We start from the raw sequence: 57671 nt of genomic DNA, 5'->3' as shown, positions 1-57671 counted from the left end.
TGTTTATTGGGCTTCTATTTTTCTCTTTAGTTCTAAAAATCAGCAAGCATCTTTTTAAAATATCCAGCGGCGTGTTTCAATCGACTACCATACCATGAAAAAATCTCCCCATCAACAATAAATACCTGAGCAGTTGGAATTGACTTTTTAAATTCTGCAATATGCTTTTCCTTAAAAGGAAAAGGTTCAGAGCTCAGAAAAAGAAAATCAGGCTTCAAAGACCTGACTTCCTCCAAGCCCACCACAGGATATCGAGAAACTTCCATTAGATTTTGGAAGCCGGCTTTGGTCAGCATGTCGTCTATAAACGTGCCTTTTCCCGCGACCATGAGTGGATCCTTCCAGATAAAGTATAAAACTGAGCCCCTGTGCGGAATTTTGAAAGTGAAATCATTTTGAATTTCAGCCACCAACTTCTCCGCATTTGACAGGGTTCCCGTAATCTCCCCTATTCCCCTCATCATGGCAAAGGCGTCTTCAAGGTTGGCGATATCACTCATCCAAACGGGATACTTATCCGCTAAAGCATCTATTCCTTCTTGGTAATTCTCTTCTTTATTGCCAATGATCAGATCGGGTTTTAATCCATCAATTTTATCAAAATGAAAATTTTTGGTCCCTCCAATGATGGTTTTGGTTCGTTTAAAATTTTTGGGATGCACACAAAACTTGGTCAATCCTACAATTCTATCCCCCAAACCCAAATCCACCAGCAATTCTGTCTGAGAAGGAACCAAAGAAATGATCCTTTCGGGAATTCCTTTCAAAACAATGGTTCGATTAAGTTGATCCGTGAACATTGGCTTTTGGGGGTTGGAAATAAAAACACCTTTGAAATCCGATGATTTCAAAGGTGTTTTAAGCTTTAGGAAATATATTTAAAGTCAAAACCAGGATCCAAGTCTTCCAGAAATCCGAGGATCAATGCAATCACATTTTCGATATCGTCTTTGCTGGCGGTTTCCACAGTGGTATGCATGTACTTCAATGGTAAGGAAATCAATGCGGAAGGCACACCCTCATTCGAATAAGCGAAAGCATCAGTATCCGTACCTGTACTTTTTGAGGCCGCTGCCCGCTGAAAGCCTATTGTCCTTTTATTGGCAGAATCGACAATCAGATCCAGTAATTTCTTGTGGACCGATGCGCCATAAGTAAGTACCGGTCCTTTTCCTGCGGTAAGATCACCACTGGCAACCTTACTGTACATCGGAGCTGTGGTGTCATGGCAAACATCAGTGATCACAGCAAGATTGGGTTTGATTTTAGCAGCAATCATTTGAGCACCTCTAAGCCCTATTTCTTCTTGGACAGCATTGACGATATACAAGCCAAAGGGAAGTTTCAAGCCGGATTCATGAATCCTTTTGGCAACTTGAGCGATCATATAGCCACCAATCCTGTTGTCTAGGGCTCTGCCGGAATAAAATTTATGATTCAACTCAATGAGCTCATCCTTGAATGTTGCCACGCAACCTACATGGATCCCCATTTTTTCCACCTCGTCTTTTGACCTTGCCCCCACATCTATAAAAATATTGTCAAGGGTGGGCGTTTCCTCTTTTCCTTCTTTTCTGGTATGGATGGCAGGCCAACCAAATACTCCTGAAACAATTTTATCGGCCGTATGGATATTGACCCGCATGGATGGGGCGATCATGTGATCCGACCCCCCATTTCGCCTTACATAGATATATCCTTCTGCGGTGATGTAATTGACAAACCAGCTGATCTCGTCGGCATGGGCTTCGATGACAACTTTATATTCCGCCTCTGGATTGATCACTCCAACAGCAGTGCCATAGTTGTCAGTGAAATGGGTATCCACGAAAGGTCTGATGTAATCCAGCCAAATCTGTTGCCCTGAAGCTTCAAATCCAGTTGGGGAGGCATTGTTTAGATAAGTGTATAAAAACTCTTCGTTTTCTGTCATGGTTTTGAATAAATATGGGAAGTAGGTGAATTCGATTCATGACTGATTATAGGCTGAATCTTAATTCTTTTCCCAAAATTGAATTTTGATTGTATTATCTGTTTAACCGCTACACTTCTTTTTCGTTCAACAAATCTGTACAAGGCCCAACAAAAGACAATACTTCTGCATTATAAAGGGATATTCCCGTGCTTCTTCCTCGGCAGCTTATCGACCTTGTTTTCGAGCATTTTGAATCCCCTGATTAGTTTTTCACGGGTTTGGGAAGGCAAAATGACTTCATCGATAAATCCTCTATGTGCAGCGCGGTACGGATTGGCAAATTTGGAAGTATATTCCTCTACTTTCTCCTGTAGTTTAGCTTCAGGATCCACTGCTTCCGCAATTTCCCTTTTGAAAATGATTTCTGCAGCCCCTTTTGCCCCCATCACGGCTATTTCAGCAGTTGGCCAGGCAAAGTTCAAATCCGCTCCGATATGCTTGGAGTTCATTACATCATAGGCTCCTCCATAGGCTTTCCTGGTGATTACTGTAATCCTTGGAACAGTAGCTTCAGAGAACGCATATAGTAATTTGGCTCCATTGGTGATGATCCCATTCCATTCCTGATCCGTCCCTGGAAGGAAACCCGGCACATCCACCAATACCAACAAAGGGACGTTGAAGCAGTCACAAAACCTGACAAACCTCGCCGCTTTGACAGAGGCGTCATTGTCCAAGACTCCGGCCATGGATTGTGGCTGATTCCCAACCACTCCGATACTTCTTCCGGCTATCCTTGCGAATCCAACTACAATATTGTCCGCGAAATTTTTATGGACTTCCAAGAAAGATTGCTCATCCACAATCCCAGTGATTACTTCCCGGATGTCGTACGGTTGGTTTGGGTTTTCTGGAATAATCGTATCCAATGAAATCCTGCTTTCATCCTCTTTCATTTCATAAGGATAAACGGGAGCTGTATCCTCACAATTTTGAGGTACATAACTCAGCAATTGCTTGATATGCTGGATACATTCCAGTTCATTGGCACAGGCAAAATGGGTCACCCCGCTTTTAGAACTATGGGTACTGGCGCCCCCGAGTTCCTCTGCCGTCACATTTTCATGGGTGACGGTTTTGACGACATTAGGCCCTGTCACAAACATGTAGGATGTGTTTTCGACCATCAAGATGAAATCCGTAATGGCTGGTGAATAAACAGCTCCTCCCGCACAGGGTCCCATTATGGCGGAAAGCTGTGGAATCACTCCGGAGGCCAAGGTGTTCCTATAAAAAATATCTGCATAGCCACCCAAGGAAACCACGCCTTCTTGTATTCGAGCTCCTCCGGAGTCGTTAAGACCAATCACAGGAGCTCCGTTTTTCATGGCCATATCCATGATTTTGCATATTTTTTCGGCATGTGTTTCAGAAAGAGAACCCCCAAAAACGGTAAAATCCTGAGAATAAACATAGGTCAACCGGCCATTGATTTCTCCATATCCCGTAATTACCCCGTCTCCCAAGTAATGTTCTTTGTCCAATCCAAAATCCTTTGCACGGTGCATCACAAATTTGTCGATTTCCTGAAAACTGCCTTCATCCAAAAGGAAATGGATACGTTCCCTTGCAGTAAGCTTTCCCTTTTTATGTTGCGCCGCTATTCTGGCTTCGCCTCCGCCAAGAAGTGCTTCTTCATTTTTCTGATTGAGCAGCGCTATTTTATCCTTATTGCCTGGCAACGTATAAACACCTTTGATTTGGCTATCCATGATTCTAAAGTTATTTGGTTTTGTTCAAATATAAGGAGGGTATGATTATTGATGAAATATTTATTCATGAACCTAATATCATTTTTATAGAAAGCTGATTTTTAGTGATCTATTGATCTTCCTTTTTAAATAAACTTTCTATATTCGCACAACTAAATTTCAAGCCGTCATGGGTATAAGAAAGACAGCTATCATTGACATGGGGACCAATACATTTCATCTGTTATTGGTGCACTTGTCTGTGGACAATTTTGAAACAATTTTTAAGGAAAAGATACCCGTAAAAATTGGTCAAGGGGGAATAAGTCGAAACACTATCACACCTGATGCCCAAAAAAGGGCTATTCATACCCTTCAACATTTCAAAAATCTAATTGACGGGGAGGGTATCCAAGAAATATATGCCTTTGCTACCAGTGCTGTAAGAAATGCAGACAATGGTCAGGATTTTGTCCAAATAATAAAGGAGCTGATCGACATTGATGTGAAAGTAATCGACGGGGAGCAAGAAGCACATTTGATTTACGAAGGAATCCGATTCAGCGGCTCTCTCAACGGAGACACCAATCTGATGATGGATATCGGAGGAGGCTCTGTGGAATTCATCATTGGAAACGATCAAGAAGCTTTTTGGAAACAAAGTTTTGAAATTGGGGGGCAAAGAATGTTGGATCTGTTTCATTACCATGACCCAATTCTCCCGGAAGAAGTGGAAAAGCTCACCGATTTTTTGGGTGAAAAACTGATTGATCTGGTTTATGCCATTTCAAAATTCAAACCCACGGGTTTTGTAGGTGCATCTGGCACATTCGATACACTTTCGGATATGTATTACGCTGCGCTTCACCAATCAAAAACGAACCGTGAGAACGTCTTTCAGTTGCCAAAGGAAGAGTTTGAAATCATCGCAGAAAAACTCCTTACGCTAAACAAAGAAGCCCGCCTTAAAATACCCGGGATGATTCCCATGCGTGTGGACATGATCGTAGTGGCAAGCTGTCTGATCACGTACATACTGAGATTTGTCCCTGTAGAAACTTTGATTTGCTCCAATTATGCCTTGAAAGAAGGTGTTATTGCCCAGCTGATCAAAAAACACTCCCTTTGGGAAAATACTATCCTAAAGGAAAACCAATAAAAGACCGGGAAAAATCCGGTTTTCATCCATTGACTTTAATCATAGAATGAAATTCTCTTTCGAACAATTATTCAAATTCACCAAAAGCATTTTCATAAAAATCGGCTGCCCCGAAGAAGAAGCAGAAACAGCTGCAAAGGTATTGCTCTCTGCAGACCTTCGCGGCGTGGATTCCCATGGAGTGGCGCGTCTTTCCGGCTATGTCAGGTTGTGGGAAGCCAATAGAATCAATGCCACACCTTCCATCAAAATCATACACGAAACCCCAAGCACTGCTGTGGTCGACGGTGACGGCGGATTGGGCCTGGTCGTTGCCCCTTTTGCCATGCAGGTGGCCATTGACAAAGCAAAAATAGCAGGGACAGGATGGGTCTCGGTAAAAAACTCCAACCATTATGGCATTGCCGGCCAGCATGCCATGATGGCATTGGAACATGACATGATCGGGATTTCCATGACGAATGCCAGCCCTCTGGTCAGCCCTACGTTTTCGACGGAGAGATTGCTCGGTACCAACCCCATAGCAGTGGCGATTCCGGCAAAATCCCAACCTCCATTCGTCGCTGACTTTGCCTCCACCACTGCCGCCAATGGCAAACTGGAAATATTGAAAAGAAAAAGTGAAGAAGCGCCTCTTGGCTGGATCCAGGATAAAAACGGAAATCCTACCACCAGTCCGGATGGTGTAAAGGATGGGGGGGCATTGTTGCCCCTTGGCGGAGATCGGGAACATGGTTCGCACAAAGGGTATGCATTGGGTGCCATAGTGGACATATTCTCGGCAGTACTCTCCGGCGCGAATTATGGGCCTTGGGTTCCTCCTTTTGTAGCTTTTCTTCAGCCTGACCCCAACCCTGTAGGTGAAGGTCTTGGTCATTTTTTTGGTGCCATGCGCATAGATGCTTTTAGGCCAGCCGATGAATTCAAATCCAATATGGACATCTGGATCAATCGCTTCAGAAAAGCAGAGACCATTTCCGGCCAGGAAAAAGTCCTGATCCCTGGTGATCCTGAAAGGGAATTGGAAGCGGAAAGGAGATCGATTGGCATTCCTTTGTTGAAACCCGTTGAGGAGGATTTAAGGGCTTTGGGAGAAAAATTCGGAGTGGAGTTTTAGCAAAAAAACAATCAAAATTTTCACGGAGTCAAGGGCCAATGAATACAGTAGGATTCATTGGCTCTTGACTTTAGTAGCTTTATTTTTTATCCCCCCCCTTTATCAAGGGGGAAATATAAAAACGTTTTTACGCATAAAACCTTTGCAATATCCCATTTCTTTCAACCACCCATCAAATCCGATTTGTTTGGTTTTGACCTTTTTGTAAATTGAATGGTGTAATCTCAAATCCATGCCTAAATTAACCCAAAAACCTATGAATTCCACATCCCTGAATCGTCGTCAATTTTTGAAAGGAAGTTCCGCCGCCACACTTGTCTTGGCCAGTATGGGCATGATGAGCATGGATTTCATCAAGACGGAAAAGCCCCTTCGCGTAGCCTTAATTGGCACAGGCTGGTACGGCAAAAGCGACTTGTTTCGACTGATACAAATTTCAGATGTTGAAGTGGAAGCGCTTTGCGACGTAGACAGCAATCTTTTGAAGGAAGCCGGAGAAATGGTCTCAAAACGACAAAAATCAGGAAAAACGCCAAAGCTTTATAAGGATTACAGAGAATTGCTCGCCAATCACAAATTGGATATTGTGGTTATCGGGACACCCGATCATTGGCATGCGTTACAAGCCATCGCCGCCATCCAATCTGGAGCGCATGTGTATCTTCAAAAGCCAATATCTGTTGATGTCATTGAAGGAGAAGCGGTAGTCGCTGCTGCAAGAAAATACAATAAAAAAGTACAGGTGGGTGTTCAGCGAAGAAGCACCCCCCATTTGATAGAAACCAAAAAGAATGTGATCGAAGGAGGAATGCTGGGCAAAATCTCACATGTGGAAATATGCTGTTATTATCACATGAAGGCCAATGGAAATCCCCCTGAGCAACCTGTACCGGATTTTTTGGATTATGAGCTCTGGACAGGTCCGGCACCATTGCGGCCATACGATGGAATCCCGCATACCCGCTGGTGGAGAACTTTTATGGAATATGGAAATGGCATCATGGGAGATATGTGCGTGCACATGTTTGACTGTGTCCGCTGGATGCTGGACCTGGGTTGGCCGAACAAAATCAGCTCCACTGGCGGAATTTATGTCCAAAAAGAAGGGAAATCCAATATTTCAGATACCCAAACCGCCCTTTTTGAATACAATGAAATGAATGTGGTATGGCAACACAGAAGCTGGGGCAATCCTGTAGATCCTGACTATCCTTGGGCATTCAAGATTTTTGGCGAAAAAGGGATGCTGGCAGGAAGTCCGATGCGTGCAGATTTCACGCCTTACGGAGATGGGGAAAAGATCCACTGGGATGCTCTGTATGAAAAAGAAGAATATCCCGAAGATTTGAAAGAGGACCGAATTGAACTCCAAGCTGCTCCTGCGACCAGAAGGCAATTTCAAAACCTAATCCAGTCCATGGAATCCGGAGAAAAGCCTGTAGCAGATATCTTGGAAGGTCATATTTCATCCGCTTCTTGTATTCTCGCCAATATTTCCATGGAACTGGGGAGGCCACTGATCTATGACCCCGTGAAAATGGAAATTCCCGGTGATCCGGAAGCAACCGCTTTGTTGCGAAGGCCTTATAGAAGCCCTTGGATACATCCAGAACCCAATAAAGTATGATCATAAATGCAGGAAGCAGCCCATATCAAGGGCTGCTTTTTTTTAGATTGAATTCCCTACCTTATGTTCGTACACATTAATATTTTTTAACCCTTGACATCCACTACGAACTCAATCCAAGGACGTATCTACCTGATAATCAATATATTGTTTATTTTTTCTAACTTCATCCTAATGTTGTCAGAAATTAGTCTCCCAATAGTCTGATTTTCTTGCAGTTTCAGAACCCCTAAAAAGTCTATTGAATATTTCGGGTTAAACAGCATCTCCTGCTGTAGCATTTATGCATTTTGATACGTTATGGTACCATAAGGTTATTACATAAAAAAATGATCCACGCCAAATTCAACCAAACAATGAAGCCATTGCAAAAAATGATGCGCGCCAAAACCTGGAAGTTCTTTTCCTTGCTTTTTGTATTGGGAATTTCCACCCTCTTGACCGCTTGCCTGAATGATGATGATGACAATCCACTTCCTCCCGCTGCTTATGTATCCTTTTACCATGGTTCTCCAGATGCACCTGGATTGGATATTTTCGTTGATGGCAGAAAAATCAACAACAATCCCTTGAATTACAATGAAACATTACCCTATCAACCATTTTTTCTAGGAAAAAGGAATTTCAGGTTCACTCCCCCAAATGCAGTAAACAGTTTATTGGATTCTGAAATCACATTCGAAGCGGATAAAACTTATTCCATTTTCATCTCTGATTTGTCGAGCAACCTGAAAACATTGGTTTTGGAGGATGATTGGGAAACCCCCACCGCAAACAATGCAAAAATCAGATTTGTCCACCTTTCTCCCGATGCCGCGGATATTGAGGTCGAGATTTCTGGAACAGCAGGACCTTTTGGAGATACATCGGATTTCTTAAACGCGAGTGATTTTGTGAATTTCGAAAAAGGTATTCTGGACATCACCGTCAAATCAAAAATTACCAATGAAATATTGGTAAGTGCCAATGATGTGGAAATCAAGGGAAAAAGAGTTTATACCCTGGTTCTTCGAGGACAAAAAAGCCAGGCAAGTGGTGACAAACAACTCAGTCTCCAACTGCTCACCAATTTCATTCAATTCTAGGGGATCTTGTTGTCCCTGAAAAAATCAAACCCCAGAAGACTGCTTGGTTTTTTGGGGTTTATTTTTTTATCCAAATAAATCGGAGCTCAAATATCGGTCTCCCCTGTCACAGGTAATACATACAATCAAGCCCGACTCCAGCTCTTCTGCTATTTTTAGCGCAGCGAACAAAGCTCCACCACTGCTCATACCAGCAAGAATTCCTTCTTCTTTCGCCATTCTTCTGGTCATCATGGTAGCCTCGAGCTCACTGACGTCTACGATTCTATCCACTCTTGTCGGGTCAAAAATCTTTGGCAAAAACTCGGGCGACCATCTTCTGATTCCTGGGATATTTGACCCATTGGTGGGCTGGGTTCCCACAATTTGGATATCGGGATTTTGTTCTTTCAGGAATTTTGAGACCCCCATAATGGTACCGGTAGTACCCATCGCCGAAATAAAATGTGTGATTTTCCCTGCCGTATCTTTCCATATTTCCGGCCCTGTAGTCGAATAATGTGCCAGATAATTGTCAGGGTTGGAAAATTGGTTAAGCATAAAATACCCTTCATTTTCGGCCATCTCTTCGGCCAATTCCCGGGAATATTCAATGGTTTTCGCTGCTGGGGTCAGAATGACCTTGGCACCATAAGCCTCCATCGAAATCACTCTCTCTTTGGTAGAATTATCAGGCATGATCAAGGTCATTTTCACGCCCAATATATTTGCCACCATAGCCAAAGCGATGCCTGTGTTTCCGCTGGTTGCCTCAACCAACTGATCTCCTTTTTTCACATCTCCTCTTTCAAGGGCTTTACTGATCATGTTGTAGGCTGCACGGTCTTTTACGCTGCCCGCTGGATTTTGTCCTTCAAGTTTGCAAAAAATAGAGACTTTGGGCTTGACTGGGATTTGGATCAACTCCACCAATGGCGTGTTGCCTATGAGTTCAAATAATTTCATTTCCGGTTTTTAAAATGTACATATCCGTTGAATCCGTTCCATCCACATACATTTTGGTTTGGTAATAGATCTTGCTGTTTGGGGGAATGCTCTTGGTCAGCCATACATTTCCACCCACAACAGATCCTTTTCCAATAATGGTTTCCCCCCCAAGAATGGTAGCCCCTGCATAGATCACAACATTATCTTCTATCGTGGGATGTCTTTTTTTATCAGCATCTTCTTTGTTTACACTGAGCGCTCCAAGGGTGACACCTTGGTAAATTTTAACGTGATTGCCAATGCGCGTAGTTTCCCCGATCACCACACCCGTCCCATGATCGATACAAAAGTGGTTTCCTATATTGGCACCAGGATGAATGTCAATGCCCGTCCTGCCATGGGCAAATTCCGTGATCATTCTTGGGATCATGAAGATTCCGGCTTTGAAAAGGAGATTGGCTATTCTGTAAGCTGCTATGGAATAAAAGCCCGGGTAACTCCTGAGTATTTCAGTGCGTGATTTTGCCGCCGGATCTCCTGCAAACATCGCATCCACATCCTGATGGATCAAATCATAAACCTGACCAAGATCGTAAAAAAAGGTTTCTGCCAATTTTTGTCCCTCTCCTCTGTGAAGATGAGGGTTATTGGTCAAGATAGTTGAAAATCTGTCTTTAAGGTCCTCCAATCTGGACTCAATTTGCGTTTTTTCATGCAAAATTTCCACAGCATATTCTGGGAAAAGCACTCCCAGAAGTTCCTCGAAAAAATCATGAATCAATTTGGGAGATGGACATTTTGAACATTCCTGATGAGATTTGAAAATTTTATCGACAAGGGTTTTCATGATTACAAATAAAGGGGAAATTACAACACAAAACCCACCCTTATGACATAAGGTTCATTGTATGGAGATCTTTGGTTATCGTAAAGAAGATTGTAGAGGAAGGTGAAATTTGCACCACCTCTATTCCCAAAAGGGGCAAAATATCCCGCCCCTACAAATAAAGAAGGGACCCACTGCCTTTCAAAAACCTCCGTCCTATTATTGTAAAGATCAAAATTCAGGGCTTCATATTCCGTATGGGCAAAAATATTGGGAAAAACATTGTATCTCAAAAAAGTCCTTCCACCATAAAGATTACTATCCCCCCCTGGAAATCTTTTATTATTGAAGTATTGGTAGGTCATGCCCACCCCTCCTGAGAATTTTTCAGTGAGCATTATTCCCACCAGTGGAGAAACATCAATAAAGGTAATGGTCCCGAATTGTGCGGCAAAATTTCCGCCATAGTACAACCTGTCCTTTATCGGAGGCTTCATTTCTGGGTCATATTCTCTTTGAGAGAATCCTTCACTGATCCCAAACAAAAAAAACATTCCTACAAATACAATATTTAAAAATCCTTTATTCTTTGACAATGACATACAAATCTTCGGTTTTCCTTTTCATCAAATACCTTTCTCGTGCAAATTTCTCCAAAAGATCATTGTTACTCATCAGCTCCTCTCTGTCCGCTTTGATGACTTCCTTTTTATCTTGGTAGAATTCTTTCTGCTTTTTCAACTCGCTCAATTTTGACCCCAATCTAAACTGACTGACAAAGTCATTGGAATCAATAAATAGCATCCACAATATGAACAGTAGCGTAAAAACAAAATAAAAGTTCTTGGAGTATTTTAAAAACTTGCCCATGGGATTGGTAGATAATTTAAACAAATATAGAAAATTGAAATGAGATCGCGCAAAACAAGACAGTTTTTGGAGGATCTGATAACCCTACCTTTATAACGCCCTTTCCCCTACCATCCTCATTTAGCTCATTTTATCTAAATTTCAAACGAAATCATTCTGGTTTTATTTATATTCATCTCAAAATAAACCAAGAAATATGAATACAAATCTACGCCGATTAGGGGCATGGTTCATCTGCATGGGATTTGGCATGGGCATTCCCACCCTAAATGCCCAACAGATCAAACCATCCACCTCCAAGGCACTTCAGGAAGCCGTCAAAAAACATCAAGAATTAAATCTGGAAACACCTTTCTCCCAATTCCCAGTAAGAAATGTGGGACCTACCAATACCAGTGGTAGAATCGTGGACATTGAGGTCAGTCAGGATTTTAAAACCTACTATATCGCCGCCGCCTCGGGTGGAGTTTGGAAAACGGAAGACAACGGTCAATCCTTCCTTCCTATTTTTGACCATCAAGGTGCGCTTGGCATCGGTGACATGGCGCTTTCGCCTTCCGACAACAGTATTCTATGGGTGGGGACGGGAGAAAACAATTCCAGCAGATCCACCTATGCAGGTTCTGGGGTGTATAAATCCACAGATGCCGGCAAAAATTGGGAATTTATGGGCCTTCCCTTTTCCCAGCATATTGGACAAATCCAGATCCATCCCAGTAATCCGGATATCGTTTGGGTCGGATCCATGGGCTCATTGTATTCCAAAAACGACGAAAGAGGACTTTACAAAACCACCGATGGCGGAAAATCCTGGAAAAAAACATTGTCCATCGACGACAATACCGGGATCATTGATATCAAAATTGATCCTTCGAATCCCGACGTCATGTTGGCTTCCTCATGGGAACGCATGCGCCACTCCCATGATTTTATAGGCAATGGAAAAGGGTCTGCCATCTGGCGTTCGGTAGATGGTGGAGACACTTGGAAAAAAGCGGTGGACGGATTCCCCCAGGATGAATTCGTGGGTAGAATCGGTTTTGATTTCAGCCTTTCCAACCCAAAAATAGTGTATGCTTTGCACGATTATCAAAAAGCCAAAGAGAGTCAGGAAGGACCAAGAGCCCCCGCCGAAAAAACGGACGACCTCACCTTGGAGAGCTTTTTGACGATTTCAAATTCGGAAATAGAGAACCTTGAGGATGAAAAACTGAATAAATTTTTGCGAAGCAACCGATTCGCGACAAAGTATAATGCATCGGAAATAAAAAGACTGGTGCGCCAGGGCAAAATAACCCCGGCGCAGATCGCAAACTATAATGGTGAGCTAAAGGATGCCAACTCAATATTGTTGAGCAGCTCAGTGATCGGGGCTGAGGTTTATCGGTCTGAAGATTCTGGTATCTCTTGGAAAAAAGTCAACCAACCTGGGCTGGACCGTGTGTACAATTCGTATGGCTACTATTTTGGAGAAGTCCGAGTAAGTACTGAGGATGAAAATGAATTGTTTATTTTGGGTGTACCATTGCTTGTATCAAGGGATGGGGGCCAATCATTTGCCAATACGGATTCGATTGGGAACGTGCATTCCGATCATCAGTCCATGTGGATCAATCCAAAAGATGCAAAGCATATCCTTCTGGGAACAGATGGCGGTCTTTACAGTACTTTTGGAGGAGGTGCAAGATGGGACCATCTCAACAAACAGTTGACCATCAGCCAGTTTTATTCTGTGATGGTGGATGAAGCCAGTCCATACAACATTTATGGGGGCATGCAGGACAATGGCGTTTGGTACGGGAAATCGACAGATAAGCCTGAAGTTCCATGGAAATCCCTAATGGGCGGAGATGGAATGGTGGTAGCCGTGGATACCAGGACAAATGATATCGTTTACACGGGTTTTCAATTTGGTAATTATTTCAGAATCAATACTTCTACCAATGAACGTAAATCAGTAACCCCATCACATGACATCGGAAACAAACCAAATCGATGGAATTGGAGAACGCCCGCAACGCTGAGCAAGCACAATCAGGACATCTTGTATATGGGCTCGCAGTACGTGTACAGAAGCCTTGACCGTGGAGACACTTGGGAAACCATTTCACCTGACCTGACCAAAAACCAGAAAAGCGGTAATGTCCCCTTTGCTACACTCACTGTCTTGGAAGAATCGCCATTACAGTATGGGGTAATGTACGCTGGCTCAGACGATGGCAATCTGTGGATCACCAAAGACCATGGAATTACTTGGACCGATATTGCAAAAGGATTGCCTCAAAATCGTTGGGTGAGCAGTGTGACGCCATCCTCGCATGAAGAGGGTTTGGTTTATGTGACTTTGACAGGATACAGGTTTGATGAGTTCACTGCCTTTGTATATCAGAGTAGGGATTATGGAAAAACATGGACGTCCATCTCCGCAAGCTTGCCTGCAGAAGGTGCCAATATCATCAAGGAGGATCTTAAGGACCCAAACATCCTCTATTTGGGTACCGACCATGGCCTTTATATTTCCTTGGATGGTGGCGTAAATTTCTCTTTGGTTCAAGGAACTATGCCAAACGTTTCCATTTATGACATGGTCATTCAGGAGAAAGAAAATCATCTGGTGGTGGCTACTCACGGAAGAAGCGTTTATGTGATGGACCTTTCACATTTCCATAAAATCGGGAAAAACACAAAGGAAATTCTCTCCTTGGAGATCCCTGAAATCCGGTTGAATCCGAGATGGTCAAATCCAGGTTATTCAGGCCCCAAACCTGTACAAGGCATTCTGTATTATGTAAAAAATGCAGGAACTGTCCAATTTGTGATCAAAAATGACAAACAGGAAACCGTTAAGTCTTGGAGCCAATCGGCCATAAAAGGAATCAACAAGACCGAGTGGGATTTGAAACTTGACAAAGAATTGATTCCAAAAGGTAAATACACACTGAATATTTCGAATTATGGAGGCTCCGAGGAAAGCCTATTTGAAGTGAAGTAAAAATCAACACCATAAAAAAACCAGACCTTTAATTTCCCAGGTCTGGTTTTTTTTATGTTTTAACTTTTTTAGAAAAGCCTAAAACCAGCGGACAAAACAATTTGGTTTTGCCTTTGGTCGGTTTCAAAACCTGCTACGCTCTTGGAGTTTTTACCCAAGGAACTCTCGTATTTCAAATCCAGTATCAAATTGCCAATATCCAAGCCTACCCCAGCTTGATATCCAATGGTTGCATTTCTATAATCCACATCCTGAGCCACCTGAACGGCGTCCTCTATTTTGTAATCCAATAAAATACTTGCAATGGGGCCTGCTTGCAACCTGAAAAAATTCGCGACCTTAAATCCCAGCATCATGGGGATATCCAATCTATTGAAACTCGCATCAATATTGCGCTCTTCTCCAGCGTCATTTTTTTGAATTATTTGCCCCCCTGTGTTGGTGTAGAGAAATTCAGGTTGGATAAAGAACGAACTGCCACCCATCCTGACAAAAGCTCCAACGTGATATCCAAGTTTACTGTCTCCTGATGAATATCCTTCCCCATTCACGGCAATATTCCCTTGGGAAACTCCCACTTTGGGACCAATTGAAAAATCCTGAGCCATTGCGGATCCCATCATGCCCAAAAACGAAACTACTAGAAAATATTTTTTCACAAACCTGATTTTTTTCCCATTTAGAAAAGTAAATCTCCCCATTTTGGCAAGACAATAACACACTAACCAAACGACGGAAAATATAATTTCGTTTGGCTATGAGGGCTTTAATTTAGTGATTTATTTAAAAACCCTTTTGCAATGTCAAATAATTCATGAAAATCCATCGGTTTGGGTAAAAGCCGATCAAATGAAATTAAGCTCGATTTCCTGAAATAATCAATGTCCCCTGCCGTAAACCCAATAATCGGGATGTTGCTGACGGATTTATTCAATTTGATTTCAGCCAAAAGCTGAATGCCATCCATCTCTGGCATCATGATATCGGTTATGACAAGCTTAAACCCTGGCACACGCAACAATATCTCCATGGCTTCAAGTCCGTTTTTAGCGGTGAAAACCATATTGTTATCTTTCTCAAACAACTTTTGAAGTATCAATCTATTGATAGCATCATCGTCGACAACCAGTATTTTCATTAGATCTCCCTTTAAAACGCATTTGAATGTACGAATATCTAAATTTTATATTTAAAAAGCATATTTTTATATGTAAATAAAAAAAGAGACGATAAATCGTCTCTTTTTTTATTTACATATAACTCAAACAATTGATTTGATCATCCTCCTTCTTGTGGTTTTCCAAATACACCCAGCAAATCCATCAAAACAAGGGCAATAACGATAGGGCAAACCCATTTAATAAAGAATATCCATGTGGTCCTCAAAGCCCCTTTAAATACAGGTGATCCAAGGCTCAATTCATCTGCAAAATCCCCGATTTTCTTGGCCCAACCCGTATATAAGGCCAGCATCAAACAAATCACAACAACTGCAAATGTCCCAAACACAAAATCCATTATACTAAAGAAGCCTTTTTGGGGATCCCCCAAAAATGTCATCTCGAGATCCTGAAAATAATTTCCCTCAATCGAAGAAAGTGCAGACGGTATAGAAAGCGCAAACGCACCCAAACCGATGGTCCAAGCTGCCTTTTTCCTACTCCATTTTTTCTCATCAATCAGGAAGGATACCGGTACCTCCAACATGGAAATACTTGAAGTCAATGCTGCCACCAACAACAAAACAAAGAATAGCGCACCAATGAGGTTACCACCAGGCATGGCATCAAATACCAATGGAAGGACTTCAAAAACCAAAGCCGGTCCACCAGCAGGATCTTTCCCTGGCAGCAAGGCAAACAAGGCGGGGAAAACCATCAAGCCGCCCAACAAGGCAACTGAGGTATCCATCCCTGCTATCCAACCGGAAGAGGCTACGATATTGCCGCTTTTGGGTAGATAAGAACCGAATGTGATCATCAAACCCCAACCGACAGACATCGAGAAAAAAGCCTGACCTAAAGCTTGTAAAATTACTTTTGCATTGATTTTGGAAAAGTCAGGGTATAAATAATATTCAATACCTGCACTAGCACCTTCAAGCGTAACCGCTCTTCCTGCTATGAAAATAATGATGATGAACAAAACAGGCATCAAAAATTTAGCTGCTTTTTCAATCCCTCCAGAAATACCTCCCAATACCACCCCGATGGTCATCAAGATAAATAAAAGACATAGGGGAATGACATACATTGGTGTTTGTTGAAAATCCTCGAAATCAATAGGGATATTGATCAATTCCGTGAAAATATAACCAATCGTCCAGCCTGCAATGACTGAATAATAACTCAAAACACAGAAACAAACCAAAATACAAAGTACTCCGGCAAGTTGCCAAAATCGATTTCCTCCTGTTGCCCTGATGGCACCTACGGGATTTTTTCTCGAGATTCTTCCCAGAGCGATTTCATTAAGCAATAGTGGCAGTCCAATCAACAACACACAAAGGGCATAAACAAAAACGAAGGCTCCACCACCGTTTTCTCCGGTCAAGTAAGGAAACCTCCAAATATTACCCAATCCAACAGCCGAACCAGCTGCTGCCATAATAAAACCTAAGCTTGAGCCCCACTGGCCCCTACCTTCAGTATTTGAACTTACTGCCATACTTTACCGATTTGTTGATTTTATAAGAAATTTAAAATTTTAAGAATTGGCTAATTTAAGTGGTTTTGCTAAAATAGCAACTCCATACATATAACTTTTCAAAGTTTGTTCAGGCGAATAATACACGCCAAGATCTTTAAAACACGTTTTTTTTTGAGTACTAACATGCGGATTCAACCAACAATTCTGAAATAATCGAAATCAAACGTTAAAACTATTTGTATTCATTGCCGAATTCTTTGGTGATTTTGACTTTGGACATCTTTTCAACACTCACTTTCATATAGACAGGATTGATGGGCTTGTCCCGGTCTCCCGTTCTTTCCGCTGCTATTTTATCAATCACATCAATGCCCTTGATCACTTTCCCAAATACAGTGTACTCACCATCCAAGTGTGGAGTACCACCTATTGTAGTATAGGCTTTGATTTGCTCGGCGGTAAGCGGTTTTTCCAGTGAAATGCTATAGAAAGCTTCCAGGTCATCTTTCTTTCCGAGCATCAGTTGATTCAAGGCCTCGAACTCCCTTAATTCATAAAGCCTGATATACTCACTTTTCAAATCCAACTGGCTTTCCAATTGGATGTATTTATTGAAAGCATCCTGAAGCAATTTCATATCTGTTACCAACTCTGCCTTCTCGTACACTTTTCCCTGAATAATGTAGAATTGTGACCCGTTGGATTTGCGCTCTGGATTAATATTGTCACCCTGCCTTGCGGCTGCGATCATCCCTTTGCTGTGAAACAATCCAGGCTTGATTTCCGCAGGAATCGTGGGCCATTCGTTCGCCGGCAATTTCTCTTTCCCAAAAACATCTCCTCCCTGAAGCATAAAGGATTGGATCACGCGGTGAAATTCCGTAGAGTCAAATCTTCCCGCTGCTGCCAAGTCGATGAAACTTTGTTTGTGTAATGGCGTTTCGTCAAAAAATACCGCATACATGTCTCCATGTCTCGTCTCTATTTTGACCAAATAGTCCTTTTCTGAGGCACAACCAAAAAGCAAAAGGCCCAGAAGGCCCAAAGCAAAAGTCAAATTCAATTTCCTTTTCATTTTTTCAAAGTGGTTTTGATCTCCTTCAAAATTCTTTCACCTCCGGATTGGAGTACTTTTTCTGCCAAGAGTTTCCCCAACTCCTCGGCTTGATTGTTTTCCCCCTCCACTTCATGGATGATCCTTTCGGTCCCATCCAAGCTCACAATTCCACCTCTAAGTCTCAGGACTCCATTCTCAACAACTGCCAAAGCAAATACAGGAATACTGCAGCCGCCTTCCAACACCTTCAAATAACTCCTCTCGGCGACCAATCGATATCCTGTTTCCGCATGATGCGTTGCAGCGATTATCTCCGCCCTGATTTTTGGATCAAGATTCACAGCCGCCTCGATCCCGACACTGCCCTGACCAACGGCGGGAGTAAATTCATCCAAGGAAAGCTCATGTCGGATTAGGGGATCAAAACCCATGCGGTGCGCACCAGCATACGCCAGCAAAAGACCATCGCATAGTCCTGCTTCCATCTTTGCTATCCGCGTCTGAAGATTTCCCCTTACCTCCACCGTTTGGATATGGGGATAATAATGCTTGAGGGTGGCAACTCTCCTTGTGGAAGAGGTCCCCAGAACCAAAGGGATACTTGGGTTTTTATAATCAATCCCTTCTCTGTGGCTGAGGATAATATCATTGACTTTCTCCCTTTCGGTAAAAGCAATCAACTCAAATTCCTCAGGAAGGGAGGATTGCATGTCCTTGGCGCTGTGCACCGCAATGTCGATATCACCTGAGGCCAATTGAACCTCAAGCTCTTCGGTAAAAACCCCCTTGCTTCCGATTTTGGCAATGGAAACGTCAAGGATTTGGTCCCCCTTGGTGTCGATAGTGATGATTTCTGAGGCCAATCCTTTTGCTTTGAGCAAATTTGCCACATGATAGGCTTGCCAAAGGGCCAATTTACTTCCTCTTGTTCCTATTTTGATAGGTTGCATTATTCTTTGATTTTTCTTTTGACGGTTTTTCTAAGAACCGAATCCTCTATGAATTTGATGATTTCTCCGGCGACATCAATCCCAGTAGCCTTCTCAATGCCTTCCAGTCCAGGCGAACTGTTGACTTCTAGGATCAAAGGACCTCTGGCGGATTGTAACATGTCCACGCCGGCAATATCGAGCCCTAGGACTTTGGCCGCATCAAGCGCTGCTTTTTTCTCTAATCTTGAAAGTTTGATTACCGTCGCTTTTCCGCCACGGTGAAGATTGGATCGGAATTCACCTTCAGCCCCTTGTCTTTTCATGGCGCCTACTACTTTTCCATTGACCACAAAGGCCCTGATGTCGGCACCTTTGGCTTCCTTGATAAATTCCTGAACGATAATTCTGGCTTTTAAACCATGAAAGGCTTCGATTACTGATTGCCCGGCTTTTTTGGTTTCTGCCAAAACCACTCCCAGTCCCTGAGTTCCTTCCAGAAGTTTGATGATCAATGGAGCGCCACCGACATGTTCAATCAGCGTTTTTTCTCCGCCTTTGGAAAAATTGGTGAAAGCAGTCTTTGGCATGCCTAATCCTTCTTTGGAAAGGATCTGAAGACTCCTGAGTTTATCTCTACTTCTGACGATAGCCTGGGATTCCACGGCCGAAAACACCCCCATCAACTCAAACTGCCTAACCACTGCGGTACCATAAAAGGTAACGGAAGCGCCAATCCTCGGGATAATCGCATCTACACCCAGCAATTTCTCACCTTTATAAATAATTGAAGGGCCTTCCTGCTCAATGATGATGTCACAAAGTGCATGGTTTACGATCAATGATTCATGACCTGCGGCATGAATCGCTTCGATCAACCTTTTGGTTGAATACAGGTGGGAATTCATGGACAATATAGCTATTCTCATTTCTGTGATTTTTTGGACAAATTGACTTGTTGTACGTCTACTAAAAATCTTCCGTAAAATAATTTTCTACCGAGGAGTATGGCATTCCTCATTTTTGACCGATCCGTGAGGGTGAATTCAGCTTCAAATTCCTCTCCAAACATGACGACCTTCGTGGACACTTTGTACCTAATTTCAGACTGCCCGAAGGAATTCTTCACCTTCTTTTGCGTATAGTCTTCCGTTTGGAGAAGTTGACCATTGTACTTTTTGTCATTCGGAGAAAGGACCTTAAAGAAAAGGATCTTTTTGCCATCAATGGTTTTTTCTTCCGCATATTCACAATGGATGGAGCTGGTGTATGCTCCAGTATCTACTTTTCCCGTCACCATCTTAAGCCCCCAATCGGGAAAGGAAATTCGTTCTCTTCTTCCTATTGTTCTTTTTTCCATCAGGAACCTGATTTGATTTTCATAATATTATACAGTCTGAAGGACAATTCAGCAAACAGTATCTTTGCATTTGCATTCCTTTCCAAATGGTAATGTGCTTCGTTCAAGGCCTCATATATTTTGGACATCTTGATTTCATCCAATACATTCACCCCCAATTTTTCTATAAAATCCCTGTCTTCTGAAGCACTACGCATCAAACTGTCCAATTGGGCTTTTTTCAGCAAGACTTCCCGGATCACATTGAGCCCACTTAACAAATAAGCCTTTTGGGATTCTTTATCTGAAGCGGAAAATATTTCGGCGTGCTTGAAAATCTCGTTTATTTTCAATGAAAAACAAAGCCTGAACCAATCCCGCACAAATGAAGTGTTTTCATCCCGCACTTCATCCACAAGGCGGTAGGCTTCCCTCATATTCCCATCAGCCAACTGCGTGACTTGGTCGGCACCTTCCTTGGAACAAAGACCTTCAGTCAACAGATGGTCCCTGACTTCATCATCACTGAATCCCCGCACCATTATTTTTTGGGTTCGAGACAGGATGGTGGTCAACAATTGCTCAGGCTGTGTGGTCACCAACAAAAACAAGGTTTTCTGCGGTGGTTCTTCCAACACTTTGAGCAATGAATTGGCAGCGGAAGGGTGGAGATATTCCGGTGCCCAGATCAACATGATTTTATATCCGCCCTCAAAGGATTTCAAGGAAATTGTTTTGATGATCTGACGTGCGGCTCCCTTTGAGATATTGAGCTGCTTTTTTTCGATGTCGTTGTGGTGAATCCAATCCGACACGTTTCCATAGGGACTTTCCAAGGCGAATTTCCTAAAAGAACCCACAAAATCGGTTTTCTTCTCCTTTTCTTTGTCCTCTTCCCCACTTTCTTTTCCCTCGCCGGGCATGGGGAAGACAAAATTCATGTCTGGATGAATCAGTTTCGCCATTTTTTGGCAAGCTGGACAGATTCCACAAGCATCATTTTCTCCTGGCTGTGCACAATGCAGGTATGTTGAAAGTGCCAAAGCCATTTTCAGGTTGGGAGAACCTTCCTGACCATGGAACAAAAGGGCATGTGCTAGATGGTTGTCTTTGACTGCTTGGATGATTTTTTCCTTGGTTTCTTCCAGGCCGGGAATGGATGAAAATAACATAACTTTCTATTGTACTTCTTTGTCCCAAATACGGTAATGCTTGGTCAATTCAAAAACTTTTTGAAGGATTTCTTTTTCTGTCTCATCGTAGGCCAGGCCTCTTCTCTTCATCACGGCGGTAGCTACCTCATCAAATTTTTTCAATTGGAATGTGGTAAAACCCGAGGCACCTCCCCAGGAAAAGGAAGGGATGAAATTCCTTGGATATCCATCGCCAAAAACATTAGCGCCTACGCCTGTGACCGTTCCGGTGTTGAACATCGTGTTGATCCCACACTTGGAATGATCGCCCATCATCAATCCACAAAATTGAAGTCCGGTATTTGAAAAACCTCCCCGGGTATAATCCCAAAGTTTTACCGCGGCATAATTGTTCTTGAGATTGGAGGTGTTGGTATCTGCTCCGAGATTGCACCATTCGCCCAACACAGAATTCCCCATAAAGCCATCATGACCTTTGTTGCTATACCCAAAAAGGACAGAATTGGAAACTTCCCCACCAATCTTGGAATGGGGCCCCACAGTAGTATCCCCTCTCATTTTTGCCCCCATATTCACCGTTGACCCCTCACAAAGCGCAAAAGGGCCTCGGATGATGGCTCCTTCTTGGATTTCGGTGTTCTTTCCGATATAAATCGGTCCAGCCTCAGCGTTGAGCACCGCTGCCTTTATATTGGCTCCTTTTTCTATGAAGATTTGACTGGCGTTATAGACAATGGTGTGTGGATCCATAATGGGTTCTGATGCTCTTCCTTTGGTGATGAGGTCAAAATCCTTCCTGATTTCACTGCCATTGAATTGAAAGATGTTCCAGCTTTTTTGGATGATCGTGATCGAACCGGTCATCATGATCAATTCCGTTTCCTTGGAATCATCCGTGTGAAAATCGATTGGATTATCGGAAAAAATTGCCAAAAGTGTCTGGTTGTACCAAAGTGACTGATTTGGCTTAAGCGTTTGGATCGTTTTCCACAAATCGGCATCGGGGCAAACTGCTCCGTTGACCAGAAGTGCGGGTTTGTTTTCAAACTGAAATTTCTTGCTGAGGTATTTTTGGGTATGAAAACCCGGCGTCAAACCGGAATACATCCCCCATTTCTCACTGATTTTCATAATCCCAACCCTGATATCAGCGATGGGTCTGGTAAAAGTAAAGGGCAAAAGAGAACCCCTGATCGCGGGGTCATCAAACAGAATCAGATTGTCCATGGCACAAAAATAAAAAAGTCTCCCGGAAAACAACTTTTCGGGAGACTTAACTTTAAGAAGTAAATTTTGACTACTCCTTTTTTGCGTATCTTCTGTTGAACTTCTCAACTCTACCTGCAGTATCCAACAACATTTTCTTGCCAGTATAGAAAGGGTGAGAGTTAGAGCTAACCTCTATTTTGTAAAGTGGATATTCTTTACCATCTTCCATCTCGATTTTTTCAGTCGTTTCGATGGTAGATTTAGTGATAAACTTATATTCACTGGAAGTGTCATAAAAAACCACTTCTCTGTAGTTAGGATGAATGTCTTTTTTCATTGTATTGCTATTTATCTTTTGATCGCTTTTTCCAAATGAGGCACAAAGTTATCTTTTTTTTGAAAAGCATCCAAACCTCTGCTGGTAATAATTTTAAGTTTATTGTTTCATCAAATTTAACCTCGGGTGGAAAAAGAGCTTTTCAATAAAAAATACGGACCAAAATCAAGTGCCAATCCTCCTCTTTTTTAAGGACGATAAAAGCGATTCGGATACAAAATTCAAGTTCATTCTCCTTCAATCTCAGCCAAATTCTTTATCAAGGCTACAATCTTCACTTTTATAATTTCTTTTCTATCCTCATGCCAAAATAAAGGACAATAACTTTCCCGTCAAAAAATTCTTCCGAAACACAATTAAAACATTCCCGATTTTTAATAACCCAATGGATCTTTTGTCTACCCCTAAATTCTTTAATCGTCGGTCAAATACTGACAAATGGAAGTTTCTTCCAAATCCCGTTACTTTTTTTAGCTTTACAACATTCTTGCTGGACATCATATGAAAAAAAATCTACTTCTCGCTTTCGCTCTGTTCTTGCTTTTTGAAGTACAATCTTTTGCACAAGGCGCCTATGCTCCCTTTGACAGGGATTATTACCACTTGATAGAGCGGTACGAAATTCGGCAGGGGACGATGAATCCAAGTTTTCATACAGGGTTCAAACCGTATCGGAGGGACCAAATCGCAGCGTTTTTGGATTCACTCAGTACTTCCTCAAAATTGACATCGAGATCGGACAGACAAAATCTTTCCTATTTGGGAAATGACAATTGGGAGTTTTTGAACGATGAGCCCGAAGATTCAAAAACCCCGATCCTAAAAACCTTCTACAGAAAACCAGCTGATTTTTTCCATTACAAAGACTCAATCTTTGACATTCATGTCAACCCAGTCCTTTATCTATCCGGCGGCATCGAACAGGGTTTTGAGGATGCTAGGTTTAGGAATACCAGGGGAATAGAACTTCGTGGATCCGTAGACAACAAAGTAGCTTTTTACACCTATCTCACCACTACCCAGACCCTTCACCCATCTTGGGTCGGCCAATACGCCAGAAACAATGGAGCGGTGCCCGGCGAAGGTTTTTGGAAAGAATATGGCGCCCAAGGTTTTGGATATTTTTCCGCTAGGGGACATATCAGCTTTAACATCACCAAACATATAGAAGCTCAATTGGGCCATGACCGGAATTTTGTCGGTGAAGGCTATCGCTCGATGATCCTTTCGGATTTTTCAAACCCTTACCTATTTTTGAAACTGAACACCAAAATCTGGAAATTCAATTTTACGAATGTCTTTTCCCAAATGACCGCAGATGTGCGCTACAACAGAGGAAGGCCAACGGATGGCAGATATCCCCAAAAATGGTTTTCGCATCACCGATTGGGAATCAATCTCGGCAAGAAACTCAACATCGGGATATTTGAGTCCGTCATGGCCAATGAATTTGACTGGAATTACTTGAACCCGGTCATTTTTTATCGATGGATTGAGCATCAGTTGGGGACGCCAGATAAGGTCATGCTTGGATTTGACTCCAAGTGGAATTTTTCTCCCGGCATGCAGCTGTATGGCCAATTTGCCTTGGATGAATTTGTGTTCGGTGAATTTTTCGGCATTGACGGAAAAAATTCCCTTCGAAACAAACACAGCATTCAAGCAGGCTTCAAGTACATCGATGCTTTTAAAATCCACAATCTTGACCTGCAACTCGAATACAACCAGGCAAGACCCTACACCTATCAAGAAAAATTTGAGCACCAGTCCTTTACCAATTATAGGACTCCGCTGACGCATCCCTTGGGTGCTAATTTTAGGGAGGCGATTGCCATCCTGAGATATCAACCCATTCCAAGGTTGTACCTGAATGCCACCGGCATCTATCAATTTTTTGGGACGGATCCAAATAATGAGACGAATTTTGGGGGAAATGTTCTCAAAAACAGGTTGGTCACCAATACAGGTATTGGTTTATTCGGAAATGTCATCGGCCAGGGAATCGAAAACAAAATCATGATGGGAACGCTAAACGCCAGTTATATGGTCAAACAGAATGTTTTTGTGGACTTGAGTCATTCATACAGGAGGCAAACCGCACAAAATTTGGATGCCGCTAGGATATCCAATGTCAGCCAATTGTCTTTAAGAATGAATATTTCAAGACAGGATTTCAATTATTGAGCAAAAGAACAAACTATAAAAAATGTTTAACTTGCCGGATTATTCCAAAGACCCCACATGAAGACCTATCTTAGGATTTTGGCATACGCCAAACCATACGGAAGATTTTTCCCTGTTTACATTGTCTACACGCTTCTTGCCATCATTTTTGGCTTGCTGAACTTCACCCTGCTCAAACCACTTTTCGATGTGATCTTTGAACAGTCCGGACCGGTGACGATGGACAAATATCTGGAAAAACCAGATTTCGCCCTCTCCATCGGCTACATGCTGGATCTCTTCAATTACTACTTTGTGCAGATTGCCACCGATTTCGGGAAATTCGGGACTTTGGTTTATGTCTGCATCATCATTGTGATTTCCGTATTTCTCGCCAACCTTTTTACCTACCTATCTGGTTTGGTTTTGGCAAAAGTAAGAGCGGAGGTCATCAAAAAAATGAGACTGAACATTTTTGACCAAGTCAGCCAGATGCACATTGGGTATTTCTCGAATGAGAGAAAGGGTGATCTCATATCCAAGATGACCAATGACATCCAGGAGGTGGAAAACAGCATTGTGCAATCCCTCAGGGTGGTTTTCAGGGAGCCTGTCACCATTATTCTCTATTTTTCAGTTTTGTTTTTCATGTCACCCAAACTGACACTTTTCACCATCCTGATCATCCCCATTTCGGGGGCCATCATCGGAGGGATCACCAAGCGCTTGAAAAAGACTGCTGTCCAAAGCCAGGAATCTTTGGGAAGGATCGTCAATATCCTTGACGAAACCATTGGGGGAATGCGTGTGATCAAAGCCTTTGGGGCACGGAAATTTATCGTGGACAAATTTGACAAAGAGACCGATTTTTATTCCGACGTGAATATTTCGATGGCCAGGAAAAACGAATTGGCCTCCCCCATTTCTCAATTCCTCGGCGTATCGGTTGTCGCAGGAATCTTGGTTTATGGCGGGAATTTGGTTTTGAACAACAACTCAGATCTGAGCGCCAGTGATTTTATTACCTACATCATCATTTTCACCCAAGTACTCAATCCTGCGAAAGAAATCTCAAGGGCAGCGAGCAGCATTCAGCGGGGCTTGGCTTCTGCGGATAGGATTTTTAAGATCATTGATACTGAAAGTGAAATTCAAAACAAGTCCAATCCGATTTTGACCAAAGAATTCAAAAATGCCATCGAATTCAATCAGGTCAGCTTTCGATATGAAAAAGACGAGGTTCTCAAGAATATCGATTTTAGACTGGAAAAAGGAAAAACCATTGCGCTCGTGGGGACTTCAGGAGGCGGGAAGTCAACCATTTCCGATCTTTTGCCAAGGTTTTATGATCCAACATCTGGGAAAGTGACTCTGGATGGAGTGGACCTGCGGGAGATTGAGCTTTCGCATTTACGACAGCTCATGGGCGTAGTTACCCAAGAATCCATTTTATTCAACGATACCGTTTTTGACAATATCGCTTTTGGCTTGGAGGGGGTTTCTGAAGAAAAAGTTATTGAAGCCGCCAAAATCGCCAATGCGCATGAATTCATCGTTCAGATGGAAAATGGTTACCAGACTTTCATCGGTGAAAGGGGTTCAAAACTTTCAGGTGGACAAAGACAGCGGTTAAGTATTGCAAGGGCGGTTTTGAAAAACCCCCCAATCCTGATCCTGGACGAAGCAACTTCAGCGTTGGATTCAGAATCCGAAAAATTGGTACAGGAAGCCCTGACCAAATTGATGGCCAATAGAACCACTCTGGTCATTGCCCACCGATTGAGCACCATACAACATGCCGACGAGATTTTGGTGATCCACCAAGGGGAAATAGTCCAAAGGGGCAAACATCTTGAACTGATGATGGAAGAAGGACTTTATAAGAAACTTTCCACAATGCAGTCTGTTTAGTATATTCGGGTATTAATTCTTAAAATCTAAATTACCATGAAAAAATTCAATAGCATTCTTCAACTCCTGGTTGCGCTCTTTTTCGCAATATCTCTTGTTTTTTTTCTATCCTTTGATACCCTGAAGGGTTTGTTTGGTTTGGAAGATTTGACCCCCGGAACTGTTGTGACCCTCCTATTGATAGGACTTGTCCTTTTTTTAATCACTTGGGGAACAACTTCTTTGGTGAACAAAAATTACGAAAGTCAAATTTCAAAAATCGAATTGGAAAAGAAAGAGTTGAAAGCCAAGCTTTATGACTTGGAGCAGGCGCACAAACCTTTGGTTCCAGAAAGAAAACCATTCCAGCCTGAAGAGGAGAAAGAAAGTTCGGTGATCAGACCACGCCAGAATTTCAAGGAATAAAAACTAAGAAAATTTTATTATATCAGTATATTAGGAAATCTTTTGGATTTCCTTTTTTTGTTAAAATCATCTAGGATATGGTAGCGAAGACTTTTGGCAGTGCAGTTTCGGGAGTAAATGCAAAGTTGATTACAATTGAGGTCAATGTGGGACAAGGCACCAGTTTTTTCATGGTAGGACTGCCCGACAGCGCAGTCAAAGAAAGCCAACAGAGAGTTGAGTCAGCGCTAAAATATTTCGGGTACCGAATGCCGAGGCAGAAAGTCGTGATTAACCTTGCCCCTGCTGATATTCGGAAGGAAGGCTCCTCCTATGACCTGCCCATTGGCTTGGGAATCTTAAAAGCTTCCGAACAGGTCTCTTTTCCGGAATTGGAAGAATACGTGATCATGGGAGAACTTTCCCTCGATGGCAAACTCCGGCCCGTCAAAGGAGTACTTCCAATCGCCATAGAAGCAAGAAAACAAGGATTTAAAGGATTCATCTTGCCCCAAGAAAATGCTTTGGAGGCCTCCATTGTAAATAACCTGGATATTATCGGTGTGGAATCCTTGGAAGAAGCCATCGGGTTTTTAGAAGGCCAGATTGACATCAAGCCCACGGTCACCGATACCCGTGATATTTTTTACAATTCATTGGACCATTATGAATTTGACTTCACCGATGTCCAGGGCCAAGAAAACATCAAAAGGGCGATGGAAATCGCTGCCACAGGAGGACACAATGTCATCATGATCGGTCCTCCAGGGGCGGGCAAGACCATGCTGGCCAAGCGACTTCCATCCATCCTCCCACCGTTATCCCTTCAGGAAGCATTGGAAACCACCAAAATCCATTCCGTGGCAGGCAAGTTGAGCGGCAATTCTTCCCTGATCGCCCAAAGACCTTTCCGATCTCCGCATCATACCATTAGTGATGTGGCGCTGGTCGGAGGAGGAGGTAACCCGCAACCAGGAGAAATTTCCCTTTCGCACAACGGGGTTCTTTTTCTTGACGAACTACCGGAATTCAAAAGGGCTGTTTTGGAGGTTTTGAGGCAACCTTTGGAGGAGCGCAAAGTCACCATTTCACGGGCAAAAATCTCAGTGGATTTTCCTGCCAACTTCATGTTGATCGCCAGCATGAATCCCTGCCCTTGTGGCTACTACAACCATCCAGACAAGGAATGTGTCTGTGGCCCGGGAATTGTCCAGCGGTACCTAAACAAAGTAAGTGGACCCTTATTGGACAGAATTGATCTCCATGTGGAAGTCACCCCAGTCAAGTTCGAAGAAATGACTTCCACCAGAAAAACTGAATCCAGCAAATCCATCCGGGAACGCGTGATCAAAGGGAGAGATTTGCAAGTGGAAAGGTTTAAGGATTCTCCCGAAGTGTTTTGCAATGCCATGATGCCATCGCATATGGTGAAAGAAATTTGTCAAATTAGTCCAGCTGGAAAAATACTGCTGAAGACTGCTATGGAGCGTTTGGGCCTTTCCGCCAGGGCCTACGACAGGATTCTGAAAGTGGCCAGAACCATTGCGGATCTTGCCTTGAGTGATGAAATCAAGGTAGAACATCTTGCTGAAGCCATTCAATACCGAAGTCTAGACAGAGAAGGATGGGCTGGATAAATAAAAAAAATTGAAACAATAAAAGATAATTTTTTTTCGTTAAAATCATATAAAAAACAGATTAATTCAAGATTTTGGTGTAAAAAGTTGTCTGTCATCCCAGGATTAAAAAATTCAATTAACTAAAAGAAAAAAGGCTGTGTCAAACACAGCCTTTTCTCTTTTAGGAAAGTGCTTCATTCAAGTCTTCCAAGAGGTCATCCAAATGCTCTAAGCCAACCGAAACCCTGATCAGGTTCTGTGGGGTTTTGCTGTCTGGTCCTTCAGAAGCCGCACGTCTTTCGATAAGACTTTCAACTCCACCTAGGCTTGTGGCATTGGTGAAATATTTCAATTTGGAAATTACCCTGTCGGCTTCGGATGCTCCGCCTTCGACAAGAAAAGAAAGCATTCCGCCGAAACCAGTCATTTGATTGGCGGCAATTTCATGTCCGGGATGATCCAGAAGACCAGGATAAAAGACACGCTCGACTTTGGGATGCTGGGCCAAAAAAGTAGCAATGACCCCAGCATGTTCGGCATGTCCCTTCATTCTGTAAGGCAATGTCTTGATGCTTCTCGTCAAATAATAACAATCAAAAGGTGAAGGAACTGCTCCTCCTGTTTTTTGGACATTCAAGATTTTTTTCCAAAAATCATCTTCTTCTTTTGCGATCAACGCACCTCCCAGAATGTCACTGTGTCCACCAAAGTATTTCGTACTGCTGTGCATCACGATATCTGCTCCCAGAAGCAAGGGATTTTGAAATACAGGCGTAGCAAAGGTATTGTCACAAACCACTTTGGCTCCTTTGGCTTTGGCCAGTTTGGAAAGTCTTGAAATGTCGGAGATTTTAAGCAGCGGATTAGAAGGCGTTTCTATCCAAAGCAATTTCGTTTCCGCTTCAAACGCATCTGCCACTTGAACAGGATCAGTCATGTCCACAAAAGTAACGCGAAGTGAATCGTCAAAAATCGTCAACAAGGCATTTCTCAATCCGTGATACATATCATCCGGGGCCACGATATGACTTCCAGCTGGCAATGCTTGGAATACAGCAACGCCCGCAGCATTTCCCGAAGAAAAAGCCGCTGCTGACTTACCCTTTTCCAATTTCGCGAGAAGGCTTTCCAAGGCAAAACGATTGGGATTCTGTGCCCGGGAATAAATCATGGAGTCTGGTTGGTGCACAAAGGTGGTGGACAGCGTGATCGGTTGAACGACTGGCTTGTGGGAATCCGTGATGATGTTTCCGGCGTGTATAGCGAGTGTTTCTAATTTCATATCATGCTATTATCCCTAGGGAATGGATCTCAATAATTAAATTTATACTCCGAAATATAAGCATTATATTCTTTCTTGATTTCTCGGCGATAATCACAAAGAAGGTGGCTTTTAATATCCCAATGAAAGAAATTACCTGATTCTATCCACAGATCTTACTAGCAACTCATCCTTTCTGATAAATCTATTGGCAAGCAAATTCATGATCATCCCACCAAATATGGCATAGAAACCAAAAACAAAAGTCCCGTCCTCAGTTGGATTGAACACTTGATTGGCGCTATGGCTGGTCCAGATAATCAGTGCCAAATTCACCACCAAGGCAATGGAATTGATCATGTTCAAAAACATTTGCTTGGTTCTGTTTTTGTATTGGAAAATACTGAAAACCGCCAAGCCCGCCGATAGAATTGCAAGCAATGCAATAAATATTTTGTTTTCCGAAGCCAATACGGCGTTGGTTTGGACATCCAGCGTATCCAAACTCCATGCGGAAAGCACCATCATTTGGGTTTGATCCGCATTGAATTGCTCCCAAATCGGAAAAGAAACCTCAAGTACCATGGCCACAGCCACCAAAAACAGAAAAACAGTTTGAATTCGTTGTATCATTTTTATCTAAATTTCAACAAATAAACAGGGTTAATTGGTTAATCGCAAGGAATGGGAAGTTGAGGGTTTAAATTTAACGGGGAATAGTATCTTTGCACCCGTGAATATAAAAATGAAAAGATATTTTTTGGAACTTGCCTACAAAGGAACCCGTTATCATGGGTGGCAAATCCAGAAAAATGCAACCTCCATACAGGAGTTGTTGGAAAAGGCAATCTCACTTGTGTTGAGAACCCCTACTGCCACCATGGGAAGTGGAAGAACGGATACCGGAGTACATGCGAGTCAGCAGTTCCTTCACTTTGATACGGTGGAGGAATTGGACCCCAAAGATTTTCTGAAAAAGATAAATTCCATTTTGCCAAAAGACGTTGCCGTTTATGCCCTGAGAAGGGTCAGAAGCAATGGACACACGCGATTTGACGCAGAATGGCGAAGTTATGTGTATAAAATTTCACTTCGAAAAAATCCTTTTGAGCAAGACACTTCTTGGCTGTACATTTCCGATTTGGACTTCAAAAAAATGAACGAAGCCGCCAAGATGCTCCTTTCTTATGAGGATTTTCAATGCTTCAGCAAGATTAAGACAGATGTCAACCATTTCAGATGCATTTTAAAAGAAGCTTATTGGGAACAAAATGACCACCAATTGGTATTTCATATTACTTCCAATAGATTTTTGAGAGGAATGGTAAGATCAATTGTGGGGACCTTGATAGAAGTGGGAACCGGAAAGTGGAGTCTTGCAGATTTTAAAAAGATACTCGAAAACAAAGACAGAAACCAAGCGGGTTTTTCAGCCCCCCCACATGGTCTTTTTCTTTGCAAAGTAACTTACCCAGAAAAAATATTTATCTAAACCATTTGAATTTTGAGTCTGGAACAAGAGAATGTAAAAAGTGGTGAAATCATTGACACCAAGGTGCTCAAAAGGCTGTATGATTTTGTACGTCCCTACAAAGGGAAATTTTATTTTTTGATTTTCTTGACTTTGGCCTTGGCAATTCTGGCTCCAACCAGACCTTATTTTATACAGATTGCCATTGATGAGCATGTGGCTATCGGCGACAAACAAGGCTTGATCAATATCGTGTTGCTTTTGATCTTCCTGATGGTGGTCCAAGCAGGAGTGCAGTTTGCACACACCTATATATCAGGTTGGATTGGCCAAGCGATCATTCGGGATATCCGAATCAAGCTTTACAGGCATTTGCTTAAGATGCGCCTCAAATTCTTCGACAACACCCCTATCGGGAGATTGGTCACGCGAAACATTTCCGATGTAGAGACCTTGGCGGATGTTTTCAGTGAGGGATTGGCTGCTATTATTGGGGATTTACTCCAGTTGGTGACCATATTGGGCGTGATGTTTTACATTGATTGGAAACTTACTTTGGTCAGTTTATGCACCTTGCCCTTGTTGATCATCTCCACTTATGTCTTTAAGGAGAAAATAAAAATCACCTTCAATGACGTAAGGAATGCTGTATCAAACCTGAATTCATTTCTCCAGGAACACATCACCGGAATGACCATCGTCCAGATCTTTAACCGGGAAAAAAAGGAGCATGAAAAATTCAAAGCCATCAACAAGGACCATAGAATAGCCCATGTGAAGTCGGTTTTGTATTATTCCATTTATTTCCCTGTGGCCGAGATTATCCAGGCAATGGGAATAGGATTAGTGGTTTGGTATGGAGCGACGGGCGTATTTGATTTGGAAATACAGATCGGGGTTTTGATTTCCTTTATCATGTACTTACAACTTTTTTTCAGGCCGATCAGAATGATTGCTGACCGGTACAATACCCTTCAACTCGGAGTGGTCAGCTCTTCCAGAATTTTCAAATTATTGGAAAGCGAAGAAAACATCGCCAATGAAGGGGATTTTCAACCTGAAAAAATCCAGGGTAAAATTCAAATGGAGAACGTATGGTTTGCCTACAATGATGAGGATTGGGTATTGAAAAACATCAATTTGGATGTGAATCATGGGGACACCGTGGCTTTGGTCGGTGCAACAGGCGCCGGAAAATCCTCCATCATCAATCTGCTCAGTCGATTTTACGAAATCAACAAAGGATCGATTAAAATCGATGGTACAGATATAAAAGACTTTGAACTCGCCACCTTGAGAAGGCATATCGGTGTGGTGCATCAGGATGTGTTTTTGTTTTCAGACACCATCTTTTACAACATCACATTGGGGAATCCTGACATCACCAGGGAACAAGTCATGCATGCGGCGAAAATGGTCGGTGCAAAAAAATTCATAGAAAGGCTTCCTGGCGGATTGGATTACAATGTGATGGAAAGAGGCGCTACGCTTTCGGTAGGTCAGCGGCAACTGATCTCTTTTGTGAGGGCGATGGTTTACAATCCCGAAATCATTATTTTGGATGAAGCCACGTCTTCTGTGGATACGGAAACTGAGGAACTGATCCAGAAGGCAATCCATAAAATGATGAAAGGTCGAACCTCAATCATCATTGCACACCGACTTTCGACGATCCAAAAAGCAAACAAAATCATCGTTCTCCACCATGGCGAGATCAAGGAGGAAGGTACGCACGAGTCGTTGTTGGCACTGGAAGGCTATTATGCACAGCTCCACCACATGCAATTGAAATCAATGGCTATCTGATAGATAGCCTGTTCCCGCAGAAAAATGCCAAATATTATTCTGAAATTAGGCAATGTTTTCACAACGGGGCTTAATTTTGTTTCGTAGTATCTTTATTATTTAACCAAAAAATTATTAATCGTGAAAAAATTATTAATCCTTGCATTTGCAATGCTGCCACTTTTGACTTTTGGACAGGAAACCGGCATCGGCTTGCGACTCGGAGAACCTTTGTCCATCACTTACAAAACTTTCATCGATGACGTTTTTTCGATTGAGGCCATGGTCGGAAGTGCCGGAGCCAACAGTGCCCAGTATTACCAAAGGGCCTTCGACAACAATCTCCCCGCTCCCAATGCCTTTTATTCTGGACACAGCACCTCAAATTCATTTTCATTCAACTTACGGGGTGCCTATCATGAGGATTTCACAAGCGATCTGAACATTGAGTCAGGATATCTTTTGGGATATGCCGGTGCAGGGGTCCAATTGAGAAGTGTACGCGTAGACTATGCCTATACCAATCCCGTTTCTTCGGGCGCCCCAATATTGCGGGATAGAAGGACAAACATTGATTTCGGACCAGAAATCTTTGGTGGCGCTGAATATTATTTTGATGACCTTCCCATCAATGTCTTTGCGGAAATCGGCTTGTTTATGGAAGTCCTCAACCGGTTTGGACATGTCAGGCTTCAGGGAGCCATCGGAGCCAGATATCTTTTTTAGATTATGAAAAAATGGATCATTGGCGGTTTTCTGCTCTTCCTGATTGCTTTGGGATTTTATCAATTTGACAGAATGGGAGGATTCAACGAGATCGTTATTGATATCCAAGAAATCGAAGCCATCGACCTTACAGGAATTTATTTCAAAGGAGTGCCAGAAGATGAAGCAATAGGACTGGCATTTCAAACGATGGGAGATCTTCAATCAAAAGCTTCCGGATCTACACTGCATACCATTTACTTCGTCGAACCTGCTGGTAAAAGAGACACCATGGAAGTCTTTGTGGGTTTGGAAGACCGGTTCATATTGGAAAGTGAAGGGTTTTCGAAGCAATCCTTTCCGGCCGGAACATCTGTTGTTGCCCATATCGAAGCGAATCGGTTCGTGATGCCCTCTCCCAACAAAATAAAACAGAAAATGGAAGCCTTTGCATTGGAGAATGGATTGAATAAACCTAAGGTGTTTATTGATATGCTTTTGGGACCGGATGAAGTGCGTGTAGTCGCACCGATCGTGAAATAATTTTCACGCCAGCCCCTTTTTCATACCCTTGGTACAGTTTTAGATAATAGTTTGAAACGACTTGGGCCGAAACAAACCTTCCCCTTAAGAAATTCGTGTATCCACTTACCTTTAAATTTCAACTCCTATGAAAAAAACACTTATAGCATTCTTGATTACAGGATTTGTAGCACTTCAATCTTGCGAGGGGCCACAAGGACCTGCAGGTTTACCCGGACAGGACGCAACCAATATTGTCAGTGAAGTTTTTGAACAGACTGTAAATTTCACACAGTCGAACAATTATGAGGAAGTGTTTAATTTCACCCCTCCAATCTTTACCAGTGATGTAGTTTTGGTTTTTCTGGAATGGGAAACGCAAAACAACAATTCCATTTGGAGAGCCCTTCCCCAGACCGTTTTCCTCGAAGAAGGAGTGCTTATTTACAACTTTGATTTCAGCAGGCAAGATTTCCGGTTGTTTTTGGAAACCACCTTTAATGCGGGATTATTGCCTGACGTTTTTACGCGAAACCAAAAATTCAGGGTCGTAATCGTTCCTGGAGAATTTGCAAATGCCCGAATCGATTTTTCCGATTATGAAGCGGTCATGAATCTAATAGGAGCTAAGGAAGGGAATGTCGTTGACTTGGACCTTAGAAAATAATTGAAAAAGAGCTTCCTTCGGGAGGCTTTTTTTATTTTTTATCACATCGCCTTGTTTGAATTTTTTGTCGTATATCCCAAAATAAAAATTCTAGCTTATCTTTGCCACATGCAATTGAAAAACGATTTATTATTAAGGGCTGCCAAAGGTGAACCCGTGGAAAGAACCCCTGTATGGCTGATGCGCCAAGCGGGAAGGATTTTACCGGAGTACCGGGCAGTTAGAGATAGCGTAAGCGGTTTCATAGAACTGGCCCAAACCCCCGATTTGGCGGCCGAAGTGACCATTCAACCCGTGGATATCCTTGGCGTAGATGCGGCCATAATTTTTTCCGATATCTTGGTGATTCCCGAGGCCATGGGCTTGCCCTACGAAATGGTGGAGAAAAGAGGCCCCTACTTCCCTAACACGATCCAATCTGAAAGGGACTTAAAAAAACTCAAAATAGCGAATGGATCACATGACCTTAAATATGTGATCGATGCCATTCTCATTACAAAGAGAGCATTGAACGGAAGGGTTCCCTTGATTGGGTTTGCGGGAGCTCCTTGGACCATTTTTGCCTATATGATCGAAGGGTCTGGAAGCAAAACTTTCTCAAAGGCCAGGGCGATGCTGTACACACATCCCAAGCTTTCTCACCAGTTGCTGCAAATGATCACGGAAAGCACCATCAACTACCTGAAAGCACAGATCAATGCCGGTGTAAATCTCGTCCAGATTTTTGACAGTTGGGCAGGTATATTGCCGCCTAACCACTACGATGAGTTTTCGCTTCGGTACATTTCCCAAATCTGTGATGCCATCACGGAAGTCCCGAAAACGGTTTTTGCCAAAGGTGCTTTTTTTGCAAGGGAAAAAATGGGAGCGCTCAATTGCGAAACCATCGGACTGGATTGGAACATGGGCATTGCCGAATCCAGAAATATGATCGGCCCCAACAAAACCTTGCAGGGAAATTTGGATCCAGCGGCTTTGTATGGCAATGCGAATGAAGTCGAGGCGGCGACCATCGCCATGCTCGACCAATTCAAGGGAACCCGACACATCGCCAACTTAGGCCATGGTGTTTATCCTGACATTGATCCTGAAATGGTGAAGGTATTTGTGAATACGGTGAAAAATTACCGGTAACACAACCTGAATTAAAATAAGAATAAACGGTGGGCTATGGCTCACCGTTATTTTTTTAGGAAATTAGGGAAATCAAATTGCGGTAATCAAATCTCCAATTTGAACTTTTTCACCTCCGAGTAATAACATATTCTGTCCAAACATCACGTTATTTCCAACAGTTCTATATTTTGAGAGGGTCTTGAGGGGTTCTTTGTTTTTGATCCCAGAATTCTGATCTATGGTTGTCATCACACACCTGGCGCAAGGCTTTGTGATTTTGAATGTCGCCTCACCGATCCTGATTTTATCCCAACCGTCTTCTAGAAAAGCTTCTCCGCCCGAAAAGACAAGATTCGGCCGAAACCTATCCATAGGTACAGGAATATCCAATTTTTCATTCAAATCGTCAAGTGAGGATTGTCCAATGATCAAATAAGGCATTCCATCTGCAAAACTCACTTCCTCATTGTGGACTGCATATTTTGGTTTCAGTCTTCTATTGGCCTTGTTGTTCATGACCACAAGTCTACATTTTGTTCTCAATTGACCGGAAAACCATTCATTTATCGCGGCATCCAACACCTGGGCCACTACCTGATCCTCCCAGATTTCCACCCTAATTTCCTCTTCATTTGAATTCTCAAAGGGAATATGGATTTTTTGATTTGGATCCGTTTTAACATTTACCAGCAGCCCATTTGCTTCAAGCTGAACTTGCAAGAGCGCCATTTGAGGAAGGGTCCGCTGGCTGCAAAACAACCCATTTTCGTCCACCAACATCCAACGTCGATCATATTGAAAACCTTTCTCCTCAAGCATGGCTGATTCCAGCCTTATTCCACCCAATGATTTGATGGGGTAAATGTAAATATCCTTTAAAAACATGGCCTTGTATTTCCAGCCAATATAACCAAAAATCGAAAATTATGACAAGGTTTACTTTGTTCAATCATTGTCCGGAATCTCCCGAATCCTCTCCAATATCCCCGGCGATAATTGAAGTAACGATTTTGTGGTTGGGCTGCACCCCTCTTAAAAAACTTTGGATAGGGAAAACATCAAAGACATTATTTTTTGGAGGAAAAACCAAAATCAAAACAACATTCAATAACACAACTATCCCCCATTTCCATCTTTCCTTGGCTAGCGTCTTTTTGAATTCCTTGTCCATTGCTCACAAGATGCTCCAATAGGGGAAAAGGTTGCGTTAGCTCTTTGATTTAAACCAGAATGCTAAGACAGCGGAAAAGAAACGTAAAGCATCTAACTGGAATTAAGTTAGATGGAATATGCAGTGGGATTTCAAATGGGATTGAAACTGCAAGAAAATCATACTATTGGGAGAAGGAGTCGTCTAACCGATATGACGAAGACAAAAACATTGGACAATTCACCACTTTTTAGGTAATTATAAACTCTATTAGAAATATTAATGCATAACACGGGCTAAAGAAACAACTCAAATCCAACGTCTTATAACCAAAGCCTTTTGGGGAAATTGAATTTGACCATTTTGGCACGACACCAATATCCAAAGGATTAATATCTAAGGTTTGACGGAAACAAAAGTGACAAATGATGAGAAACGGCTGTGAGGACTGACAAAAAATATGTCAATCTGACACAAAAAACTCTTAAAAAGCCCTTGGCACATCGCTTGTAAAACCCTTTCTACGAATAATAAAATTGTATTCAATAACCGAAAAAATATATAATCATGGGAAAAATCATAGGTATAGATCTTGGCACAACCAACTCTTGCGTAGCAGTAATGGAAGGAAATGAGCCAGTGGTTATCCAAAACAGTGAAGGAAGAAGAACCACTCCTTCCATAGTGGCATTTTTGGACAATGGCAACGGAGAAAGAAAAGTTGGGGATCCTGCAAAACGTCAGGCCATCACTAACCCAACCAACACCATTTCATCTGTAAAGAGATTTATGGGCAAAAGATTCTCCGAGGTTTCCGAAGAGAAAAAACATGCTTCATACAAAATCGAACAAGGTCCAAACGACACCATAAGCGTCAAAATCGGGGACAGGTCTTATACTCCCCAGGAACTATCGGCCATGATTCTTCAAAAAATGAAGACGACAGCCGAGGATTTTTTGGGTCATGAAGTTACTGAAGCGGTGATTACCGTTCCTGCTTATTTCAATGATGCAGAACGTCAAGCCACCAAAGAAGCTGGTGTAATTGCTGGATTGGAAGTAAAAAGAATCATCAATGAGCCAACTGCTGCAGCTCTGGCTTACGGAATGGACAAGAAAAACCAGGACATGAAAATAGCGGTGTATGACCTTGGTGGTGGTACTTTCGATATTTCCATCCTTGAACTGGGAGATGGCGTTTTTGAAGTGAAATCCACCAATGGTGACGTACACTTGGGTGGTGATGACTTTGACCAAGTGATCATCAACTGGTTGGCGGATGAATTCAAAAGCGAGGAGCAAATCGATCTTAGAAATGATCCCATGGCTCTTCAAAGACTTAAAGAAGCTTCTGAAAAAGCAAAAATAGAGTTGTCAAGCTCTTCGACTACGGAGATCAATCTTCCTTACATCACCGCAACCCAAACCGGGCCAAAGCACTTGGTAAGAACTTTGACAAGAGCGAAATTCGAGCAACTTGCTGACAGTTTGGTCAAAAGATCAATGGAGCCGTGTAAGAAAGCCTTGGCAGATTCAGGATTTAGTGCCTCTGAGATTGACGAAGTCATCTTGGTAGGTGGATCGACCCGTATTCCTAAAATTCAGGAAGAAGTCGAGAAATTCTTTGGCAAGAAGCCTTCCAAAGGTGTAAACCCTGATGAAGTTGTCGCCATTGGTGCAGCGATACAAGGTGGTGTTTTGACTGGCGAGGTGAAAGATGTATTGCTTTTGGACGTAACCCCGCTTTCTTTGGGTATCGAAACGATGGGCGGTGTATTTACCAAACTGATCGAATCCAATACGACCATTCCGACCAAAAAATCGGAGGTGTTCTCGACTGCTGCTGACAATCAGCCAGCGGTGGATATCCACGTATTGCAAGGTGAGCGCCCCTTGGCGAAGGACAACAGGACCATTGGTAGATTCCAATTGTCAGACATCCCACCTTCCCAAAGAGGTGTTCCGCAAATCGAAGTAACTTTTGATATCGATGCCAATGGTATCCTTAATGTCTCCGCAAAAGACAAAGGCACCGGAAAAGAGCAAAAAATCAAAATCGAAGCTTCTTCAGGTTTGACACAGGAAGAAATCCAAAGAATGAAAAGTGAGGCAGAAGCAAATGCAGTAACTGATAAAGCTGAAAAAGAGAAAATCGAGAAGTTGAACCAAGCAGATAGCTTGATCTTCCAGACCGAGAAACAGTTGAAAGAATATGGTGACAAGCTTTCCGAAGGAAACAAAGCCAATGTTAGCGGTGCTCTCGAAGCATTAAAGACTGCGCATCAAACGCAAAACCTGGAGTCCATTGACAGTGCTACCGAAAACCTGAACAAGGCTTGGGAAGGTGCTTCCCAAGAAATGTACAATTCTACACAAGGTGGTCCAGGTGCACAGGATGCTGGCGGAGATGCTTCAGGTACCGGATCAGCTGATGCTGGTGATGGTGTATCGGATGTAGATTACGAAGAAGTGAGCGAAGACAAAAAATAATCGCTTGATAATAAAAAGAAAGAAGGCATCTGTATTTATATGGATGCCTTTCTTTGTTTCAAAACCCTAATCCAATATCAAACAGATGCACTTGACGAAAGATAATAAATTAAAAAAACTCATTATCGTGGGAGATCGGGTTTTGGTCAAATTGAAGAAATCCCAGGACAAAACCAGCAGCGGACTTTACCTGCCTCCGGGGGTTCAGGAAAAAGAAAAGATTCAACAGGGATACATCATCAAAGCAGGACCTGGATACCCAATCCCAATGCCCGCAGAGGATGATGCGCTCTGGAAAGAGCAGGAAGAAAATGTCAAATACCTCCCGCTTCAGGCAAAGGAGGGGGATTTGGCAATATTTTTATTGAATGGAGCCTTTGAGGTGGTTTATGAGGGGGAGAAATACTTCATCGTTCCACAAAGCAGCATCTTGATGCTGGAGAGAGAAACAGAAATGTAGCAATTAATCTCTTGATGAATTCTTAAAGAGAATGGGGAAGATTGTAACTGTAAAAAAGCAGGAATAGTGATAATCGAAAACATCTGATCCTTGCTTTTTTTTAATTTCTCAGAACCTTAATCAACCTTGTTTCCTGCCCCAATGCGCAAGGCTTAAAGAGTTATATTGAACTGGACTCAAACCGAAAGATGCATGCCGTTTCCTAATGGGATGAAACCGCATACAAATCAGACTATTTGGAGACTAAGGTGTAGCGCCGATTTGGTGAAGTCCAAAACAGGAAACAAAGACTGATTGTTAGGCAATTTCAGACTGAAGTGGAATTTGTAATGCACAAAACAGGTCCAACCTTTATTTAAAAGTAATCAAGCTGTATAAACTGATTATACTGGCCATTTAGTCTTCATTTTGTATGATGAAAATCTTCGAGCTGGCAATCTACATTCCTCCCACGGTTTGGGATGCCTATACTGGGGATGGATTTTGATAACGTAAAACTTTCAAGAGGAATTTTTTTATTTATTCGATTCCCATTTGTGTGTTTGAAAACGAGGCTGGAGATTTTTTAGATCTTTAAGCAGAATTAAATAATTCAAATTTAAAAAAAACGTGATATATGGGCCTTTTTTTGGCAGTGAAGATATAAAAAAAGCGAAACTTCCAAAAAATTCTTGGGAGTTTCGCCAGTATTTGAATTTCAATCTATGTTCAATTATTTTTCCAAGGCTTTCTGTTTTTTGCTTCAGGCCCCGTTACTCTTCTTTTCTCTCTTAATGTGGTATTGATCTCGACTTGATCAGCATCCGCTTTCCAAGCTTTTCTGTTTTTGAATGCAGGTCCCTTTTCGGTAGTATCCACTACCTTTGCCATCAAAACGCCTGTTCTTGCTTGTTCTTTCCAAGGTTTGTAGTTTTTGGCAGCTGGCCCTTTTAAATCACTGTGAGATTGCGCATAGGATACATTAAACGCAAGAAATAAAGCGGCTAATATAAATGTGAATCTGGTCATAATATAGTTAGTTTGTTTTTCGTTCGATTACAGTATTATATACGTAAATAGAAGAATATGTTTTCCAAAAACAGGGATTTACACATAAATAATCGAAAAAATAAGAATAAAATACTGTTTAACGATTTTAAAAAATGAAAAAAAGGTTTGATTTTATACCGGTTTTTAGTGCCGGCTATGCATAAAACAGAAAATGAGCTGTAAGAACACCCAATTCTGACAAAATCATCAAAAAACAATAAAACCCTCGTCTTTTTTGGAAGACAGAGGGTTTTATTCAAAAAATTGACTGTAATTGTTCAATTAAAATGAAAATACCGCAGCAAGGATAAAAGAGGAGAGGTTTTTTGTAGGAGAAAGGGAAGGATTCACAAAGAAATCTTCTTTCATGGTATCCAACCTCAATTCAGGGATAATGGTAAGGTTTTTCGCTACCTTGGCATTTCCGGTAAGTGTCAAGGCAAACACACTGCCATCACCGGCTGCATTGGTACCTACTACACCGCCAAGCCCACCGTTAAACACTTTAAAATATTCTGCTCTTGTTCCGATTGAGAATTTTTCAGAAGTAGCTGCCTGTAAATAGCCGGCGATTCCATAAAAGCCTGCGCCGTCACCATCAACGTCACTAACTGAAGAGCCATTGAAAATTTCACCGGCTGCAGATGTATTGTAAGTGGCATTCAATCCTGCATAAATGGTTTCTGATAAATTGAATCCTGTAGTCAAATCGATCTGGAACGTTGATCCCATGGAAGATTGCCCACTTGTCAAAGGGAAATCCGTATCCAATCTTCCATCTTGGTCACCATAGATTAAATTCAAGTAGGTACTTCCCGCATCTGTTGCATATCCCAATTGTGCGCCAAAAGTATATGACCCGGCAAGATTAAACTCCGTCATGTCTGTAGGATTCATCACTGCCGCCATAAATGACCATTTGTCCGTCAATGCAAAATCAGCTTTCAAACCTGTATGGGAAAATGGACCGTAGGAAAACATGTAAGAAGTGGAGTAGTTGAAATTCCCAGTTGGAGAAATGACCTCATAACCGAGGAAGGTATTGAAATTACCCATGGTAAGCGTCACTGCATCATTTACAGACCAATAGACGTATAACTGGTTGACAATTTGAGAGCTTCCTGCAAGTCCTCCAGCATAAAGTGGGGATCCGAAAACCGCATCTTCCCCCCTTGGCCCAAAGACTAAATCGGCTACAAAACCCACTTTTTTACCTTCATAGGTTGCGATAAGATTCGCCATACCAAGAGAAAATCCTGGTAAGTTCCCAAAGGAAGTTGCAGGGGCCTGAGCAAACTCACCCTTGTTTGGGGCATTGAAATTTGCACGGTAATAGGCGTCAACAGACCCAGTGATGGCTACTTTTGGATCTTCTTCGGTTTCAACTTCTTGCGCAAAACCAGGCACTGCTACGAATATTAATAGTAAAACTATTAGTAGTTGAAAATTTTTCATTTTAATTTTAGTTGTTGGTTGAATATTTTATTTGACTGATAAGAACCCTGACCCAATCAGAAAGAGAGTCGCATTTTTTTCCTTGGGCAGGGTTCTGCTTTTTTTAAGATATTATGAGCATTGGACTATTCGTCATATACGATTGTGTATCCGCGGATACCATGCTCATGAGAATCAAGACCAGATCTTTCGTGCTCCTCAGAAACCCTGATTCCTACGGTTACTTTTAGGATGTAGAAGATCAGGAATGCCGACCCGAAGGCCATTGCTCCACAGACAGCCACACCAATCAACTGTGTCAAGAAGGAGTGATCAGGATTTGTTGAGAAGATCCCCACGGCCAATGTTCCCCATACACCACAGGTGAGGTGAACCGAGACAGCACCGACCACATCATCCAATTTCATTTTGTCCAAAAAGACTGCTGAAAGAACCACAAGGATGCCGGCAATGAAACCAATGAGGAGTGATGCTCCTGGTTTAAAAACATCAGCTCCTGCTGTAATCCCCACCAATCCGGCCAGAATACCATTGAGAACCATGCCTAAATCCAATCTTTTGAAAGCAAAATAGGCGGCTAAAAACCCCCCCATTCCACCAGCTGCAGCTCCAAGGCAAGTGATCACAAGAACCATAGAGACAAGTCCCGGGTCAGCAGAGAGTACGGAGCCTCCATTGAAACCAAACCAGCCGAACCAAAGCAAGAAAACCCCGATTACTGCCAAAGGAACACTGGCCCCTGGCTTATCGACAGTTTTTCCATTGACATACTTTCCGATACGCGGACCAACCAAAATTACACCTGCCAATGCCCCCCATCCCCCAACGGAATGGACCAACGTGGATCCAGCAAAATCATAGAAGCCCATGGCGTCCAATGCACCACCACCCCATTTCCAGCTTCCAATGAGCGGATAAACAATACCCACGAAAATCAGTGTAAAAACTAGATAAGCAGAGATCTTCACCCTTTCGGCAATGGCTCCAGATACAATAGTGGCGCAGGTCGCTGCGAACATTGCCTGGAATAAAAAGTCTGTCCAATAGGTATATCCTGCATCCGCATATTCTGCGGTGATATCGGCATTTTCCGGGTTCATATAAAACATGGACCATCCTGCGGAATCAAAAGAAAACCATCCTGGGACTTCAAACCCTGGGTACATGAGAAAGAAACCACAGACAGCATACGTGAGGATACCGATAATTGGGGTCACTGTATTTTTAAAGAGAATGTTAACGGTATTCTTGGCCTGGCCAAATCCAGTCTCGACCCCTGCAAAACCCAGGTGCATGATAAATACCAGCGCGGTACAGAGCATCATCCAAACATTATTGGTAGTCAGAAGACCTTGAGTGATTTCGACAGAGTAGTCTATACTTGCCGCAACACTTTCGCTTCCTATTTGTGCGAGTAACGTAGAATTCCAATTCATAGGTTTAAATTTTAATTTTTAAGGATTATCAAAATTTTATATAGGTTTTAAAGAGAATAATTTTCATAAATCTAAATATATTTTTGGTAATAAAACAAACCTATGTTTACAGATTTTTTAATTTTTGAAACATTTACCGCCTTTATTTATATCATAAAATCGTTTTTTATTGTAATTTTTTATTTTTGAAGTGTTTTTTTAAACCTTTTTTTTAAAATGTGTAATTTCCAAAAAGCCAATATCCTTCTGCGAAATCGATTCCGTAAATTAGGATACCTTTATTTTTTACTTTCATAGAGATCAAATTCAAAATTAAATTTTGAATTACTGTAACTTTCAATACTTTACACTTAAAATTTTATGTATCATGGATTTATTCCAAAAATTATTCTAAAAAAAATTTATTTATTTTTCAAAAAAAATTAAAATCCTCATTAATAGACTCGAAAATTATCCAATAAATCAAAAAATGAAGAAAACTGATATTAAGAGATTGAATTAATACCCTGTTTTTTTAAATTAAACAGTTCAAAAAGAAAAAGCCCTTCATTCTACAACCTGTAGAATGAAGGGCTTCAAAATAAACTGTCTGATTTGTCTACTTTTCCATCATGGCAAACTCTTTTGCAAAATAACTCAGAATGACATTTGCCCCTGCTCTTTTTATGCTGGTCAGGGATTCCAACATTGCTTTTTCCCCGTCTATCCAACCCCTTTCTGCGGCAGCTTTGACCATGGAGTATTCTCCGCTGACATTGTAGGCCGCAATGGGCAGGTTGGAATTGTCCTTGAGCAATTTGATAATATCCAAATAAGCCAATGCCGGCTTCACCATCAAAAAATCCGCTCCTTCCTCAGTGTCGAGCTGCGCCTCAATCAAGGCCTCTGAATGATTTGCGAAATCCATCTGGTATGTCTTTTTGTCACCCATTTTAGGCGCTGAATCCAGTGCATCCCTGAATGGACCATAAAATGCACTGGCATATTTGGCCGTGTACGACATGATAGAGACATCTGTGAAGCCATTTTCATCTAACACCTTCCGGATATACCCGACACGGCCATCCATCATGTCCGAAGGCCCCAAAATGTCCGCTCCGGCCCTGGCCTGCGCCAATGACATTCTTCCGAGGATTTCCAGCGTCTCATCATTGAGGATCTTGCCCTTTTCGACAAGGCCGTCATGGCCATCTGAACTGTATGGATCCATGGCCACATCCGTCATCACGCATGCCTCAGGAAAGGTCGTCTTTATTTTATGAATTGCTTTCAGGTAAAAAGTTTCAGGATTATGGCTTTCTGTCGCAAATCGGTCCTTCTTGCTTTCTGGATAGGCCGGAAAGATATCAAATGCCATAATGCCGAGCTCCATGCAAATTTCTATTTCCTTCAACATCAAGTCCAAAGAATACCTGTAAATCCCCGGCATGGAAGAAACCTCCACTTTTTGATTGATTCCCTCTATCAAAAACATGGGGAAAATAAAATCCTTGACAGAAAGCCTGGTTTCTTCCACCATATTCCGAATGGCTTGGGACTTTCTGTTTCTTCTGGGTCTTTTTAACATATCGTTATAATATCATTTGATCACAAAGGTAAGGTAATGATAGTAAAATGGGTATCCGGACCGGAAAGTTTCAAATATCCGCTTTCTTTAAAATGAAAAAGGAGGTCAACTGAAAAACGATCAGGTAAATCACAAGCACCAAAATCAATCCCTTCGGAAATCCCCCCAAATTATACAAATCATTCATCAGCTCCATGGGACGGAAATACTTGAGGTGATCCACTCCATTTTGCGCCTCATTCAATTTCCCCATCAAACCAAGGATCATTTCCACAAAAACCAAGGCAAAATAGATCAGGATTGGCCACAAAGCTCTCCCAAATAAATTGACCAAAAACACCGCGAAAAAACCCCAGGTAAACAGACTGAGGAAAAATCCCAAGAACGAAACAGCATTGATTCCAATAAAAAATGAAAAGTCACCCGTGGTGATCAGGGAAAGACCTGTGAGAGAAACAAAAGCCAGAATCAACATCGAAAGCACATAAAGCGCCACCAGGACAACCTGCGAAATGAAAAGCTCATGTCTTTTGTATCCATTCAACAAGCGCTTTCTGTTCACATTGTTGTCAAACTCCCTCGAGGCAGCGACGATCACTCCCCAAAAAACGAATTTCGTCGCTACAGAATGATAAAAGCCGAGCAAAGTCTGACCATCCAAATTTTGCAACAAAAGGTCCCCCACAACCAAGGGCAATACGAAATTCGTCAACACAAACAGCCCCGTGAAAATATAATAATCCGTTCGGGCCAATTTATAAACCTCTATTTTTACCAGTCTATCGAAATGCATCTTGCTTAAAGTTTGTTGGTGAGTGCGGATTCCAAGCTGTCAAATTTACCTAAAACGGCTTCTTGGGAGCCATGGAAAACCAATTCCCCTTTCTTTAATATCAGAAAATGGGTACATACCTTTTGGATTTCCTCGAGGTAATGGCTAGAGAGCACGATCGTTTTTCCCTGTCTTTTCAACTCCATGATCAATTCCCTGATAAAAATAACTCCTTCAGGATCCAAGCCGTTCGTCGGCTCATCCATGATGACCAATTCCGGATCAGAAAGCAATGCGTCAGCGATTTCCAACCGCTTTTTCATGCCGTAGGAAAAACTTTTGAAGGGCTTACTCCCTACTTCACCAAGTCCTACCTTTTCCAGTAATTCGTCCACTTTAGCAAGCGGTACATTTTTGGTCATCGCGGAAATGGTCAGGTTTTTTTTCGCAGAAATGCCTGCATAAAAATTCCCTTGGTCCAAGATCACTCCCACTTTGGCCCTGACATCCTCGGGATTGGTCTGCCCAAAAATTGAAAAAGAACCTGAGTTGGGCTTCCTTAATCCCAACAAAATACTGAACAGCGTGGTCTTCCCACTCCCATTTGGACCAACCACACCCAAGACCTGTCCTTTTTCAACAACAAAGGACACCTCATTTAGCGCCAGCTGTTTGCCGTACCTTTTACTGAGATGCTCAACCGAAATAATTCTTTCTGTCATAAAACAAACTTTTCATATCCGAAAGCTAAAAATTTATCGGGAATGCATTTCTAAGGTTCATACATTAGTTTTCCCCCAATGGGAAAATTCTGACTTAATATTGAAATAAAGCTGATTCCAACACCCTCGGCAACATGGCAATTAGCGCTTTCCCCAAACAAAAAAAGCAGGCCTTCGAAAGGACCTGCTTTTTTGTTTGGGAGAAATATTCTTTAAAAATTGATTTGCGCCTGAAGCCTGAGCAAACTGCCTTTTTGGCGATTGTCTGGATTTAGAGAGTTTTCAAAGGTCCTGTCTGAAATCGTGTACATCGCCACCAGCTCAAACGCTTTGTGTGGCTGCCATTCCACGCCGATTTCGAGTTCATTCACCCGATGTTTGGCCGCATCCAATTCATGCTTTTTCCCACCTTTATAATAGTGGTAGCGGGAAAAAGGAATGAAGATATCGTTTCCTTTTTTGAGAAAATATGAAGCCATCACATACCCGCCACGAAGCGGGGCATCCTTCACAGTATTGCTCTCAGGATCATATTCGGGCCCCCTTCCCCAATTGAATTCTGCCTGCAAGCCAAAGGGCTGCGGATAAACGATAATGGAAGTCCCATATCTGTATTCCGAAAATTCAGTCTGGACAAAATCTGTTGCGGGATTTCTATTGATCACAAACTTCCCGGTATATCCTTGAAGGGAGCCTTCGATGATTTGCCCGGAGGGCAATTCAAAAGGATAAGTCAATCTGGACACCACATGTAGGGAATTGTTTTTGTCTGGCATGTTGGCCGTTTGCCCATTATATACACCGATTCCAAAAACGCCATAGTCGCCTGATCCTTTCAAACCTGAGGAAACAAGATAGCTGAATCTTTTCCTGATTTCGGAAGGCGCATAATAGAACATGACGCCAATATCCCGTTCATTGGCTACGGCAGAGTTCAGCCCGTCATTTCGATCAAGTGGGATTCTGTTTTGGCTGGATTGAAGGTTTTCGAATCCAAAAGGAACTTTGCTCTGCCCGATTCTCAGCCTGAATTCCTGTTTTGCATCCAAGCCCAAGTCAAAATAAGCATCCCTAATCTGGGCAAAATTATTTCCCCCAGAGGCAAGGTCCGGTTGAATATAGAAATACACCCTTTCGTGGATCTGACCATAAAAGACCAAACGGATTCTGCGAAAGAAAAAACCCCCGTTTTCTCCCCAGGACTTATCGCATTGGTCGCATTTGAGATCGGGATTTGTTTCGAGAAGTCGGTTGTACCTCAACTGTGCATATCCGCGAAGTTGGATGGTTTCGTACCAAGGCTTCTTGACAATTTGAACAGGGGATTCTTTTTTCAATGAGTCTTCACCAGCGTCTCTTGCAAAAACGTCAGTGAAAGCCAATACCATGCAGGCAAAGGCAATAGCGAACTTAAATCGCATACAGGAAAGGAATTAAAATAAATGATTTTTTATACAGCGCTGCAAAATTGCAAATCAAATATTTCTTTATAATGAATCAAATATTACCAATTTGTTATGGGCAAAAGCCTCAAAAATCAAAACGAAAACCCAACCCTCCTATCCAGCAGTGCTTAACATTAAAATATTGCGTTTCTAAGGTGTTTTATATGTTACGCAATTGTTAAACCCTCGATAAATGTTAAGAAATTTTTATCCGAAAGTTACCAAAATCAGCCAGCTGCGATCAGATTTCGTACATCAACAGCGGTAATTTCCGTATAATCGTTGATGTAAAGGTCGCAAATCGGAAGTTCTTCCACAGTGTGTGAGGACAAGACACCGACCACCTTCATGCCCGCATTTTTGGCCGCCGAAACACCAGAAAAAGAATCTTCGAACACCACGCAGGAAGCAATATCCACTTTGAGATTGCTGGCAGACTTGAGGTAGACCTCTGGATCAGGCTTGTGTTTGGTGACATTCTCACTTGCCATTACAGATTCCATCCTGGTAAACAAGTCCAAATGTCCTCCTATCAACTCCATGTTTGCAAATGGCGCCGAAGTGGCAACAGCAGTCAAAAACTGATGGGTTCTCAAAGAATCAAAAAACTCCAAAAAGCCGGCAATCGGATTCACTTGGTCCTTGTAGATTTCCCTGAAAAGGCTTTCTTTTTCATCCTCCAATTCCAAAAGCTCCTGACCTTCGATTTTCCTTCCAAAAAAGTGGCTCATGATATAGGAATTGCTCTTTCCGTACATGTGTTGGGCAAATTCTGCTTCGGTGGGATGCATATTCCTTTTTGCAAAAAAGGATTGGAAGGCCAAGGAATGGAAGGGATTTGTATGACAAATGACACCGTCCATGTCGAAGATTACTGCTTTTTTCATTTTTCAATAGGTTTTAAAGAATGCACAAAGCTAGGGAATGAAATGAAAAAACCCTCCAAGGCTTAAAACTCTTGGAGGGCTCTCTTTCAATTTGGGATCAAACAATCATCCAAATCCTATTTATTTTTCAAACGCCTTCACCACCTTCTCGATGATGTCGCAGCATTCGTGTAGTTGCTCTTCGGTCATCACCAATGGCGGAGCGAAGCGGATAATATTGCCATGGGTAGGTTTGGCGAGTAGACCATTGTCCTTCAGGGCCACACACATGTCCCAAGCTGTGCTGCTGTCTTCGGAATCATTGACCACGACGGCATTCAGCAAACCCTTGCCTCTAACGAGGTTGAGGATTTTGTATTTATCCACCAAAATCTGCATTCTTTCCCTGAAAATTTTACCTAACTTTCTTGCGTTTTGGGCGAGTTTTTCATCTTTTACTACTTCCAATGCGGCAATTGCGACCTTTGCTCCCAATGGATTTCCTCCGAAAGTGGAGCCGTGCTGGCCCGGCTTGATGACTTCCATGATGTGGTTGTCTGCCAATACTGCCGACACCGGATAAAAGCCGCCGGAAATCGCCTTTCCCAAGATCAGCATGTCGGGCTGGGTATACGTCTCTTGCTTTTCGCAATGTCCTTCACAGGTACAGTTGCCACAGACAGCCAGTAGTGATCCTGTACGTGCTATTCCTGTCTGGATCTCATCCGCTATAAAAAGTACGTTTTTGGCCTTGCAGGCATCCGCTGCTTTCCGGAGATAATCCTGGGCAGGTGTGTACACCCCTGCCTCTCCCTGAATGGGCTCTACAAGGAATGCAACAATATTTTTATCTTCCAACGCCGATTCCAGCGCCGCGATATCATCATAAGGTATCTTGACAAAACCCGGGGTAAAGGGTCCGAAATTTTTTCTTGCATTCTCGTCATTCGAAAAAGAAATGACGGTGGTGGTCCTACCATGGAAATTATTTTCGGCCACGATAATCACAGCCTCATGGGCTTCAACACCCTTTTTCTCATAGCCCCATTTTCTGGCAATTTTGAGAGCGGTTTCCACTCCTTCAGCACCGGTATTCATAGGAAGCACTTTGTCAAAGCCAAAATATTCGGTAATATATTTTTCAAAAGGGCCCAATACATCGTTGTAAAATGCCCTGGAAGTCAAAGTGAGTGTTCCCGCTTGCTCCACAAGTGCTTGCAAAATCCGAGGATGGCAATGGCCCTGATTCACAGCGGAATAGGCAGAAAGAAAATCATAATATCGCTTGCCTTCCACGTCCCAAAGGAAAACCCCTTCGCCTCTTTTCAACACCACTGGCAAGGGATGATAATTATGCGCACCGTATTTGTCCTCCAGCACGATGGCTTGTTCACTCGAATTTATGGTTTCCATCATAAAATTTGTATTTTTAAAGTTCGAAAGGGAAACATCAATAATCGAATCCCTTTGTACAAATATAGCAAAAGCCCTTTAGGATAAAGAATGCAGCACAAAAAGAAACCAAATCAGCCACTTACGTTGATCCCAGGTGATTATTACCTCAACGAAAACGGCATGATGGTCTTCACCGCAGCCTATCATCTGAGAAGAGGGACATGCTGCGGAAGCGGGTGCAAGCATTGCCCATATCCAGTGGCGAAAGAAGAATCTCACGATTTAGGCAAATAATTTCGACGCCTCTCTTGGTAATTGCCGAAAACTTCCGATATTTGCAAACTCAATTGTAAAAACGTCTTAAATAATACGATCATATATCATGGCAAGAGTTTGTGACATCACCGGAAAAAGACCTCAATCAGGTAACAACGTATCACATGCGAACAATAAAACCAAGCGTAAATTTTATCCAAATTTGCATAAGAAAAGTTTTTACGTTCCCGAAGAAGATTCTTGGATTACGCTGAAAGTTTGTTCAAAAGCCTTGAGAACCATCAATAAGAATGGGATCAGTGCCGTTTTGAAAAAAGCTCAGGAAAAGGGTTTCATTATCATCAAATAAGAAATAAGATATACTCTTACTAATAAAAAGACAGAGCGATGGCTAAGAAAGGTAATAGAGTACAAGTGATTATGGAATGCACAGAGCATAAAACTTCTGGTCTTCCAGGTACTTCAAGATACATCACAACCAAAAACCGTAAGAATACTACCGAAAGATTGGAATTGAAGAAATTCAACCCGATCATGAAGAAAGTAACGGTTCACAAAGAAATTAAATAATTTTAGGACATAGTACTGCAACTTCGCAGGATATTTAACCTCAAAAAAATGGCTAAGAAAGTAGTAGCAACCCTGAAAAAAGAAGGTGGCGTAACTTATGCTAAGGTGATCAGAGCCGTAAGGTCTGAAAAAACCGGAGCTTATACCTTCAGAGAAGAAATGGTTCCGGCCGCATTGGTTCAGGAAACATTGAAGAAATAATTGCAAGACCAAGGTTTTTCCTTGTTTTGTAAAATATAAAGTCCCCCCGGGTAAGTCTCAGGAGGGACTTTTTTGTTATATTCGGGCTCAAATTGACATAAATTATGGGAATTTTCGGTTTCTTTTCGAAAGAAAAAAAGGAAAGTCTTGACCAAGGCCTACAAAAATCCAGTGAGAATATTTTTTCTAAGTTAAGCAAGGCTGTCATTGGCAAATCCAAAGTGGATGAGGATGTCCTCGATCAACTTGAAGAAATCCTCATCACGGCAGATGTGGGGGTGGACACCACCATCAAGGTCATTCGCAGAATCGAAGAAAGGGTGGCAAAGGACAAATACCTCAGCACGGGAGAACTCGACGTCATCCTTAAGGAAGAAATCGCTGCACTTTTAGAGGAAAACAATACGGAAGATCTTTCCAACTTTGACCTACCCAAAGACAAAAAACCTTATGTGATCATGGTCGTAGGCGTCAATGGAGTGGGCAAAACCACCACCATTGGCAAACTGGCCCACCAGTTCAAGCAAGCGGGGAAATCCGTTGTCTTGGGCGCAGCGGATACTTTTAGGGCGGCCGCTGTCGATCAATTGATCCTGTGGGGAGAGCGTGTCGATGTACCGGTAATCTCCCATGGCATGAATACAGATCCTGCCGCGGTGGCTTTTGATACGGTGAAAAAAGCCGTGGAAATGAATGCCGACGTGGTGATCATCGATACGGCCGGCAGGCTGCACACCAAAGTAAACCTAATGAACGAATTGACCAAAATCAAAAGGGTCATGCAGAAATTCATTGACGATGCCCCACACGAGGTGCTCCTCGTCTTGGATGGATCCACGGGGCAAAACGCCTTTCTTCAAGCGAAGGAATTCACCAGAGCGACAGACATCACTGCACTGGCCATCACCAAACTGGACGGGACGGCCAAAGGTGGCGTCGTGATCGGCATCTCCGACCAATTCAAAATCCCTGTAAAATACATAGGTGTGGGTGAAAAAATGACGGATTTACAGGTTTTCAACAGAAAGGAATTTGTGGATTCTCTATTTAAGAAAAAGTAGATAAAATTTCAATTCAACACAAAAGGCACAAAGGATTCATTCTTTGTGCCTTTTTTCGTTACAATTGAATTCTCAAATACGCTTCCCTATCATCGCTGTCCTGTTCTGCCAGTTTCAGATAAAACCCATTGGGGGTTGAAAAGCCAGTAGTCAGGATCTTTCTGTTGTCGAAAAACAATTCAGCAACCTTGTTGAAATCTTGGTCCAGCACAATAAAACTGCTTTCGTTTTTGAATTTGTCTTCCTCCAGTTTGTATGTCTGAATATCCACATATCTCCAAAATCTTTTTCGGTAGGGATCAAATTGTGTCCCTTTGTACCTGCTGGTTTCCATACTCGGAAGAAAAACCGTCCATTCACCTCTTGGTTCCGTTTTCCCCTTTTGGAAAGTCAAGGATCGAGTGCTTCCCCCATCTACCCAAAGGGTTTGGTCAGTATCCAACAGCAGCAAGGAATCATTTGCAGCAAAACTGATAACGAAAAGACCTTTATCTTCCAGATAAGTATGTGAAAACATTCCTAGTTCGGGGTCATCATAGTATTCCTTATAGATTTCGGGATATCCAAAACCCACCGTTGCAAAATCTCCCGTCTGGGTATCAAGTTTCCATAACCAATCCCGGTAGGACATGTTGGCTGCTTTCAGGACAAAAGGCACATCCGCCAATACCAATACTTTGCTCTCCGCATTATAGGACATCTCATTGCCGTTCATGGTGGAAAAATTAGCACCAAGCCTCTCTCCCGGCACAGCAGGCAAAAGATATCTACGCACTACTTTTCCTCCAAGATCTGTATGAACAATCTCTTTTTGATCTGAAATGAAAAACAATCCATCATCCGTAATCAGGGTTCCTGAAATATAAGCACCTATTCCATCAGGGCCTTCGGCAAAGAAGTTGGTACTCGAAATCAATTTTCCGGAGGGGTATGCGTATTGCAGAAGCCTATTGGCCGACCAGCAATAAAGTAAACTGCTGTCACTTTTTTCAAAAAAGCTAAATTTTGTCGGGAGATTTTTTGTGAATTCATCCTTTTCAAAGTAGAGCGTATCGGTAATGAATTCGGTCAATTCCCGAGATATAAATTCAGGTGATTTGGGTTCCCTAGAACTGCAGGAAAAAATAAAAAACGAAAGAAGCCAGAAATACTTACCCATATCCTATTATAGTACTTAAAATGGTTTTTCAACTATTGACAGTAAAACTCAGTTTTTATAATGAGGCTAATTTAACCATAATGGCTTGAAATGAAATAGCTAAAGTGTCTCCTCCGATCGGAAAAGTCTCCTGACCATCCTAAACAAAAAACCTCTGCGTGGCGACAATGTCCTCACAGTCTATCAGAAATCCTTTACTTGATTTGGGCCTAAGCGTACGCTTTATTTCTATGCAAAAACTTCAAGCTTAACCTCCAATACCAAATCAATTTCTGCATCTGCCGCTATCTTGATATACCAATAATACGCTTCTTTCAGCAGGCAAGAAAACATGTTCTCAATAACAAAACCTTCCCAGCTAGCAGCTGCAACAGGATGACTCAGGAGCGCATCCAAATTGGGCCAATATTGTCTTCCCTACCTGCCTTGGTCCGATAATCACCACAGCAGGAAAATTCTCCATTAATTCCTTGCGTTCAGCAAATTTCTTTCTTCAAATCAACCTTGTAAATTTTAAATCATATTTTAAATTTACAAGGTTGATTGATTAGTTTTTTTTGCAATTTTAGCAGTTGGAATAGAAGGCATTCAATATCCTGATGATCATCTTAATACATCATTTTTTTACCTCTTTCTTCCTAAATCTACACTTTATCCGAAACTCGATTTTGGAATGGAATTGTTCAAGTTATTCTTCCACCAAAATTAGACCTACGGTGCCTGGAATTTGTCAATCTTTCTCCGAAGACTATTCGTGACCACGAACTAAAGAGGATGTTTTTACTATGGAGAAGCCTTTATTCCGAATTATCCAATGCCGCTATCTTCAGGTAAATTTCTGAGTCATATTTGACCAATCTCAGTGTATTCCCATGATTGTCCAGATTCAAAATAGTGTAGGGAAGTAGCATTTCGGTCATTTCACCATTCTCACGCTGCAGGGTGATCAGCTCTATGAAATTCAGCCCCTTGTCATTTCTCTTCAAAACCCTATGGTGAAAAAGAATATCATCTCCCGTAACCACAAGACTCTTGTATCCATCATTCTGGTAATTCACTCTTTCGGCCTGCGGAATAGAAAAAAAGGCTTCTGTATCCCCATTATACGGTGGGTGATATTGAAAACTTCTATTCTTTGACTGATTTAAAGGAAGGGAGTCAATTGATTTTGATTCCAAATTCAGGATGGACAAATGAGTGCTTAAGTTTTCTACATAATATATTTTCCCAGCATGGGCACCAATCTTTATTTCAAGAGGGAAATCCATTTCTTTAGAAAATACGCGTTCCAACTCCTTGGATTTCAAATTATAGGTATGCACGGATGACATTCTACCGTCGTTTAATGCCCTGTCAACGGTTCCAATAACAAGCCCATGCTCCGAATAAGAAACAACATCAACAACGCTTTTATCTTTTGAAATTGGGATTTTATGCTCGCTTAAAAGATTTCCGTCCAAATCGAATAATTTCAGGGTATTATCAGATTGATAAAAAAACAAGTCATCTCCATGGAATCCGAAAAAATCCGTTGCATTGCGGATTTGAAAAATGCCACTTGGATCTCCGCTTGTTTCACTTAAATTAATTTCCCAAAGAACCTCCCCATTCGAATTGACGGCATAGCAATCTCCTATCATTTTGGCAAAAAGAAAAAACACCCCCTCTTTGTACAAAGCCATAAAATTAAACCGATCATATTTTGATAGGGAAACAAGGGGAGTGACATTCACCGAATCCTTTTGAATCAGATAGTCATTTTCAACGTAAACAACTTTTTCCATACAGGAAATAGCGGCCATCGTAATCAACAGAAAAATCCATACTTTATTCAGTAATCGCGTTTTCATAAGCAAAGTCAGTGGGTTCAAGTTCGGTAATCATCCAATGGCCATCTTGGTCTTTGGAGATCAGCTGCGGCAAAGAAACATAAACCTCCAACGCAAGCAATTCCTGCGAAGAGATATAATAAAGTGGTTCGTGGTTTATTAATGTACCAATTTTCTTCCTTTGATTGGAAATGATAAAGATATCGATATCCCCAACTTCCAAATAGCGAGTCACCATCTCTGTATAGTAAGCCCTGCAGGAACTGCAATGATCCCAATTAATCAGGAGTAATCTTTTGCCAGAAAGAGCCTTTTTTATTTTTAGATCCTGAATCCAGGAGTTCCCATCGCTTTTGGCGACACAGTTTGTAAAGTAAATTAAGACAAGGATGACATAAACGTATCGAATCATTTCCCCTTAGATAAAAATGTCAATTTGGATTTTTTCTTCCTCTATTTCATTGTTCCAATAATTGGTTCTGGGAATGCAGAGACCCCTCTCAGAAACGAAGGCCGTGAATATGCTGTAAATCGACCCTTGGAATCTGGTTTCAGAGACAACTTCCATGTCTGCATTCAGCTTGATAATACTGAAGGGAGAGCGATTAAAAGCAATTGAATTTTTATCTTCATTTTGGTTGAATTCCCTCGGATGGACTACGATCCTATAATAACATGCTCTGTACCCATCATATAGCAATCTTCTATATTGACCTGATTGAACCGCATGTCGTAAATGCTCCTCACTGTCGAGATTTCTCTTCATTGGGAGAATCTCTTTTACATATTGACTCTTTGCAGAAAAGGATTTTTTCAGCTGAAAATCCAAATCATAGACAAATAAACTATCTGAAGCGTGGAATGAAACCACCCAGTCATTCTCATTGTTTTTTATCCACGAAAACATGGCATGATAAGTACTCCAGCCCTTGTTGGTATAGCTTTTTGGAAAAGTAAAACTTTCCATTTCCTCCAAATGATTTGTTCCTAGATCATATACTCCGGACAATTTCATGTCATTTTGAAAATTTTCAGGATCCGAAGTATCAAAGAAACCGACCACCCCATAATAAATCTTATTCCCTACCAGTTGGCTGCTGATATTCGGTAGGCTATAATGATTTAATCCATACTTGTATGTCATCATATTGTCAGGGGTGAGCGATGCCTGCAAAGCACCCTCATTGTTCAGCAACTGGGTATTTTTAAAACTATTTTGATTGAATACAAAAATGGAATCC

General features: G+C 42.1%; 56 protein-coding genes (1 of these 56 cut by a window edge). 22 read left to right on the top strand and 34 right to left on the bottom strand.

What is annotated here, in order from left to right; translation table 11 throughout:
- Positions 1 to 32: 32 nt before the first annotated feature.
- The 3 genes from F824_RS0109200 to F824_RS0109190 all read right to left on the bottom strand — a co-directional run bounded on the left by F824_RS0109200 (position 33) and on the right by F824_RS0109190 (position 3687).
- Positions 33 to 851, bottom strand: a complete 819-nt coding sequence (locus tag F824_RS0109200) for an ABC transporter substrate-binding protein (protein ID WP_019597593.1) — start codon at positions 849 to 851, stop codon at positions 33 to 35.
- A 14-nt stretch (positions 852 to 865) separates the two neighbouring features.
- Positions 866 to 1933, bottom strand: coding sequence for a M20/M25/M40 family metallo-hydrolase (locus F824_RS0109195; protein ID WP_019597592.1), 1068 nt, complete (start codon positions 1931 to 1933; stop codon positions 866 to 868).
- A 170-nt stretch (positions 1934 to 2103) separates the two neighbouring features.
- Positions 2104 to 3687 carry an acyl-CoA carboxylase subunit beta gene (locus tag F824_RS0109190; RefSeq protein ID WP_019597591.1) on the bottom strand — a complete coding sequence of 528 codons (1584 nt, stop codon included), beginning with the start codon at positions 3685 to 3687 and terminating at the stop codon, positions 2104 to 2106.
- 169 nt (positions 3688 to 3856) lie between these two features.
- Here F824_RS0109190 and F824_RS0109185 point away from each other — a divergent pair, with 169 nt between their 5' ends.
- The 4 genes from F824_RS0109185 to F824_RS0109165 all read left to right on the top strand — a co-directional run bounded on the left by F824_RS0109185 (position 3857) and on the right by F824_RS0109165 (position 8654).
- Positions 3857 to 4825 (top strand): Ppx/GppA phosphatase family protein, encoded by a 969-nt coding sequence (locus F824_RS0109185; protein WP_019597590.1) that lies wholly within the window; start codon positions 3857 to 3859, stop codon positions 4823 to 4825.
- Between the two features lie 46 nt (positions 4826 to 4871).
- The gene (locus F824_RS0109180; RefSeq protein WP_019597589.1) at positions 4872 to 5942 is read left to right on the top strand and encodes an Ldh family oxidoreductase; all 1071 of its coding nucleotides are present in this window, start codon (positions 4872 to 4874) and stop codon (positions 5940 to 5942) included.
- Between the two features lie 256 nt (positions 5943 to 6198).
- Complete coding sequence (locus tag F824_RS0109170) at positions 6199 to 7569, top strand: Gfo/Idh/MocA family protein (RefSeq protein WP_026333603.1); 1371 nt, start codon at positions 6199 to 6201, stop codon at positions 7567 to 7569.
- Between the two features lie 356 nt (positions 7570 to 7925).
- A complete protein-coding gene (locus tag F824_RS0109165; RefSeq protein WP_161629723.1) occupies positions 7926 to 8654 on the top strand; it encodes a DUF4397 domain-containing protein in 729 nt (242 codons plus the stop codon).
- 66 nt (positions 8655 to 8720) lie between these two features.
- Here F824_RS0109165 and cysM read toward each other — a convergent pair whose 3' ends face one another.
- From cysM to F824_RS0109145, 4 genes are read right to left on the bottom strand one after another with little or no spacing between them, the layout of a single operon-like run.
- Entirely contained in the window at positions 8721 to 9599 is an 879-nt protein-coding gene (cysM, locus tag F824_RS0109160) for a cysteine synthase CysM (RefSeq protein ID WP_019597584.1), read from the bottom strand.
- Positions 9586 to 10428: a serine O-acetyltransferase EpsC gene (gene epsC / locus F824_RS0109155; protein WP_019597583.1), complete on the bottom strand. Its 843-nt coding sequence runs from the start codon at positions 10426 to 10428 to the stop codon at positions 9586 to 9588. The genes cysM and epsC overlap by 14 nt, the downstream gene beginning before the upstream one ends.
- 20 nt (positions 10429 to 10448) lie before the next feature.
- A complete protein-coding gene (locus tag F824_RS0109150) occupies positions 10449 to 11009 on the bottom strand; it encodes a hypothetical protein (protein WP_019597582.1) in 561 nt (186 codons plus the stop codon).
- Positions 10990 to 11277, bottom strand: coding sequence for an FtsB family cell division protein (locus tag F824_RS0109145; protein WP_019597581.1), 288 nt, complete (start codon positions 11275 to 11277; stop codon positions 10990 to 10992). The genes F824_RS0109150 and F824_RS0109145 overlap by 20 nt, the downstream gene beginning before the upstream one ends.
- A gap of 196 nt (positions 11278 to 11473) precedes the next feature.
- On the opposite strand from F824_RS0109145, the gene F824_RS0109140 reads away from it, so the two are divergent.
- Positions 11474 to 14269, top strand: a complete 2796-nt coding sequence (locus F824_RS0109140; RefSeq protein WP_026333602.1) for a WD40/YVTN/BNR-like repeat-containing protein — start codon at positions 11474 to 11476, stop codon at positions 14267 to 14269.
- 68 nt (positions 14270 to 14337) lie between these two features.
- Here F824_RS0109140 and F824_RS0109135 read toward each other — a convergent pair whose 3' ends face one another.
- From F824_RS0109135 to F824_RS0109090, 10 genes are all read right to left on the bottom strand, one after another.
- Positions 14338 to 14928 carry a porin family protein gene (locus tag F824_RS0109135; protein ID WP_031326972.1) on the bottom strand — a complete coding sequence of 197 codons (591 nt, stop codon included), beginning with the start codon at positions 14926 to 14928 and terminating at the stop codon, positions 14338 to 14340.
- Between the two features lie 107 nt (positions 14929 to 15035).
- Positions 15036 to 15407, bottom strand: a complete 372-nt coding sequence (locus F824_RS0109130) for a response regulator (protein WP_019597578.1) — start codon at positions 15405 to 15407, stop codon at positions 15036 to 15038.
- A 140-nt stretch (positions 15408 to 15547) separates the two neighbouring features.
- Positions 15548 to 16936, bottom strand: a complete 1389-nt coding sequence (locus F824_RS0109125) for a sodium-dependent transporter (protein WP_019597577.1) — start codon at positions 16934 to 16936, stop codon at positions 15548 to 15550.
- A gap of 214 nt (positions 16937 to 17150) precedes the next feature.
- Positions 17151 to 17993, bottom strand: coding sequence for a peptidylprolyl isomerase (locus F824_RS0109120; protein WP_019597576.1), 843 nt, complete (start codon positions 17991 to 17993; stop codon positions 17151 to 17153).
- The gene (hemC, locus tag F824_RS0109115; protein ID WP_019597575.1) at positions 17990 to 18925 is read right to left on the bottom strand and encodes a hydroxymethylbilane synthase; all 936 of its coding nucleotides are present in this window, start codon (positions 18923 to 18925) and stop codon (positions 17990 to 17992) included. Before hemC ends, F824_RS0109120 begins: the two co-directional genes overlap by 4 nt.
- Positions 18925 to 19833 carry a 30S ribosomal protein S6--L-glutamate ligase gene (gene rimK / locus F824_RS0109110; RefSeq protein WP_019597574.1) on the bottom strand — a complete coding sequence of 303 codons (909 nt, stop codon included), beginning with the start codon at positions 19831 to 19833 and terminating at the stop codon, positions 18925 to 18927. Before rimK ends, hemC begins: the two co-directional genes overlap by 1 nt.
- Positions 19830 to 20264, bottom strand: coding sequence for an ATP-dependent zinc protease family protein (locus tag F824_RS0109105; RefSeq protein ID WP_019597573.1), 435 nt, complete (start codon positions 20262 to 20264; stop codon positions 19830 to 19832). The genes rimK and F824_RS0109105 overlap by 4 nt, the downstream gene beginning before the upstream one ends.
- Positions 20264 to 21415, bottom strand: a complete 1152-nt coding sequence (locus F824_RS0109100; protein ID WP_019597572.1) for a DNA polymerase III subunit — start codon at positions 21413 to 21415, stop codon at positions 20264 to 20266. Before F824_RS0109100 ends, F824_RS0109105 begins: the two co-directional genes overlap by 1 nt.
- A gap of 6 nt (positions 21416 to 21421) precedes the next feature.
- The gene (locus F824_RS0109095; RefSeq protein ID WP_026333600.1) at positions 21422 to 22624 is read right to left on the bottom strand and encodes a GlmU family protein; all 1203 of its coding nucleotides are present in this window, start codon (positions 22622 to 22624) and stop codon (positions 21422 to 21424) included.
- Between the two features lie 70 nt (positions 22625 to 22694).
- On the bottom strand, positions 22695 to 22943 hold the full coding sequence (locus tag F824_RS0109090) for a type B 50S ribosomal protein L31 (RefSeq protein WP_019597570.1): 249 nt from the start codon (positions 22941 to 22943) through the stop codon (positions 22695 to 22697).
- Positions 22944 to 23444: 501 nt separating this feature from the next.
- Here F824_RS0109090 and F824_RS0109070 point away from each other — a divergent pair.
- From F824_RS0109070 to F824_RS0109055, 4 genes are all read left to right on the top strand, one after another.
- A complete protein-coding gene (locus F824_RS0109070) occupies positions 23445 to 25127 on the top strand; it encodes a hypothetical protein (protein WP_019597566.1) in 1683 nt (560 codons plus the stop codon).
- Positions 25128 to 25184: 57 nt separating this feature from the next.
- On the top strand, positions 25185 to 27017 hold the full coding sequence (locus F824_RS0109065; protein ID WP_019597565.1) for an ABC transporter ATP-binding protein: 1833 nt from the start codon (positions 25185 to 25187) through the stop codon (positions 27015 to 27017).
- Positions 27018 to 27053: 36 nt separating this feature from the next.
- Positions 27054 to 27422, top strand: coding sequence for a hypothetical protein (locus F824_RS0109060; protein WP_019597564.1), 369 nt, complete (start codon positions 27054 to 27056; stop codon positions 27420 to 27422).
- 77 nt (positions 27423 to 27499) lie between these two features.
- The gene (locus tag F824_RS0109055) at positions 27500 to 29038 is read left to right on the top strand and encodes a YifB family Mg chelatase-like AAA ATPase (protein ID WP_019597563.1); all 1539 of its coding nucleotides are present in this window, start codon (positions 27500 to 27502) and stop codon (positions 29036 to 29038) included.
- A 163-nt stretch (positions 29039 to 29201) separates the two neighbouring features.
- Here the strand turns inward: F824_RS0109055 and F824_RS0109050 are convergent, their stop codons facing one another.
- Both F824_RS0109050 and F824_RS0109045 read right to left on the bottom strand, forming a co-directional pair.
- Positions 29202 to 30302 (bottom strand): trans-sulfuration enzyme family protein, encoded by a 1101-nt coding sequence (locus F824_RS0109050; protein WP_019597562.1) that lies wholly within the window; start codon positions 30300 to 30302, stop codon positions 29202 to 29204.
- Between the two features lie 132 nt (positions 30303 to 30434).
- Complete coding sequence (locus F824_RS0109045) at positions 30435 to 30914, bottom strand: DUF4293 domain-containing protein (protein ID WP_019597561.1); 480 nt, start codon at positions 30912 to 30914, stop codon at positions 30435 to 30437.
- Positions 30915 to 31026: 112 nt separating this feature from the next.
- On the opposite strand from F824_RS0109045, the gene truA reads away from it, so the two are divergent.
- The 6 genes from truA to hemE all read left to right on the top strand — a co-directional run bounded on the left by truA (position 31027) and on the right by hemE (position 36565).
- Complete coding sequence (gene truA, locus F824_RS0109040; RefSeq protein WP_019597560.1) at positions 31027 to 31773, top strand: tRNA pseudouridine(38-40) synthase TruA; 747 nt, start codon at positions 31027 to 31029, stop codon at positions 31771 to 31773.
- Positions 31774 to 31785: 12 nt separating this feature from the next.
- Positions 31786 to 33558, top strand: coding sequence for an ABC transporter ATP-binding protein (locus F824_RS0109035; RefSeq protein WP_019597559.1), 1773 nt, complete (start codon positions 31786 to 31788; stop codon positions 33556 to 33558).
- 120 nt (positions 33559 to 33678) lie between these two features.
- Positions 33679 to 34263, top strand: coding sequence for a hypothetical protein (locus F824_RS0109030; RefSeq protein ID WP_026333598.1), 585 nt, complete (start codon positions 33679 to 33681; stop codon positions 34261 to 34263).
- 3 nt (positions 34264 to 34266) lie between these two features.
- Positions 34267 to 34785, top strand: a complete 519-nt coding sequence (locus tag F824_RS0109025; protein ID WP_019597557.1) for a hypothetical protein — start codon at positions 34267 to 34269, stop codon at positions 34783 to 34785.
- Positions 34786 to 34912: 127 nt separating this feature from the next.
- Entirely contained in the window at positions 34913 to 35431 is a 519-nt protein-coding gene (locus F824_RS0109020) for a hypothetical protein (protein ID WP_019597556.1), read from the top strand.
- A gap of 108 nt (positions 35432 to 35539) precedes the next feature.
- Entirely contained in the window at positions 35540 to 36565 is a 1026-nt protein-coding gene (hemE, locus tag F824_RS0109015) for a uroporphyrinogen decarboxylase (RefSeq protein ID WP_026333597.1), read from the top strand.
- A gap of 72 nt (positions 36566 to 36637) precedes the next feature.
- Here hemE and F824_RS0109010 read toward each other — a convergent pair whose 3' ends face one another.
- Complete coding sequence (locus F824_RS0109010) at positions 36638 to 37432, bottom strand: MOSC domain-containing protein (protein WP_019597554.1); 795 nt, start codon at positions 37430 to 37432, stop codon at positions 36638 to 36640.
- Positions 37433 to 38264: 832 nt separating this feature from the next.
- Here F824_RS0109010 and dnaK point away from each other — a divergent pair.
- Together dnaK and F824_RS0108995 are read left to right on the top strand one after the other, a co-directional pair.
- Entirely contained in the window at positions 38265 to 40187 is a 1923-nt protein-coding gene (gene dnaK / locus F824_RS0109000; RefSeq protein ID WP_019597551.1) for a molecular chaperone DnaK, read from the top strand.
- Positions 40188 to 40272: 85 nt separating this feature from the next.
- Entirely contained in the window at positions 40273 to 40647 is a 375-nt protein-coding gene (locus F824_RS0108995; protein WP_019597550.1) for a co-chaperone GroES, read from the top strand.
- Between the two features lie 708 nt (positions 40648 to 41355).
- On the opposite strand, the gene F824_RS0108990 is transcribed toward F824_RS0108995, so the two are convergent.
- The 9 genes from F824_RS0108990 to rocD form a co-directional block, all read right to left on the bottom strand.
- Complete coding sequence (locus F824_RS0108990) at positions 41356 to 41655, bottom strand: hypothetical protein (RefSeq protein ID WP_019597549.1); 300 nt, start codon at positions 41653 to 41655, stop codon at positions 41356 to 41358.
- A 303-nt stretch (positions 41656 to 41958) separates the two neighbouring features.
- A complete protein-coding gene (locus tag F824_RS0108985; RefSeq protein WP_026333596.1) occupies positions 41959 to 43131 on the bottom strand; it encodes a porin in 1173 nt (390 codons plus the stop codon).
- A 125-nt stretch (positions 43132 to 43256) separates the two neighbouring features.
- Positions 43257 to 44567: an ammonium transporter gene (locus tag F824_RS0108980; protein WP_019597547.1), complete on the bottom strand. Its 1311-nt coding sequence runs from the start codon at positions 44565 to 44567 to the stop codon at positions 43257 to 43259.
- Between the two features lie 598 nt (positions 44568 to 45165).
- The gene (gene hemB / locus F824_RS0108970; RefSeq protein ID WP_019597546.1) at positions 45166 to 46134 is read right to left on the bottom strand and encodes a porphobilinogen synthase; all 969 of its coding nucleotides are present in this window, start codon (positions 46132 to 46134) and stop codon (positions 45166 to 45168) included.
- Between the two features lie 70 nt (positions 46135 to 46204).
- Complete coding sequence (locus tag F824_RS0108965; protein WP_019597545.1) at positions 46205 to 46927, bottom strand: hypothetical protein; 723 nt, start codon at positions 46925 to 46927, stop codon at positions 46205 to 46207.
- A 5-nt stretch (positions 46928 to 46932) separates the two neighbouring features.
- Positions 46933 to 47628: an ABC transporter ATP-binding protein gene (locus F824_RS25715; RefSeq protein WP_019597544.1), complete on the bottom strand. Its 696-nt coding sequence runs from the start codon at positions 47626 to 47628 to the stop codon at positions 46933 to 46935.
- Positions 47629 to 47840: 212 nt separating this feature from the next.
- On the bottom strand, positions 47841 to 49049 hold the full coding sequence (locus tag F824_RS0108955; protein ID WP_026333595.1) for a porin: 1209 nt from the start codon (positions 49047 to 49049) through the stop codon (positions 47841 to 47843).
- A gap of 251 nt (positions 49050 to 49300) precedes the next feature.
- The gene (locus F824_RS0108950; RefSeq protein WP_019597542.1) at positions 49301 to 49960 is read right to left on the bottom strand and encodes an HAD family hydrolase; all 660 of its coding nucleotides are present in this window, start codon (positions 49958 to 49960) and stop codon (positions 49301 to 49303) included.
- Positions 49961 to 50080: 120 nt separating this feature from the next.
- A complete protein-coding gene (rocD, locus tag F824_RS0108945; protein WP_019597541.1) occupies positions 50081 to 51355 on the bottom strand; it encodes an ornithine--oxo-acid transaminase in 1275 nt (424 codons plus the stop codon).
- 87 nt (positions 51356 to 51442) lie between these two features.
- Here rocD and F824_RS27165 point away from each other — a divergent pair, with 87 nt between their 5' ends.
- The 5 genes from F824_RS27165 (at position 51443) to ftsY (ending at position 53442) form a co-directional block, all read left to right on the top strand.
- Positions 51443 to 51628: a DUF5522 domain-containing protein gene (locus F824_RS27165; protein ID WP_081624985.1), complete on the top strand. Its 186-nt coding sequence runs from the start codon at positions 51443 to 51445 to the stop codon at positions 51626 to 51628.
- A gap of 88 nt (positions 51629 to 51716) precedes the next feature.
- Positions 51717 to 51959, top strand: coding sequence for a 50S ribosomal protein L28 (gene rpmB / locus F824_RS0108940; protein WP_019597540.1), 243 nt, complete (start codon positions 51717 to 51719; stop codon positions 51957 to 51959).
- A 38-nt stretch (positions 51960 to 51997) separates the two neighbouring features.
- Positions 51998 to 52180, top strand: a complete 183-nt coding sequence (gene rpmG / locus F824_RS27160; protein WP_035075268.1) for a 50S ribosomal protein L33 — start codon at positions 51998 to 52000, stop codon at positions 52178 to 52180.
- 48 nt (positions 52181 to 52228) lie between these two features.
- On the top strand, positions 52229 to 52381 hold the full coding sequence (locus F824_RS27155; protein WP_019597539.1) for a DUF4295 domain-containing protein: 153 nt from the start codon (positions 52229 to 52231) through the stop codon (positions 52379 to 52381).
- 104 nt (positions 52382 to 52485) lie between these two features.
- Complete coding sequence (gene ftsY / locus F824_RS0108930; RefSeq protein ID WP_019597538.1) at positions 52486 to 53442, top strand: signal recognition particle-docking protein FtsY; 957 nt, start codon at positions 52486 to 52488, stop codon at positions 53440 to 53442.
- Between the two features lie 58 nt (positions 53443 to 53500).
- Here ftsY and F824_RS0108925 read toward each other — a convergent pair whose 3' ends face one another.
- The 5 genes from F824_RS0108925 to F824_RS0108905 form a co-directional block, all read right to left on the bottom strand.
- Positions 53501 to 54514 carry a DUF4221 family protein gene (locus F824_RS0108925; RefSeq protein ID WP_236613152.1) on the bottom strand — a complete coding sequence of 338 codons (1014 nt, stop codon included), beginning with the start codon at positions 54512 to 54514 and terminating at the stop codon, positions 53501 to 53503.
- A 315-nt stretch (positions 54515 to 54829) separates the two neighbouring features.
- Positions 54830 to 54997 (bottom strand): hypothetical protein, encoded by a 168-nt coding sequence (locus F824_RS27460; RefSeq protein WP_019597536.1) that lies wholly within the window; start codon positions 54995 to 54997, stop codon positions 54830 to 54832.
- A 401-nt stretch (positions 54998 to 55398) separates the two neighbouring features.
- Positions 55399 to 56451, bottom strand: a complete 1053-nt coding sequence (locus F824_RS0108915; protein ID WP_019597535.1) for a hypothetical protein — start codon at positions 56449 to 56451, stop codon at positions 55399 to 55401.
- Complete coding sequence (locus tag F824_RS0108910) at positions 56429 to 56842, bottom strand: hypothetical protein (protein ID WP_019597534.1); 414 nt, start codon at positions 56840 to 56842, stop codon at positions 56429 to 56431. The genes F824_RS0108915 and F824_RS0108910 overlap by 23 nt, the downstream gene beginning before the upstream one ends.
- 6 nt (positions 56843 to 56848) lie before the next feature.
- Positions 56849 to 57671: the 3' portion of a DUF4221 family protein gene (locus tag F824_RS0108905; protein ID WP_161629722.1), read on the bottom strand. Its footprint extends 335 nt past the window's final position; 823 of the gene's 1158 nt are visible here — the last part of the coding sequence; its start codon lies off the right edge, out of view — the gene reads right to left on this strand; the stop codon is at positions 56849 to 56851.

The sequence above is a fragment of the Rhodonellum psychrophilum GCM71 = DSM 17998 genome (genome assembly GCF_000381545.1).
GTDB lineage: Bacteria > Bacteroidota > Bacteroidia > Cytophagales > Cyclobacteriaceae > Rhodonellum > Rhodonellum psychrophilum.
This window is presented reverse-complemented; position numbering and strand designations above follow the sequence as displayed.

Bases quoted from the DNA above. Each gene is read 5' to 3' on its own strand.
- F824_RS0109195 (WP_019597592.1), bottom strand. From the start codon at position 1,933: ATGACAGAAAACGAAGAGTTTTTATACACTTATCTAAACAATGCCTCC.
- F824_RS0109190 (WP_019597591.1), bottom strand. From the start codon at position 3,687: ATGGATAGCCAAATCAAAGGTGTTTATACGTTGCCAGGCAATAAGGAT.
- F824_RS0109185 (WP_019597590.1), top strand. From the start codon at position 3,857: ATGGGTATAAGAAAGACAGCTATCATTGACATGGGGACCAATACATTT.
- F824_RS0109180 (WP_019597589.1), top strand. From the start codon at position 4,872: ATGAAATTCTCTTTCGAACAATTATTCAAATTCACCAAAAGCATTTTC.
- F824_RS0109170 (WP_026333603.1), top strand. From the start codon at position 6,199: ATGAATTCCACATCCCTGAATCGTCGTCAATTTTTGAAAGGAAGTTCC.
- F824_RS0109165 (WP_161629723.1), top strand. From the start codon at position 7,926: ATGAAGCCATTGCAAAAAATGATGCGCGCCAAAACCTGGAAGTTCTTT.
- cysM (WP_019597584.1), bottom strand. From the start codon at position 9,599: ATGAAATTATTTGAACTCATAGGCAACACGCCATTGGTGGAGTTGATC.
- epsC (WP_019597583.1), bottom strand. From the start codon at position 10,428: ATGAAAACCCTTGTCGATAAAATTTTCAAATCTCATCAGGAATGTTCA.
- F824_RS0109150 (WP_019597582.1), bottom strand. From the start codon at position 11,009: ATGTCATTGTCAAAGAATAAAGGATTTTTAAATATTGTATTTGTAGGA.
- F824_RS0109145 (WP_019597581.1), bottom strand. From the start codon at position 11,277: ATGGGCAAGTTTTTAAAATACTCCAAGAACTTTTATTTTGTTTTTACG.
- F824_RS0109140 (WP_026333602.1), top strand. From the start codon at position 11,474: ATGAATACAAATCTACGCCGATTAGGGGCATGGTTCATCTGCATGGGA.
- F824_RS0109130 (WP_019597578.1), bottom strand. From the start codon at position 15,407: ATGAAAATACTGGTTGTCGACGATGATGCTATCAATAGATTGATACTT.
- F824_RS0109125 (WP_019597577.1), bottom strand. From the start codon at position 16,936: ATGGCAGTAAGTTCAAATACTGAAGGTAGGGGCCAGTGGGGCTCAAGC.
- F824_RS0109120 (WP_019597576.1), bottom strand. From the start codon at position 17,993: ATGAAAAGGAAATTGAATTTGACTTTTGCTTTGGGCCTTCTGGGCCTT.
- hemC (WP_019597575.1), bottom strand. From the start codon at position 18,925: ATGCAACCTATCAAAATAGGAACAAGAGGAAGTAAATTGGCCCTTTGG.
- rimK (WP_019597574.1), bottom strand. From the start codon at position 19,833: ATGAGAATAGCTATATTGTCCATGAATTCCCACCTGTATTCAACCAAA.
- F824_RS0109105 (WP_019597573.1), bottom strand. From the start codon at position 20,264: ATGGAAAAAAGAACAATAGGAAGAAGAGAACGAATTTCCTTTCCCGAT.
- F824_RS0109100 (WP_019597572.1), bottom strand. From the start codon at position 21,415: ATGTTATTTTCATCCATTCCCGGCCTGGAAGAAACCAAGGAAAAAATC.
- F824_RS0109095 (WP_026333600.1), bottom strand. From the start codon at position 22,624: ATGGACAATCTGATTCTGTTTGATGACCCCGCGATCAGGGGTTCTCTT.
- F824_RS0109090 (WP_019597570.1), bottom strand. From the start codon at position 22,943: ATGAAAAAAGACATTCATCCTAACTACAGAGAAGTGGTTTTTTATGAC.
- F824_RS0109070 (WP_019597566.1), top strand. From the start codon at position 23,445: ATGAAAAAAAATCTACTTCTCGCTTTCGCTCTGTTCTTGCTTTTTGAA.
- F824_RS0109065 (WP_019597565.1), top strand. From the start codon at position 25,185: ATGAAGACCTATCTTAGGATTTTGGCATACGCCAAACCATACGGAAGA.
- F824_RS0109060 (WP_019597564.1), top strand. From the start codon at position 27,054: ATGAAAAAATTCAATAGCATTCTTCAACTCCTGGTTGCGCTCTTTTTC.
- F824_RS0109055 (WP_019597563.1), top strand. From the start codon at position 27,500: ATGGTAGCGAAGACTTTTGGCAGTGCAGTTTCGGGAGTAAATGCAAAG.
- F824_RS0109050 (WP_019597562.1), bottom strand. From the start codon at position 30,302: ATGAAATTAGAAACACTCGCTATACACGCCGGAAACATCATCACGGAT.
- F824_RS0109045 (WP_019597561.1), bottom strand. From the start codon at position 30,914: ATGATACAACGAATTCAAACTGTTTTTCTGTTTTTGGTGGCTGTGGCC.
- truA (WP_019597560.1), top strand. From the start codon at position 31,027: ATGAAAAGATATTTTTTGGAACTTGCCTACAAAGGAACCCGTTATCAT.
- F824_RS0109025 (WP_019597557.1), top strand. From the start codon at position 34,267: ATGAAAAAATGGATCATTGGCGGTTTTCTGCTCTTCCTGATTGCTTTG.
- F824_RS0109020 (WP_019597556.1), top strand. From the start codon at position 34,913: ATGAAAAAAACACTTATAGCATTCTTGATTACAGGATTTGTAGCACTT.
- hemE (WP_026333597.1), top strand. From the start codon at position 35,540: ATGCAATTGAAAAACGATTTATTATTAAGGGCTGCCAAAGGTGAACCC.
- F824_RS0109010 (WP_019597554.1), bottom strand. From the start codon at position 37,432: ATGTTTTTAAAGGATATTTACATTTACCCCATCAAATCATTGGGTGGA.
- dnaK (WP_019597551.1), top strand. From the start codon at position 38,265: ATGGGAAAAATCATAGGTATAGATCTTGGCACAACCAACTCTTGCGTA.
- F824_RS0108995 (WP_019597550.1), top strand. From the start codon at position 40,273: ATGCACTTGACGAAAGATAATAAATTAAAAAAACTCATTATCGTGGGA.
- F824_RS0108990 (WP_019597549.1), bottom strand. From the start codon at position 41,655: ATGACCAGATTCACATTTATATTAGCCGCTTTATTTCTTGCGTTTAAT.
- F824_RS0108985 (WP_026333596.1), bottom strand. From the start codon at position 43,131: ATGAAAAATTTTCAACTACTAATAGTTTTACTATTAATATTCGTAGCA.
- F824_RS0108980 (WP_019597547.1), bottom strand. From the start codon at position 44,567: ATGAATTGGAATTCTACGTTACTCGCACAAATAGGAAGCGAAAGTGTT.
- hemB (WP_019597546.1), bottom strand. From the start codon at position 46,134: ATGTTAAAAAGACCCAGAAGAAACAGAAAGTCCCAAGCCATTCGGAAT.
- F824_RS0108965 (WP_019597545.1), bottom strand. From the start codon at position 46,927: ATGCATTTCGATAGACTGGTAAAAATAGAGGTTTATAAATTGGCCCGA.
- F824_RS25715 (WP_019597544.1), bottom strand. From the start codon at position 47,628: ATGACAGAAAGAATTATTTCGGTTGAGCATCTCAGTAAAAGGTACGGC.
- F824_RS0108955 (WP_026333595.1), bottom strand. From the start codon at position 49,049: ATGCGATTTAAGTTCGCTATTGCCTTTGCCTGCATGGTATTGGCTTTC.
- F824_RS0108950 (WP_019597542.1), bottom strand. From the start codon at position 49,960: ATGAAAAAAGCAGTAATCTTCGACATGGACGGTGTCATTTGTCATACA.
- rocD (WP_019597541.1), bottom strand. From the start codon at position 51,355: ATGATGGAAACCATAAATTCGAGTGAACAAGCCATCGTGCTGGAGGAC.
- F824_RS27165 (WP_081624985.1), top strand. From the start codon at position 51,443: ATGCAGCACAAAAAGAAACCAAATCAGCCACTTACGTTGATCCCAGGT.
- rpmB (WP_019597540.1), top strand. From the start codon at position 51,717: ATGGCAAGAGTTTGTGACATCACCGGAAAAAGACCTCAATCAGGTAAC.
- rpmG (WP_035075268.1), top strand. From the start codon at position 51,998: ATGGCTAAGAAAGGTAATAGAGTACAAGTGATTATGGAATGCACAGAG.
- F824_RS27155 (WP_019597539.1), top strand. From the start codon at position 52,229: ATGGCTAAGAAAGTAGTAGCAACCCTGAAAAAAGAAGGTGGCGTAACT.
- ftsY (WP_019597538.1), top strand. From the start codon at position 52,486: ATGGGAATTTTCGGTTTCTTTTCGAAAGAAAAAAAGGAAAGTCTTGAC.
- F824_RS0108915 (WP_019597535.1), bottom strand. From the start codon at position 56,451: ATGAAAACGCGATTACTGAATAAAGTATGGATTTTTCTGTTGATTACG.
- F824_RS0108910 (WP_019597534.1), bottom strand. From the start codon at position 56,842: ATGATTCGATACGTTTATGTCATCCTTGTCTTAATTTACTTTACAAAC.